Raw genomic sequence first — 57671 nt, 5'->3', positions numbered from 1 at the left:
GACGAGGTCATGGAGCGCAAGCCCTCCGAAGTGACCGAAGTGCTCGACGAGTACCTGTCGGACTTCCTGTTCCCGCCGCGCGACGACGGCACCGATCCGCGCGCCTGCCCCAAGTGCGCCGATGGCCGGCTGGCGCTGCGCGGCGGCCGCTACGGCGCCTTCGTCGCCTGCTCGAACTACCCGGAATGCAAGTACACCCGCAAGTTCGCGCAGCCGGGCGGCAACGGCGAGGTCGCCGAGGACGAGGCGCTCGGCAAGGACCCCGAGAGCGGACTCGAGATCATGCGCAGGACGGGCCGCTTCGGACCCTACATCCAGCTCGGCGAGGGCAAGGAGGCGAAGCGCGCGTCGATCCCCAAGGACATCGACGAACTCACGCTGGAATGGGCGCTCAAGCTGCTCAGCTTGCCGCGCACGGTCGGCACGCACCCGGAGACGGGCGAGGAAATAGTCGCGAATATAGGTCGTTACGGACCATACCTGCTCCATGACGGCAAGTACGCGAAGCTGCGCTCGACGTCAGAGGTTTTCGAGACGGGGATGAACGCGGCGGTCTCGCTGCTCGCCGAGGCGGCCACGCGCGGCGGGCGGGGCGCTCGCGCCAAGGCCGAGCCGATCAAGGTGCTTGGCGAGCATCCGACGAGCGGCGGCGAGATGAAGGTGCTTGCGGGCCGCTACGGCCCCTATGTCACCGACGGCAGCACCAACGCCACTTTGCCGCGCGATGCCAAGCCCGAGGATCTGACCGCCGCGGAAGCCATCGCCCTGATCGACGCCAAGGTCGCGAAGGGGCCCGCCAAGGGCAAGCGCAAGAAAGCGCCCGCGAAGAAGGCCGCGCCGAAGAAGGCCGGGGCGAAGAAGGCGACGGCCAAGAAGACCACGGCCAGGACGAAAGCGGGTGGCGGGAAGAGCGACAAGGAAGCGCAGGCCGAGCAGGCCTGAGCGGGCTTCGTCCGTTGCGCGTCGGCTTTACGGTCGTCGCCGCGCGGGCGCGAAACGATCGCCGGACAATTCGCCTGCCAGGCCGGATGCCCGGTCATGTCCGGGCGCCGAATTGCCTGACTTCGGACAGGCAGAGCAATCCCGCGACGCTGGCAAGGGCGATGCCCGCGCCGGCGGCCAGCGTTCGATGCGGTCCAAGCCATGTCGCGGCGGGACCGGCCAATGCGTAGCCTGCGGGCGCGAGCACGCCGGCGGCGATCTGTACGATCGAGAAGACACGCGAGAGCAGCTCGGTTGGAATTTCGCGCTGGATCAGGGTGCCGATCATGACGTTGACCACCGCTCCTCCCGCTCCGAAAGTGATCCCGCCGAGCAAAAGGAGTGGAAACGCGGCGGTCGCGGCCAGCAGGAAGAGGGGCGCGGCGAGCAGCAGGACCGCGACCTGGATCGCCACCATCGCCCGCGCCGGTTGCCATCGCATGACCGCGACCGCCCCGGCCAGGCCGCCAACTCCGATCGCGCCCAGCACCATTCCCCAGTTCTGAGCGCCGTGCGGTAGCCCGGCAAGCAGCACGGGCGCGACCATAAACGGGGCGAGCGCGATCAGATTGAGCAGGCCGAACTGCGCCACGACGATCCAGAGCCACCGCCGGCTGCCGAAGGCGGCCAGCCCCAGCCGTAGATCCTCCAGCACCGACCGCGACGCGCCGGCTTGCCCCGCCTGGCCCCGTTGCCGGACCAGAACGAGGCACAGCGCGCTCACCGCGTAGGTCAGGCCATCGAGCCCGATCGCCCATCCGGAGCCGACGCTCGCAACCAGGATTCCCGCCAGGATGGGCCCCAGGATCGAGGCAAAGGAATTGACCGCGCTCAGCGCACCGTTGGCCCGGGTCAATCGCTCCTTGGCGACGATCTGCGCGACAAGCCCGCCGCGCGCGGGATAGAAGAAGGCGGTGCCAACACCGATCAGCGCCGTCAGTCCGATGATGACGGGAAGCGGCGCCTCGCCGCGGATCAGCGCCAGTGCCAGCAGCGATTGCGCCACGAAGCGCAGCAGGTCGGCCCATATCATGATGCGTCGGCGCGGCCAGCGATCGCCCAGAACGCCCCCGAACAACAGCAGAACGACGGTCGGAAGCGCTTGCGCCGCGAGCGCCATGCCCAACGCGCTGGCGGAGTAGCCGGCCCCGATCACCGCAAAGCTGAGCGCCACCGGAACCAGCGCCGTACCGATCGCGGACAGGGTCGCCCCGACAAAAAAAAGATTGAAGTCGCGGCCCAGCAGCATTGCGGCCCCCTTGCCGAATTGCCCGTCCGCCAGCATGGCGGTCGATCACGCAAGAGGCAAGAAAGGGGGCTCCGAAAACCCCCATCCGACCTACGCCCTGGATGACATCGGGCTTCTATGCGCAAGCAGTGAAAAGCCGCAGCCGCGCCCCTGAGGCGGCTCGTCTCGGCGCTATCGCGTCCGGCTGGCCAGCGCGGCGATGACCGCGCTGGCCGTCGCGCGCATGCCGGCGGCGTTGGGGTGCCAGGCGATGCCGTCGCCGGGCACGGTCGCCCTCGCGCCCCAAGTCCAGGGCTCGGCGTCGCAGGCGGTGTGGAGGCGCGATTCGTCATCGATCGGGACGAGCAGGGCGCCGGCCTCCTCGGCCACGCGGCGGGTCATCGCGCTCAGGCGGTCGGCGATCTCGGTCGAGATGGCGACGGCCTGCGCGCTCAGCGGCGCGGCGGCGCAGGGCGTCTGCGGGACCAGCGAGAGATAGGTGACGAAGGCGAGTCGTGCGTTGGGCGCGCGGGTGCGCACCTGACTGGCGATCTCGCGCAGGTTCGCTTCGACCGCGGCGTACTGCTCTTCGGTCGGGCGGCGCGGTTCGGGGCAGACGAACTTGCGCCCCGCGACTTGCGAGGTGCCGTCGGGCGCGCAGCTCGCGGCGAAAAGGTTGCCGACGTAGTTCAGGTCGTTGCCGCCGACGGTGACGGTCACCAGCGCGGTATCCGCGGTCAGCGCGTCGATCTGCGGCGGCAACTCCTTCCAGCCGTGGAGCACGTGCATCGTCGTGGCGCCGCTGCACGAGGCGTCGACCAGCGCCATGCGAAGCTGCTCGGCGATGAGCGTGGGATAGCCCTGCATGGTCTGCGCGCAGCGCGCCGGCGAGCCGGGCTTGAGTTCGCCCAGTCCCGGCCCGGCCGCGAACGAGGCGCCGAGCGCGACGTAATTGCCGGCAAACGGCGGGGCGGCGGCACCGGCGGCGAAGGGGCCGACGCAGGCCGTGGCCGAAAGCGCGGCTGCAGCCGCCAGGAACAGTGCCGATAGCCTCATTTCACCCAGTCCAGTCCGATTTCCTCGTAGATGTCGCGCGCTTCGGCCCAGCCTTCCTCGACCTTGACGTGGAGGAACAGGTGGACGGTCTGCCCGAGCACCTGCGCCAGTTCCTTGCGCGCGGCTTCGCCGATTTCCTTGATCATCGCGCCGCGCCTGCCGAGCACGATCGCCTTCTGGCTGTCGCGCGCGACGACGATCTGCTGACGGATCTCCACGGAGCCGTCCTTGCGCTGCTGGTACGATTCGGGCCGCACCGCGCTGTCGTAGGGCAGTTCGTCGCGCAGCTTGCGGAAGAGCTGCTCGCGCGTGATCTCGCAGGCGAGCAGGCGCTCGCTGGCGTCGGACACCTGGTCTTCGGGGTAGAGCCATGGGCCTTCGGGCATGAGCGCGGCGAGCCGGTCCTTGAGTTCGGGCACGCCGTCGCCGGTGAGTGCCGAAACGAAGAACGTCTCCTCGAATTCGCCGGCCAGTTCCTGCGCCAGCACGAGCAGCGGTTCCTTGGCGCTGGCATCGACCTTGTTGATGACGAGAATTTTACGCTCGGGCCGATCCCTGAGCGCCTCGCGCAGCGGTTCCAGCTCGTGGCGGCGCAGCTTCACGCAATCGACCACCAGCAGGATCGCATCGGCCTCCTGCGCGCCTTCCCAGGCGGCGGCGACCATTGCGCGGTCGAGCCGGCGGCGCGGCTGGAAGATGCCCGGCGTATCGGCGAGGATGATCTGCACTTCGCCCGCCAGCGCGATGCCGAGCAGCCGCGCGCGCGTGGTCTGCGCCTTCGACGAAGTGATCGCCACCTTCTGGCCGACGAGTGCGTTGACGAGCGTCGACTTGCCGGCATTCGGCGCGCCGATCACCGCGACGAGGCCGCAATGCGTGCTCACGCGTATTTCTCCATGAATTCCTCGGCGGCGCGGGTTTCCGCGTCCTGCTTGCTGGTGGCGGTCGCCTGCACCGCGCCGACGCCGTGGACGGTCACCTCGACGGTGAAGCGCAATGCGTGGTCGGGGCCGGCGCGTTCGATCAGGCGGTATTCGGGCATGCGCCGCTTGTTGCCCGCGGCCCATTCCTGGAGGGCGGACTTGGGATGCTTGCGCTTGCCCGCCTTGCCTTCCATCGCGCCTGACCACAGCGTGCGGACCATCCCGCGCGCTGCCTCCCAGCCGCGTTCAAGGAAGCAGGCGCCGATCAGCGCCTCGATGACGTCGCCCAGGATGTTGTCGCTGTCATGGCCGCCGTCGTCGCGCGCCTGCTTACCCAGGCGGATGTGGCGGCCAAGGTCGATCTCGCGCGCGATGTCGGCGCAGGTCGCGCGGCTCACGAGCGCGTTGAGCCGCTGCGAGAGCCGGCCTTCGGCGTCCTGGCTCGTGGCATGGAGCCACTCGGCGATCGACAGGCCGAGCACGCGGTCACCGAGAAATTCGAGCCGCTCGTAAGTGCGCCGCTCACCGGTGCTGCCGTGAGTCAGCGCCTCGATCCACAAGGCGTCGTCTTTCGGCGGCGCGCCGATCAGCGCGGCGATATAGTCGCGTACCGCTTGCTCGAGCACTCAGAACGTCCCGCCGATCCGGTCCCAGCGGGCCGCGGTGAACCAGGTCCACGGCTTGAACCACGAGGCGCCGCCGTCGGTCGAGAACATCACGATCGTGGCCTTGCCGACCAGGTTCGCCTGCGGGACGATGCCGATGCCCTGGCCCTCGATCGGTGGGAAGCGGCTGTCGAGCGAGTTGTCGCGGTTGTCGCCCATCAGGAACATGTCGCCTTCGGGCACGATGTAGGTGCCGGTGTCGTCCTGCGGTGTCTGGCCGAGATCGAGCACGTTGTAGCTGCGCCCGCCGGGCAGCGTCTCGCGGTATTGCGGATAGCGGCACACCGGGGTGCCGTCGTCGCGGCGCGCTTCGAACTCGTAGGCGTAGCAGCGGGTGTTGTCGCTGATCTCGATCTCGAAGTCCGCGATCCGCTTCCTTGGAATCGGCTCGCCGTTGAGGATCACTTGTCCGCCGCGCACCTGGATCTGGTCGCCGGGCAGGCCGATCACGCGCTTGATGTAGTCCACGTCGTTGCCGGGCGGCGCCTTGAAGATCACGACGTCGCCGCGCTCGGGCTGGTCGGCGAAAATGCGCCCCGGAAGCAGCGGCACGCTGAACGGCATCGAATAGCGCGAAAAGCCGTAGGACCACTTGGACGCGAGCAGGTAGTCTCCGTTCTCGAGCCGCGGCAGCATCGATTCGCTGGGGATGTTGAACGGCGAAAAAATGAAGGTCCGGAAGACGAGCACGATCAGTACCGTCTTGATCAGGAACACGAAAAAGCTGTCGTGCTTTTCCTCCTTGGCCGGATTCTCGCCAGTCTTGGCTGCCTCAGCGGGGACGGTTTCAGTCATCGCAACCCCCATGTTGCGGGGCCTTCCCTGCGTCAAGTGTCATGCACCGTTCAATTCGCGCATTGCGGCTTGGCCTTCGCACTCGCAACATGCATAAGGCCGCGCAATCGCGCCGCACTAGCCGGGACAAGGGGGGATAACATGGCCCAATCGACCAAAGCGGAATGGGATCGGCTCAAATCCTTGCCGAAGCCGAAGCTTGATGCGCTCTTCGCCGACGGCGCGGCCCGGCTCGAGGCGCTTTCGACCCGCTTCGAACTCGAGGAAGGCGAGGGCATCCGCTTCGACTGGAGCAAGACCCACCTCGACGGCGCGCACCTCGACGGCTTCGAGGCGCTGGCCGAGGCGGCGGATTTCACCGCGAAGCGCGCGGCGCTGTTCGACGGCGCGATCGTCAACGTCACCGAGGGGCGCGCTGCCGAGCACACCGCGCAGCGCGGCGTCGGCAAGCCGGAAAGCGTCGAGCAGGCGCACGGCTATCACTCGCGCATGGCCGCGATCGTCGAGGCCATCCACCGCGGCGCGATGGGCGAGGTCAAACATCTGATTCACGTCGGTATCGGCGGCTCCGCGCTCGGCCCGGCGCTCGCGGTCGACGCGCTGGCGCGCGCCAACGGCGAGGAGGGCGGGGCGATGGTCGACGTCCACGTCGTCTCGAACATCGACGGCTGCGCGCTCGAACAGGCCTTCGCCGCCTGCGATCCGGCGACGACGATGCTCGCAGTGGCCTCCAAGACCTTCACCACGATCGAGACCATGACCAACGCCGAAAGCGTGATCGCCTGGATGCGCGAAGCCGGCATCGCCGATCCCTACGGCCGCGTCGTGGCGCTGACCGCTTCGCCCGACAAGGCGATCGAGTGGGGCGTCGACGAAACCCGTGTACTGCCCTTCTCCGAAAGCGTGGGCGGGCGCTATTCGCTGTGGTCCTCGATCGGCTTCCCCGTGGCGATGGCGCTTGGCTGGCCCGACTTCGCCGAGATGCTCGAGGGCGCGGCGACGATGGACCGTCACTTCGCCGATACCGAAGGCCGCGCGAACTTGCCGTTGCGTGCCGCCTTCGCCGACCAGTATTACACCCGCCTGCGCGGCTGCCAGACGCGCGCGGTCTTCGCTTATGACGAACGGCTGGCGCTGCTTCCCGACTATCTCCAGCAGTTAGAGATGGAATCGAACGGCAAGTCGGTGACCAGCGAAGGAGCGCCGGTCGACGGGCCGACCGCGCCGATCACCTGGGGCGGCGTCGGCACCGACGCGCAGCACGCGGTGTTCCAGCTTCTCCACCAGGGCACCAACCTCGTGCCGGTCGACTTCATCGCGTCGATCGCGCCGGGCCACGATCTCGCGCCGGTGCATCACCGCATCCTGCTGTCGAACTGCTTCGCGCAGGGCGCGGCGCTGATGGCGGGCAAGCCGAGCGACGATCCGGCGCGCGCCTATCCGGGTGACCGGCCCTCGGCGACGATCCTGCTCGACGCCGTCACACCCGCCAGCTTCGGCGCGCTGATCGCATTCCACGAGCACCGCACGTTCGCCAATGCGGTGCTGATGGGGATCAACCCGTTCGACCAGTTCGGCGTCGAACTCGGCAAGGCGATCGCCAAGCAGATCGAGGCGGGCGACACCGCCTTCGATGCCTCGACCGAGGCGCTGCTTGCGGAAGCGGGGATCGCGTAGGGAAGCGCATCGGCCCGGACGCGCGTCGCGCACACGACGGAGCGGAGCGGGCTGCCCTGCGGGGCGCTCCGCCGCCGCACCTTACACCCGGCGCCGAGGCTCTCACCTGTCGAGCCCGGCCGTGCGGCGGATTGGCATCGGCGCGGCCAGGGGCCATATGCGCGGCAACGCAACCACGAGGCTGACCCATGTCCGACTACGACTACGACCTGTTCACCATCGGCGCCGGATCGGGGGGCGTGCGCGCCTCGCGGGTGGCCGCCGCCTATGGCGCGAAGGTCGCGGTCGCGGAAGAGCACCGGGTGGGAGGCACTTGTGTGATCCGGGGCTGCGTGCCCAAGAAGATGCTCGTCTACGGCGCGCACTTCGCCGAGGATCTCGAGGACGCGAAGCAGTTCGGCTGGGACATTCCCCACTGCACCTTCGACTGGGTCCGCCTGCGCGACAACGTGCTGAGCGACGTCGACCGGCTCAACGGTCTCTATACCCAGACGCTCGAGAACAACGGGGTCGAGATCTTCCACGAGCGCGCGACGATCACCGGCCCGCACGAAGTCACGCTGGCGAGCGGCAGGACCTTCACCGCGAAGTACATCCTCGTCGCGACGGGCGCGCGGCCGCATGTTCCGGCCTGTCCCGGTCACGAGCTGGGCATCACCTCGAACGAGGCGTTCCATCTCGACGCCATCCCCGGCCGGGTGCTGATCGCCGGCGCGGGCTACATCGCCAACGAGTTCGCCGGGATCTTCCACCAGTTCGGCGCCAAGGTGACGCTGATCAACCGATCGGACCAGCTCCTGCGCGGCTACGACGAGTCGCTGCGCGACCGCCTGCTGCAGATCTCGATCACCAAGGGCATCCAGTTCCGCTTCAATGCCTCGTTCCGCGGGATCGAACGCACCGACGAGGGCGCCTTGCGCGTCGAGATGACCAACCACGATCCCATCGAGGTGGATTGCGTGCTCTTCGCCACCGGCCGCGTGCCGAACGTCGAGGGACTCGGCCTTGAGACCGTCGGCGTCGAGATCGACGACAAGGGCGCGATCCGGGTCGACGAGACTTCGAAGAGTTCGGTCGATCACATCTATGCGATCGGCGACGTGACCAATCGCGTGCAGCTTACCCCGGTCGCGATTCGCGAGGGACAGGCCTTTGCCGACAGCGTTTTCGGGGACAATCCGTGCACGGTCGACTACGACTGCATTCCCTCGGCGGTGTTCAGCCATCCGCCGATCGCCGCGGTCGGAATGACCGAGGGCGAGGCGCGCAACAAGCTCGGCTCGGTCAAGGTCTACGAGAGCGACTTCCGCGCGATGAAGAACGTCGTCGCGGGCCGCAACGAGCGTTCGCTCTACAAGATGATCTGCGACGGCAACACCGGCCGCGTGGTGGGGATTCACATGATCGGTCAGGAAGCGCCCGAGATCATGCAGGCCGCCGCCGTGGCGGTGAAGGCGGGGCTCACCAAGGCCGATTTCGACGCCACCGTCGCGATCCATCCGACGATGGCCGAAGAGCTGGTGCTGCTCAAATAGACACCGCAAAGAGACGTGCGGGCAGGCGGAATTGACCATGGCGGCGGTTTAATCGCACGATTAAAACTATTGACGTGGCCGCTGTGAACTGCCTTAGGCAGTGTCACGTTTTCCAGGCCCCCGAGGGGCTCAGCGAGGATTGGGAATGTCAGCAAACATCGCGGAAATGGAGAAGCGCCGGGCGGGTGCGCGGATGGGGGGCGGCCAGCGCCGCATCGACGCCCAGCACGCCAAGGGCAAGCTCACCGCACGCGAACGGCTCGAGGTCCTGCTCGATGAGGGCAGCTTCGAGGAAGTCGACACCTACGTCGAGCATACCTGCGTCGACTTCGGCATGCACGACCAGGAAAAGGTCCCCGGCGACGGTGTCGTCACGGGGTCGGGCACGATCAACGGCCGGCTGGTTTACGTCTATTCCCAGGACTTCACGGTCTTCGGCGGCGCGGTTTCCAAGACTCACGCGATGAAGATCTGCAAGATCATGGACGCGGCGATGAAGGTCGGCGCGCCGGTGATCGGCCTCAACGACTCGGGTGGCGCCCGCATCCAGGAAGGCGTCGACGCGCTCGGCGGCTATGCCGAGATCTTCCAGCGCAACGTGCTCGCCTCGGGCGTGGTGCCGCAGCTTTCGCTCATCATGGGCCCCTGCGCGGGCGGCGCGGTCTATTCGCCTGCGATGACCGACTTCATCTTCATGGTGAAGGACAGCTCCTACATGTTCGTCACCGGACCCGACGTGGTGAAGACGGTGACCAACGAAGTGGTGACGCAGGAAGAACTGGGCGGCGCGATCACCCATTCGAGCAAGACCAGCGTCTCCGACCTCGCGCTCGAGAACGACATCGAGGCGCTGCTCGCCGCGCGTGACTTCATCGACTACCTGCCGCTGTCGAACCGCGAGGAAGTGCCGGAACGGCCCTGCGCCGATCCGTGGGACCGGCTCGAGGAGAGCCTCGACACGATCATTCCGCCCAGCGCCAACCAGCCTTACGACATGCACGAGGTCATTCGTAAGACGGTCGACGAGGGCGAGTTCTTCGAGGTCCAGCCGACTTTCGCGGCGAACATCATCGTCGGCTTCGCGCGGATCGAGGGCCGCACCGTTGGCATCGTCGCCAACCAGCCGATGGTGCTGGCGGGCGTGCTCGATATCGATTCCTCGCGCAAGTCGGCGCGCTTCGTGCGCTTCTGCGACGCCTTCAACATCCCGATCATCACCTTCGTTGATGTTCCCGGCTTCCTTCCTGGGACCGACCAGGAGCACAACGGCATCATCAAGCACGGCGCCAAGCTGCTGTTCGCCTATGCCGAGGCGACCGTGCCGAAGATCACCGTCATCACCCGCAAGGCCTATGGCGGCGCCTACGACGTCATGGCGTCCAAGCACCTGCGCGGCGATCTCAACTACGCCTGGCCGACCGCGGAGATCGCGGTGATGGGCGCCAAGGGCGCGGTCGAGATCATCTTCCGCGGCCTGACCGAGGACGGCATCGCCGAGAAGACGAAGGAATACGAGGATCGTTTCGCCAACCCCTTCGTCGCCGCCAGCCGCGGCTACATCGACGAAGTGATCTACCCGCACTCGACGCGCCGGCGCATCGCGCTGGGCCTGCGCAAGCTGCGCAACAAGGCGCTCGAGAACCCCTGGAAGAAGCACGACAACATCCCGCTGTAGTAGTCGGGAGGGAAAGGACCAGCACATGGAAGATGTCTATATCGTCAGCGGCGTGCGGACGGCGGTCGGGGATTTCGGCGGATCGCTCAAGTCGTTCATGCCCGCCGATCTCGGCGCGCTCGTCGCCAAGGAAGCGCTCAGCCGTGCCGGAGTCGAGGCCGAGGCGGTGCAGCATGTCGTCGTCGGGCAGGTCATGCCCACCAGCGCGCGCGACGAGATGCTCAGCCGCGTGATCGGCATCGAGGCGGGCGTGCCGCTCGCAACGCCGGCGCTGACGCTCAACCGCCTGTGCGGCTCGGGCGTCCAGGCGATCGTTTCGGCGGCGCAGATGATGAAGCTGGGCGAGGCGAGCATCACGCTGGCCGGCGGCGCGGAATCGATGTCGAACGTGCCCTATCACGATCACGGCGTGCGCTGGGGTCGCAAGATGGGCGCCAACACGCAGGAAGACGCGCTGACGCTCGGCCTGTCCGACGCGATCGGCGGCTATCACATGGGAATCACCGCGGAGAACGTCGCCGAGCGCCACCAGATCACGCGCGAGGACATGGACGCGCTGTCCGTCACCAGCCACCAGCGGGCCTCGGCGGCGATCGCCGAAGGCCGCTTCAAGGAGCAGATCCTTCCGGTCGAGGTGAAGACCCGCAAGGGCACGGTCGTTTTCGACACCGACGAGCACGTCAAGGCCGATACCACCATGGAAGTGCTCGGCAAGATGCGCGCCGCCTTCAAGAAGGACGGTGCGGTCACTGCGGGCAACGCCTCGGGCATCAATGACGGCGCGGCGATGGTCGTGCTCGCCACCGGCGCCGAGGTCGAGAAGCGCGGGTTGAAGCCGATGGCCAAGATCGTCGCCTGGGGCCACGCCGGGGTCGAGCCCGACTACATGGGCGAGGGCCCGATCAAGGCGGTGCCGATCGCGCTCGAGCGCGCCGGGCTGTCGCTCGACCAGATCGACGTGATCGAGAGCAACGAGGCGTTCGCCGCGCAGGCCGTCGCGGTCGCCAAGTGCCTCGGCTTCGACGAGGCCAAGGTCAATCCGAACGGTTCTGGCGTCTCGATCGGCCACCCGGTCGGCGCGACCGGGTGCATGCTCACCATCAAGTGCATGTACGAGTTGAAGCGGATCGGCGGTAAGTACGGCCTGATCACGATGTGCATTGGCGGCGGCCAGGGGATCGCCATGGTCATCGAGAGCGTCTGAGCGCGAAGGAGAGCGAGGCGATGAAACTCGGCCGGATGAACCACATCGGCGTGGCGACGCCCGATCTCGACGCGTCGATCGCGTTCTATCGCGACATCATGGGTGCGACCGACATCACCGAGCCGTTCGTGCTCGACAGCCAGAAGGTGCGTGTCTGCTTCGTCAACACGCCGGGCGAGAACGGGACCGCAGGCACCCAGGTCGAGCTGCTCCAGCCGACCGAGGCGGATTCGGCGGTCGGCAAGTGGCTGGAGAAGAACCCCCTCGGGGGCCAGCACCACGTATGCTACGAAGTGCCCGATATCCATGAGGCCAAGGCCTGGTTCGAGGGGCACGGCAAGCGCGTGCTCGGAGAGCCGCGGATCGGCGCCCACGGCACGCTGATCTTCTTCGTCCACCCCAAGGACATGGGCGGCCAGCTCACCGAGATCATGGAAACGCCCAAGGAGGCGCACTGAGGTGAAGGGATGGATGCGCATCGGCCTGGCCGCCGCGAGCCTGACAGGGCTTGCCGGTTGCGGGCAGGGCGCCGACCGCGAGCAAGCGGCCGGTGCCGATGCGACTCCGTCCGCCGTTGCCAGCCAGCAGGCGGGCGATACGGTTGTCGATACGCGCGAGGTCGATACCGAATTCGGTGCGGTCCGGATCGAGCAGATCACCAAGGAAGGCGCGGCGCATGTCGAACCGGGGCGGATTTCGGTCAGCTACCTGAAGGACGGCAAGCCCGACAAGACCTTCCCCAAGGCGGTCGAACTCGGCAGCTTCGGTGCGCTGAGCGGTTTTCGCGTCTATAACGAATTCGGCGCGCTTCCGGTGATCGTCAGCAAGGGCGGTGGAACCTGGCAGGGCAATTCGTGCGAATGGACGGTCCTGACCGAACTGCGCCCGGACGGTCCGGTGGAAGTGGCCAACTTCGAGAGCGCCTTCGACAATTCGGGCGCCAAGCCGGATGCCCCGACGGCGATCACCGGCGAGATCGGCGCGATCAACGCCGACAACTCGTTCACCGTTGATTTCACGGGCTCGCGCAGCTTCTCGGCGCTGTACCTGCGGCAGCCGGACGGCACCTATCAAGTCCAAGGCGGAAAGGAACAGCAGCTTAGCGGCTGCTGAGAGAGGAAACTATGGCGATGAGCGACAAACCGAACCTCGACGACTGGAAAGCGGCGGCGGACAAGGAGGTCAAGGGCAGGGATCTGACCTGGAACACCCCCGAGGGCATCGCCGTCAAACCGCTCTATACCGCCGATGACGTCAAGGCCGATCCGGGTCTTCCCGGCTTCGCGCCGTTCACGCGCGGGGTGAAGGCCTCGATGTACGCGGGGCGTCCCTGGACGATCCGCCAGTACGCCGGATTTTCCACCGCCGAGGAATCGAACGCGTTCTATCGCCGCAACCTCGCGGCGGGGCAGAAGGGCCTTTCGGTCGCCTTCGACCTCGCCACGCATCGCGGTTACGATTCCGACCACCCGCGCGTCGTCGGCGACGTCGGCATGGCGGGCGTCGCGATCGACAGTGTCGAGGACATGAAGATCCTGTTCGACGGCATTCCGCTGGGCGAAATGTCGGTCTCGATGACGATGAACGGCGCGGTGATCCCGTGCCTGGCATTCTACATCATCGCCGCCGAAGAGCAGGGCGTCAGCCCCGACCAGCTTACCGGGACCATCCAGAACGACATCCTCAAGGAGTTCATGGTCCGCAATACCTACATCTATCCGCCCGAGCCGAGCATGCGGATCATTTCGGACATCTTCGCATATACCGCGGACAACATGCCGAAATTCAACAGTATTTCTATCTCCGGCTACCACATGCAGGAAGCTGGCGCCACGCAGGTCCAGGAGCTGGCCTTCACCATCGCCGACGGCATGGAATACGTGAAGTACGGCGTGGCCTCGGGCCTCGACATCGACAAGTTCGCAGGCCGCCTCTCGTTCTTCTTCGCGATCGGCATGAACTTCTTCATGGAGATCGCCAAGCTGCGCGCCGCGCGCACCTTGTGGCATCGCGCCATGACCCAACTCGGCGCCAAGTCCGAGCGTTCTAAGACGCTGCGCACACACTGCCAGACCTCTGGCGTCTCGCTGCAGGAGCAGGACCCCTACAACAACGTGATGCGCACCACGATCGAGGCGATGGCGGCGATGCTGGGCGGCACCCAGTCGCTCCACACCAACGCGCTCGACGAGGCGATCGCGCTGCCGACCGACTTCTCGGCCCGTATCGCGCGCAACACCCAGATCGTCATCCAGGAAGAGACGGGCATGTGCAATGTCGTCGATCCGCTGGGCGGCTCGTATTACATCGAGGCGCTGACGCAGGAACTGGTCGACAAGGCCTGGGAGATCATCGAGCGCGTCGAATCCGAAGGTGGCATGGCCAAGGCGGTCGAGGCGGGCTGGCCCAAGGCGATGATCGAGGAAGCCGCCGCGGCGCGCCAGGCGCGGGTCGACAAGGGTCTCGACGTGATCGTCGGTGTCAACAAGTACCGCAAGGACGAGGAAGACCCGATCGAGACGCTCGAGGTGGACAACCACAAGGTCCGCGAGGCGCAGATCGCGCGGATCAAGAGGACGCGCGCCTCGCGCGACGAGGCCAAGTGCAAGGCCGCGCTCAAGGCGCTCGCCGAGGGGGCCAAGGGCAACGGCAATCTGCTCGCGCTCGCGGTCGACGCCGCGCGCGAAAGGGCGACGCTGGGCGAGATCTCCGACGCGATGGAGAGCGCCTTCGGCCGCCACGGCACGATGCCGCGCCCGGTCAAGGGCATCTACGGCGCGGCCTACGAGGGTGACGGCCGTTACCAGCAGGTGCTCGACGGCGTCGAGGCAGTCTCGCGCCGTCTGGGCCGCGCGCCCAAGCTTTTCGTCGCGAAGATGGGCCAGGACGGCCATGATCGCGGCGCCAACGTGATCGCCTCGGCCTTCGGCGACATGGGCTTCGACGTGGTGACCGGCCCGCTGTTCCAGACCCCGCAGGAAGCGTGCGACATGGCGCTCGAAGCCGATGTCGACGCGATCGGCGCCAGTTCGCTCGCGGCGGGTCACAAGACCCTGATTCCCGAACTGATCGGCCTCCTGCGCGAGGCCGGCCGCAGCGACATCAAGGTCGTGGCGGGTGGCGTCATCCCGGCGGTGGACTACGAGTTCCTCAAGAACGCGGGCGTTCAGGGCATCTACGGCCCCGGCTCGAACGTGGTCGAGTGCGCCGCCGACGTGCTGCGCCTGCTCGGGCACAACATGCCGCCGGTCGGCAGCGAACTCGAGGCGGCCGAGTAAGTCCGCCGCGAGGCGGTACATCAGAAAACCAAGGGAAGGGGGGGACGATGTCGCAAAAGCCGGAAACACTCGCGGTCCATGGCGGTACCGCGCCCGATCCGACGACGAATGCGCGCGTCACGCCGATCTACCAGACCGCGAGCTACGTCTTCGACGACGTCGACCACGCGGCGCGGTTGTTCAACCTTCAGGAATTCGGGAACATCTACACCCGCCTGACGAACCCGACCAACGCGGCGCTCGAAGGCAAGATCGCCGCGCTCGAGGGGGGAGTCGGCGCGCTGGCGGTGGCTTCGGGCCATGCCGCGCAGCTTCTGGTGATGCATACGCTGATGGAGCCGGGCTGCGAGATCGTCGCGGCGAACAAGCTCTACGGCGGCTCGCTCAACCAGATGGGGCACTCGTTCCGCAAGTTCGGCTGGGAGACGAAGTTCGTCGACGCCGACAGTCCGGCCGCCTTCGAAGCCGCGATCAGCGACAAGACCCGCGCGGTCTTCATTGAGAGCCTCGCCAATCCGGGCGGTGTCGTCACCGACATCGCCGCGATCGCCGAAGTCGCGCACGAGGCGGGCGTGCCGCTCGTGGTCGACAACACGATGGCGACGCCCGCGCTGTGCCGGCCGCTGCGCCACGGGGCGGACATCGTCGTCCATTCGGCGACCAAGTTCCTCAATGGGCACGGCAATGCGATCGGCGGTCTGATCGTCGATTCGGGCAAGTTCGACTGGAAGGCCTCGGGCAAGTTCCCGACGATCACCGAGGAGAGCCCGTCGTATCACGGCATGGTCTTCGACGAGGCGCTGGGCGAGCTTGCCTTCATCGTCGCCTGCCGCGCGCTCGGCCTGCGCGATCTCGGACCCGCGCTCGCGCCGATGAACGCGTTCCTCGCGCTCACCGGCATGGAGACGCTGCACCTGCGCATGGAGCGCCACTGCCACAACGCCAAGATGCTGGCGCAGTGGCTCAAGAACCACCCCAAGGTCGCCTGGGTGTCCTACGCCGGGCTCGAGGACGATCCCTATCACGCGCTCGCCAGGACCTATCTCGGCGGCAAGGGCGGGGCGGTGTTCACCTTCGGCCTGAAGGGCGGCTACGAGGCGGGCGTCAAGCTCGTGTCCTCGGTCACGATGTTCAGCCATCTCGCCAATATCGGCGACACCCGCTCGCTGATCATCCATCCCAGTTCGACGACCCACCGCCAGCTTTCCGAGGCTGAGCAGGCCGCCGCCGGCGCCGGGCCCGACGTTGTTCGCCTGTCGGTCGGCATCGAGCACATCGACGACATCATCGCCGACATTGCACAGGCGCTGGACAAGGTTAGCTGATGACACAACCCCGTACCGACTGGAGCCGCGAGGAGATCGCCGCGCTGTTCGACCTGCCGTTCCCGGAACTGCTGTTCCGCGCGGCCGAGGTCCACCGCACGCATTTCGCGCCCGACGAAGTGCAGCTTTCCACGCTGCTTTCGATCAAGACCGGCGGCTGCGCCGAGGACTGCGGCTATTGCTCGCAGTCGGTCCATGCCGACAGCGGCGTCAAGGCGACCAAGCTGCTCGACGTGCAGGCGGTGCTTCAACGCGCCGCGCAGGCGGCCGACCAGGGCTCGACCCGCTTCTGCATGGGCGCCGCCTGGCGCAATCCCAAGGACCGCGACATGCCCGCCATCATTGAGATGGTGAAGGGCGTGCGCGCGATGGGAATGGAAACCTGCATGACGCTTGGCATGCTCACGCCCGAACAGGCCGACATGCTCGCCGAGGCGGGGCTCGACTACTACAACCACAACATCGACACCTCGCCCGAACGGTACGGCGACGTGATCACGACGCGCACGCTGGAAGACCGGCTCGACACGCTGGGCGAGGTCCGCCGCGCGGGGATCAACGTCTGTTCGGGCGGGATCGTCGGCATGGGCGAGAGCCGCGAGGATCGCGTCGGCTTCATCCATACGCTGGCGACGCTGCCCGAGCATCCGCAGTCGGTGCCGGTCAACGCGCTGGTCCCGGTCAAGGGCACGGTGCTGGGCGACATGCTGGCCGACACGCCGCTCGCCAAGATCGACGACATCGAGTTCGTGCGCACCGTGGCGGTGGCGCGGATCACCATGCCGCTGTCGATGGTGCGCCTGTCGGCGGGTCGGGAATCGATGTCGGAAGCGACGCAGGCGCTGTGCTTCACGGCGGGCGCGAACTCGATCTTCACCGGCGACAAGCTCCTCACCGCGCCCAACGCGGGCGACGACGAGGACGCGGCGATGCTCGCCCGGCTTGGGATGCGGGCCATGCCGATCGAAAAGACCGAAGCCGAATTCGACGCCGAACGCATGCCGCGCGGCTGCGCGCGGATGGAGGCGGCGGAGTGATGTAGTTGGGATGCAGGGCGGTCCTGATCGGCGCGACGATTGCGATCTGCCTGCTCCCTTGGTGGTTTTTCGCCGGTGGTTTCATGCACGGCGACTGAATTGGAGTAACGGGGTTGTTCAAGAAGATCCTCATCGCAAATCGGGGCGAGATCGCTTGCCGCGTGATCAAGACCGCGCGCCGCATGGGCATCGCCACGGTGGCCGTCTATTCGGACGCCGACGCTCGCGCGCCGTTCGTGAAGATGGCCGATGAAGCGGTGCATATCGGCCCGGCGCCCGCCGCGCAGTCGTACCTGATCGCCGACAAGATCATCGAGGCGTGCAAGCAGACCGGCGCCGAGGCGGTCCATCCGGGCTATGGCTTCCTGTCCGAGCGCACTTCGTTCGCCGAGGCGCTGGCCGAGGCGGGGATCGAGTTCATCGGCCCGCCCGTCAACGCCATCGCCGCGATGGGCGACAAGATCGAATCGAAGAAGCTTGCCAAGGAAGCCGGCGTCAACGTCGTGCCCGGCTTCGTCGGCGAGATCCGCGACACCGATCACGCGGTCGAGATCTCGAACGAGATCGGCTACCCGGTGATGATGAAGGCATCGGCCGGCGGCGGCGGCAAGGGCATGCGTCTCGCCTATTCCGAGCAGGACGTGCGCGAGGGCTTCGAGAGCGTGAAGCGCGAGGGCCTCAACTCCTTCGGCGACGATCGCGTCTTCATCGAGAAGTTCATTCTCAACCCGCGCCACATCGAGATCCAGATCCTCGGCGACAAGCACGGCAACATCCTCTACCTGAACGAGCGCGAATGCTCGATCCAGCGCCGCCACCAGAAAGTGGTCGAGGAAGCGCCGTCGCCCTTCGTCACGCCAAAGATGCGCAAGGCGATGGGCGAGCAGTGCGTCGCGCTGTCGAAAGCGGTGGGCTATTACTCGGCGGGCACCGTGGAGCTGATCGTCTCGGGCGCCGATCCCACGGGCGAGAGCTTCTACTTCCTCGAGATGAACACCCGCCTCCAGGTCGAGCACCCGGTCACCGAGTGCATCACCGGCATCGATCTCGTCGAGCAGATGATCCGCGTCGCCGCTGGCGAGAAGCTCGAGATGACGCAGGACGACGTGAAGATCGACGGCTGGGCGATCGAGAACCGCATCTACGCCGAAGATCCCTATCGCGGCTTCCTGCCCTCAACGGGACGTTTGTCGCGTTACAATCCGCCGGTCGAAGGCTGGACCGACGACGGGGCCGAGAACGGCCGCCGCGGCGTGGGCGGCGTGCGCGTGGATGACGGCGTGTTCGAGGGCGGCGAAGTCTCGATGTTCTACGATCCGATGATCGCCAAGCTGGTCACCTGGGGCGAGACCCGCGACGAGGCCGCTGATCTCCAGATCGCCGCGCTCGATGCCTTCGAGCTCGAAGGGCTGGGCCACAACATCGATTTCGTTTCGGCGATCATGCAGCATCCGCGCTTCCGCTCGGGCGAACTGACCACCGGCTTCATCGCGGAGGAATACCCCGAGGGATTCCACGGCGCGCCAGCGTCCGACGACTTCAAGGTCCGGCTTGCCGCGATTGCGGCCTTCATCGCCGCCGCGCGCGCCGACCGCTCGAGCCGCGTCGACGGCCAGCTCGCCGAACCGCTCGATCCCCCGGCCGAATGGACCGTGACGATCGAGAAGCAGCCCTACGAGGTCGTCATCGGCGAGGACGACATCACCGTCGACGGCGAGCCGGTCGAGATCGAGATGGAATATTCGCCGGGCGACCGCTTCGTCATGGCCGAGGCCGACGGTGATCACATCGGCGTCAAGCTCGCGGTCACGCGCACCGGCTTCCGGATGACGACGCGCGGCGCGATCCACGTCGTCGGCTGCCTGCCCTCACGCATCGCCCATTACGCGCAACACATGATCGAAAAGATCCCGCCCGATCTTTCGAAGTATCTCATCTGCCCGATGCCGGGCCTGCTCGTCTCACTCAACGTCGCCGAGGGCGATAAGGTCGAGATCGGCCAGCCGCTGGCCGTGGTCGAGGCGATGAAGATGGAAAACATCCTGCGCGCCGAGAAGGCGGGGACGGTCAAGTCGGTGAATGCCAAGGAGGGCGAGAGCCTGGCGGTCGACGCGATCATCCTCGAGCTGGAGTAGCATGCACCTCGACCACGATCCGGCCGCGCCGCCGGCGGACGAAATCGGCTTCGACGATTTTCTCAAGGTCGACATCCGCGTCGGCACGATCGTCGAGGCCGAGGTCTACGAAGGCGCGCGAAAGCCGAGCCTGAAGCTCAGGATCGACTTCGGCCCGGGCGTGGGCCTACGCAAGAGCGTGGGGCAGGTGCGCGCGCGCTATGCGCCGGAGGACTTGATCGGGAGACAGGTCGCGGCCGTCGTCAACTTCCCCCCGCGCCAGATCGGCAAGGCAGTGTCGGAGGCGCTGACGCTGGGGTTCGCGGACGAGGAGGGAAGGGTCGTGCTGTTCTCGCCCGACGCGCCCGTGCCGGACGGCTCGCGGCTGTTCTGACGCATGGCGTCATTTCCCGAAGTTCTCGCAGGTGCCGTGGCCGCAGGCGGGGGGCGCGCGGTGACCGTGCCCGCGACATGGCATCAGGGGCGCACTGCCTACGGCGGCTTCTCGGCGGCGCTGGCGCTGGACGAGGCGCAGCGCGTCGGCGGTGGCGAGATGCCGCCCTTGCGCTCGGCGCAGATCAGCATGATCGCGCCGCTGTTCGGCAACGTCGAGGTGAGCGCGCAAGTGGTCCGGCGCGGGCGCAATGCCACCTGGGTCGAGGCGCGGATCGTCGGTGAGATGGGATTGGGGCTGACCGCGAGCTTCGTTTTCATGGGGCCGATCGAAAGCGCACTCGCGGTTGACCGGCAGGCGATGCCCGAAGACGTGATCGCGCCGGGAGAGGCCTCGACGTTGTCGCGCGAACGCGGGGCGGTGTTCCTGCGCAACAATTTCGAAGTGCGCTTCGCGCGCCCGAAGATGCCGGAGCGCGTGCCGGAAATGTGCTGGTGGGTGAGGCTGGACGATCGCGCGGGGCTCGATCCGATGGTCGAACTGCTGCTCTGCGCCGACGCGCTGCCGCCCGGCGCCATGTCGATCCTCGGGCCGAGCGTGCCGGTCAGTACCATGCAATGGCACGTCAATGCTCTCACCGCGCGGCCTGAAACCAGGGATGGCTGGTGGCTGCTGCGCTCGACCGGCGACTATGCGCACGCAGGCTGCTCGAGCCAGACCATGGCCCTGTGGAACGGGCAGGGCGAGTCCGTCGCGGCCGGGATGCAATCGATCGCGCTGTTCGGCTGAGCGCACGGGTCGAGGCAGGATGCTGCCCGAACCAGACCCGTTCGGACCGACCATGCGGCGCGAAGTGCGGAAGCTCTAGTCGTCGACGTGCTCGGGCTTGCCCTTGCGCTTGGTCTCGGCAAAGTCCTCGAGCTGGCTTTCGCTCATGCTGTCGTACATCTCGCGCGAGGCGCCCTTGAGATCGCTCTTGTTCGCTTCGCCGCGCTTGGCGGCAAGTGCCGCGCCCGCGGCTTTTTGCTGTGCTTTCGACTTGGATGGCATGGTTTCTTGCTCCGTTCGTGATGGCTCGGCGGCAGGCCGCACACGGCCTGCCGCCTCCGCGCGCCCTGGCTGCGAGGCGCCGCGGCCCCCCGGGTTAGCGCATCGGCTCCGTCGGAATTGGGGCCTCGTTCAGAAGTAGGGCTAGCCGAGGCCGTAATATCCGAAGACCTGCTGTCCGTAGATGTCGTCCCATCGCGGACGTTTGTCGCGATAGCTCGGCGCGCCCTCAAGCTTCTCCTTGTCGAGATCGACGACATAGCCGCCGGTCTCCTGATCGTAGTCGAGCATTTCCCAGGGAATGGGATAGTGCTCGCTGCCGATGCCGAAAATTCCGCCGAACTCGAGGACGGCATACTCGGCCTTGCCGCTCCGCTTGTTGACCATGAAGTTCATGACGGACCCGAGCTTGTCGCCCTCGCGATTGTAGACGCGGGTGCCTTCGACCTTGTCGGAGGCGATGAGGCGTTCGGTTTCGTCGATGGCAATGGGATCGGTCATCGTCTGGCTCCTCTTTGCTCGAGGTCCGCTCACGCCCAAGGACGGCGCAATCGCGGACCATTTCGTGCTTGCGGGAACTAAACGCTTGAAAACATGCTGCGGTTTCGTTTCGCGCGGCAGCCCGTCGCGGTCAGGCCACACTTCGCGTCAACGCTGGCGAAATGCGCTTAAGAAGCGGCGCCGCGCAACAGCTCGACATCAAGGAACGCAGCAACCTCGTCGAGCGGGACTTCGCGATCCATGTAGGTTCGCCCGATGCCCTTCATCAACAGGAAGGGGAGCGTGCCCGCGTCCATTTTCTTGTCGTGCAGCATGTGCGCGACGAGATCGCGGCCGCTGCAATCGAGCCCGAGTTCGGCGAGTTCGGCGCGCATCCCGGCCTTGGCGAAGTGATCGGCGATCCGGTCCGCGCTCGCGACCGGCATCAGCTCGCGGCGCGCCGAATAGCGGGCCGCCAGGACCATTCCGAGCGCCACCGCCTCGCCGTGCAGCAGCCGCGCCGAATAGCCGGTCTCGGCCTCCAGCGCATGGCCGAAGGTGTGGCCGAGATTGAGCAGCGCGCGCTGGCCGCTCGTCTCCAGCTCGTCCATCGCGACGATGCGGGCCTTGGCCGCGACGCTGTGCGACACGGCATATTCGCGCAAGGCAGCGTCGCCGCCGAGCATCGCGGTGCCGTTGCGCTCGCACCACGCGAAGAAGTCGGCATCGCTGATGAGGCCGTATTTCACCACCTCCGCATAGCCCGCGAGCAGTTCGCGGTCGGGCAGGGTGTCGAGCACCGCGAGATCGGCGAGCACCAGCGAGGGCTGGTGAAAGGCGCCGACGAGGTTCTTGCCGGCGGGCGAATTGATCGCGGTCTTGCCGCCGACGCTCGAATCGACTTGTGCGAGCAGCGTCGTCGGCACCTGGATGAAGCGGCAACCGCGCTTGAGGATCGCTGAGGCGAAGCCGGCAAGGTCGCCGATCACGCCCCCGCCCAGCGCGACCACGTGGTCGCCGCGTTCCACTTCGAGGTCGAGCAGCCAGTTCACCGTCGCGGCAAGCTGGTCCCATGACTTGGTCTGCTCGCCCGGCGGCAGGATGCGCCAGTGCGGTTCGTGGCCATTGTCGCGCAGGCTGGTCTCGATGACTTCGCCCCACAGCGCATGGACGTTGCGGTCGGTGACGATCGGCACCGCGCGCTTGCGCAGCTTGCCGCGGCACAGCGGCACGAATTCGGCAAGCAGCCCGGCGCCGACGTGCACCTCGTAGGGCCGCCCCGCGATGTCGACGGGGATCACAGCCATTGCGCGATTCCGTCCAGTACCTTGGCCACGGTGTGGGTATGCGGGCCGCTCGTGCTCACGACGTGGATCGGCGCCTGGGCATAGGCGTGCCGCCGTTCCTCGCGCAGCCGCGAAAGGATCTCGCGCGGGTCGCCCTGCTTGAGCAAAGGCCGATTTTCCTTGCGCGACGTGCGCTCGACAAGAGTGTCGACATCGCTGTCGAGCCACACGGTGATCGCATTGTCGAGGATCAGCGCGCGCGTGTCATCGTTGCAGAACGCCCCGCCGCCGGTGGCGATGACCCGCCGCGAGCCGTCGGCCATGAGGCGCGCGATCACCCGGCGTTCGCCGTCGCGGAAATAGTCTTCGCCAAACTGATCGAAAATCTCCGGAATGGTCAACTGCGCGGACTTCTCGATCTCGTCGTCGGCATCGACGAAGCCGCAGTCGAGCAGCGCGGCGAGCCGCTTGCCGACACTCGACTTGCCCACGCCCATCATCCCCACCAGCACGACCGGCCGGTCGATCTTCCGCGCGAGCTGCGCCACGTTGGGCTTCGCGGAGGGGGCGGGTTGCTGGTCCATTGCGGGCAAGCCTATAGTTGCGCTAGGTCGCAGCGCAAGCATCGGTGAAGGAAGGTGAGTGACGTTTGACATGCGTTGGGGCTGGCTGCTCGCGGGGCTGGGCGTTTGCATCGCCTTGCTGCTCGCCTATGCCTGGGTCGACGGCGGTCGCGAACCCGTGCGCGACATCGTCGAGACCGTCCCGCTTCCGGAGCTGACGAAATGAGGCCGCTGCTGTTGCTGACCGGCGCCACGCTGGCGCTGACCTCGGTCCTCGCGCTCGCGCAGGACGCGCCGCAATCGCTGCTCCCGCCCGGCTTCGACGCGCCCGAGCCGTCGCCGACGCCCGCCCCGGCGCCCGCACCCGCGCCGCGTCCAGCCGCGCAGGCGCAGTCTCCCGCGCCGACACCCTCGAGCGCTCCGGCGACCCAGGGCGCGCCGCGCTCGGTATCGGTCCCGGTGGTGCAGGGCGAGCCCGCTTCGGGCGGCGCGGCGGCAAGTGCCGATGCCTCGGGCACGGCGGGACTCGCGCTCGAGGAGCTGCCTTCGCTCGAGGAGCTCGAGCGGATGACGCCCGAGGAATTCGCCGAAATCCTCGGAGCCAAGCCTGAATTCGACATCCCGCCCACCGCGCGGCGGGCCACCACGCGGGTCGGCCTGATCTCCGAGGAGGAGGGCGGGCTCAGCGCCAATTCGTTGAGCGGCCAGAACGGCCGCCTCGTCCGCCTTGCGCTTGCTGGCAATCGCGGCCGGCTGGTCTCGCGCTGGGGCCACATCCTGCTGCGCCGGGCGCTCGCCTCGCGGCTCAACGCGCCGCGCGGCCTTACGCCGCAGCAGTTCCTCGCGCTGCGGGTCGAACTCCTGCTGCGGATGGGCGAAGTCGACGCCGCGCGCGCGATCGTGCAGGACATCGATACCGGCGACTACAGTCCCGCGCTGACCGCCGCGGCCTTCGATACCTACGTCGAGGCGGGGGACATGACCGGGATATGTCCGGTCATGACCACCAACACGGCGGCGCGCGACGACGCCAAGTGGGACGCCGCAAGGTCGATCTGCAGCGCCTTTCGCGGCAGCAGCAGCGAGGCGCTGCGCCAGCTCGACCGCTCACTCTCGCGCGGGACGATGCCGCGTGTCGATGTGCTGCTCGCGCAGAAATACGCGGGCGCCGCGGGCAAGACGCGCCGCGCCGTCACCATCGAGTGGAACGACGTCGATAGCATCACCCCCTGGCGCTACGGGCTGGCGACCGCGGTCGGGGTCGAACCGCCGGCGGCGCTGATGAAGGAGGCCTCGCCGCGCTACAGATCGCTGATCGCGCTCGCCCCGGGGGCAAGCCTGCAGCGGCGGGCGGCGGCGGCGGACTGGGCGGCCGGCGTGGGCGTGCTGTCGAGCACGGCGATGGTCGACCTCTACGGACAGATCTTCAGCCAGCCCGACATGCCCGCCGAATGGTCGGCCCGCGCCGAATCGCTGCGCGATGCCTATGTCGCGAGCGCGCCCGCCGCGCGGCTCGCCGCGATCGAGCAGCTCTGGGACGGGCCAAGCAGCGAGCAGGCGGTCTATTCGCGCCGGGTGCTCACCGCTTTCGCCGCCGCGCGGCTCCCCGCGAGCGCCGACATGGCGGGCAGCGCCGCGCCGCTCGTTACCTCGATGCTCACCGCCGGGCTCGACGCCAACGCGCTGCGGTGGGCGGGCGTGGTTGATCCGGGCAGCGAGGCATGGGCACTGTTGACCTTCGCAGCGCCGGGCCGTGCCGGCGAGGTCGATGGCGGCGCGCTCAACACCTTCGCCGACAACGACACCAGCGAGGAAAGCCGCAAGTCGGCATTCCTGGTCGCGGGGCTGGCCGGGCTGGGGCGGATCGGCGAAGGCACGGCGTCGCGGTTCGATGACCGGCTCGGCATGCGGCTCGGCAGCGCAACCCGCTGGACCCGCGCGATCGACGGCGCGGCGCAAAGCAACGACGCCGCCTCGGTCGTGTTCCTCGCCGGGCTCGGCATGCAGGGATCGAGCTGGAAGCGGATGACGCCGCGCTATCTCTATCACATCGTTTCGGCCCTGCGGCGGGTGGGGCTGGAGGCGGAGGCGCGGATGATCGCCGCGGAGGCCGTTGCGCGCGCCTGACCGGGAAAGTGCGGCGGTCGTGGTCGGACCCGGGCGATGAGCGACCCGCTAGAGGATTTCCTGGCGATGCTTGCGAGCGAACGCGGCGCGGCGGCCAACACCCTGGCGGCCTACCGGCGCGACCTTGAGGGCGCGCGATCCGTGCTCGGCGACTTGCCGCGCGCGGACCGGGCTGCGCTCGCCTCGCTCGGTCCGGCCTGGGCCGCGCTCGCGCCGGCCAGCCTCTCGCGCAAGTGCTCGGCGCTGCGCCAGTTCTACGGTTTCCTTGTCGACGAGGGGCTGCGCGAGGATGATCCGTCGGGCGCGCTGCCCCGGCCTCGCGCGCGCCGGCCGCTCCCCAGAATCCTCTCGCGCGACGAGGTCGAACGCTTTCTCGGCCGTGCCGAGGAAGAAGCGGCGGGCGACCGACCCGAGGCGGTGCGGCTGCTCGCCCTGCTCGAACTGCTCTACGGCTCGGGCCTGCGCGCGAGCGAACTGGTCGCGCTGCCGGTCGCGGCGGTGCCGCGCGATGCGCCGTTCCTGCATGTGTCGGGCAAGGGCGGGCAGCAGCGGCTCGTTCCGGTGAGCACCCGCGCACGCGCGGTGCTCTCGCGCTGGCTCGCCGTGCGCGCGGACAAGTCCCGCTTCCTGTTTCCTTCGCGCGGCGCGGCGGGGCACCTCACACGCGTGCGGCTGTTCCAGTTGCTGCGCGAACTCGCCGCCCGCGCCGATCTCGATCCGACGCGCGTTTCGCCGCACGTCCTGCGCCATGCCTTTGCCACGCATCTGCTCGAAGGCGGAGCCGACTTGCGCGTGCTTCAGACGCTGCTGGGACACGCCGATATCGCGACCACGCAGATCTACACGCATGTCGATTCCGCGCGGCTCGTCGCGCTCGTCAACGCGCGGCATCCCCTGCGCGACAAGGCGGTGAGCTAGAGCAGGGCGGGGAACCTGCGCCCCGGGGCGGGGTTGAAGGCAGGGCAGGGTCTGAAGAGAAAACAGGAGAGATCAAGGAAATGGCGAGCCGTACCAAGCGTTTACGCGGGAAGCCGATGCTTGTCGCCTGCACCGCCGCGCTCGCGCTGACGGGGGCGGGGTGCATGACGGCGAGCAGCGGCGCCGATGCCGCCGCGCCCGCTCCGGCAAGCGTCAACACGATCAGCCAGGCCGACAAGGCCGAAGGCGCGAAGGCACATCCCCAGCTCATCGCCGAATTCGGCGGCGCGGTTTCCGGCCCCCAGGCCGACTATGTCGAGAGCGTCGGCAAGACGATCGCGATGCAATCCGGCCTCGGCAACGCACGCAGCGATTTCACCGTCACCCTGCTCAACTCGCCGGTTAACAACGCCTTCGCGATTCCGGGCGGCTACGTTTACGTCACCCGCCAGCTCACCGCGCTTATGAACAACGAGGCGGAGCTGGCCGGCGTGCTGGGGCACGAGGTCGGCCACGTCGCCGCGCGCCACTCGGCCAAGCGCCAGAAGGCGGCGACGCGCAATTCGATCATCGGCGTGCTCGGATCGATCCTCTCGGGCGTGCTGCTGGGCGACAGCTCGTTCGGCCAGCTCGGCCAGCGGCTCTTTTCGCAAGGCTCGCAGCTCTTGACGCTGAAGTATTCGCGCGGCCAAGAGACCGAGGCGGACAATCTCGGCATCGCCTATCTCAACCGCGCGGGCTACGACCCGCGTGCGATGTCGACCGTGCTGCAGAGCCTCGCTCGCCAGAACGCGCTCGAATCGCAGCTTCGCGGCTCGCGCAACCAGGTGCCCGAATGGGCTTCCACGCACCCCGATCCCGCTTCGCGCGTGAGGGAAGCGCTGGCCCGCGCCGGTACGAACGCTACCGGCTTGACCAATCGCGATACGTTTCTCGGCCGGATCGACGGGCTGGTCTACGGCGACGATCCCAAGCAGGGCATCGTCGACGGCAGCAACTTCATCCACCCCGAACTGCGGCTCCGTTTCGAGGCGCCCGACGGCTATTACATGGTCAACGGCACGCGCTCGGTCTCGATCAGCGGCGAGACCGGCAAGGCCGAGTTCACCACGGGATCGTTCGATGGCAACCTCGACACCTATATCACCCAGGCCTTCGCGGGGCTGACCGAATCGAACCAGCAGACGATCACGCCGCAGTCGATCGAGCGCACGACGATCAACGGACTGCCGGCGGCTTACGGCACCGCACGGGTGCAAGGCAGCAACGGACCGCTCGACGTGGTCGTCTTCGCGTATGATTTCGGTGGCGGGAAAGCCTATCACTTCACCACGATCACACAGGCCGGCCGGGCGGGCGTGTTCAATCCGATGTTCAAGTCAATGCAGCGAATCTCGACCGCGGAGGCAGGCGCGGTCAAGGCGCGCAGGCTCGAGGTCGTGACCATTCGGCCCGGCGACACGCTTCAGTCGCTGGCCGCGCGCATGGCTTACGACGATGCAAAGCTTGAACGCTTCCTCGTGCTCAACAACCTGAGCACCGCTTCGCGGATCGTCCCGGGCGAGAAGGTGAAGATCGTGTCCTACTGAGGCTGGGCCTCGCGAACGTGTAAAATTTCCGGACAGTCAGACAAAAGAAAAGGGCGGCAAGTGACCTTGCCGCCCCAATCCAAATCGAAGAAAAACCGCTTATTCGGTTTCCATCTCGGTCTTGACCTTGTCGAAGGTCGAGCTCAGCTGCGAGCCGAGGCCCTGCATCGCGACAATCGCGGCAACCGCGATAAGAGCGGCGATCAGGCCGTATTCGATCGCGGTCGCGCCAGCTTCGTCACGACGGAGCTTCTTGATGAACTTCATGGACTAGTCTCCTGGTTGTATAGTCAGTCTTCAGTACCCGGTCCGTTTTGACTTCAGCCTCGCGGACAAATGATGGTTTACGGGGAATTTCTTGAAAAATGCTAAACGTCACTCGCCGATTGCGGCCTGGGTCTTGTCGGAGACATCGGTCCACATATCGGTAGTGACGTCGGCGACGCCCTGAAGCGCGACGATCATGATCAGGATGACCATGCCGCAGATGAGCGCGTATTCGACGGCCGACGTTCCGCGTACGTCGCGCAAGAGGTTACGAAGGAGAACTTTGAACAGCATCGGACTCTCGTTCTGCGGCCATCGCGTGGCAGGATGCTCGTTTCAGGATTAAATTTTCTTTAAATCGGGCGGTGGAATTGGAAAAAAACTCGACATCGACGCTCGTGGCGGCGGTCGCTCTGATCGATCGGGATGCCAAAGTGCTCATGCAGCGCCGGCCTTTCGGCGCCATGCACGGCGGGCTATGGGAATTCCCCGGTGGCAAGGTTGATCCGGGCGAAACGCCTGAGAGCGCTGCTGTTCGCGAGATCGCCGAGGAACTGACCCTCACCGTTTCGGCGGACGACCTGCGGCCGATCGGCTTCGCCAGCCACGTGTCGGCGGCGGGCGGGGGCGCGCTGACGATCCTGTTGTTCGGCTGTCGCCTGTGGCGCGGAAGCCCCGTGGCGCTGTCGGCGGACGAGTTGGCCTGGGTCGCGGCCAGCGAGCTGTCGGCACTGGACATGCCGCCGCTCGACTATCCGCTCGCGGAACAGCTCGGACAAATGGTTTTCCACAATCTGCTCTGAACGCTTGCAAATCGGTCGGGCCCTATCTAAGAGCGCGTCTCTCCCGGCGCCCGTAGCTCAGCTGGATAGAGCATCAGACTACGAATCTGAGGGTCGGACGTTCGAATCGTTCCGGGCGCGCCATTTTTTCAGACAAGAAGAGCCTCGGTTTTCCGGGGCTTTTCTTTGCCTGCAAGGTAAGGTTTGAGGGTCTCCGACAGGCTCGGCAGCTGCGCGCGCTGATTCGCCTTCCGAATCGCAACCGCCGCCGCGACTAATCGCGCGGTGCCGTCCGCGCGCGTTGGACCTCGGCGAGCGCCCTGGCGATCTCGGCAATCGCCTCTTCGGGAATACGCCGCGCGATCGTGGGCATGGGCGCCTTCGACTTTTTTGCGTCGATCACGGTTTTCTCGCCGCGCCAGTTGCGCAGGCGATCGGCGATATAGGTCTCACGCTGGCCCGTGATCAGCGGCGCACGCTTATCCGGCGCGTGGCATTGCGTGCAGGCGGGAAGCTGCCTGGACGGCATGCCGCGCGTCAGCAACGCGGGCTCGCCTGGCAGCGGGATTTCGGCAAGGCCCGGCATCCGGGCGAAATGACCGGCGAGCGCACGTATCTCGCTGGTGGAGAGGCGCGCGGCGGCGACTTGCATCGGTCCGCTCGCGCGTTCGCCGGCGGCATAGGCCTCGAGCGCGGCGACGAGCGATGCGGCCCGCTGCCCGGCGATGATCGGGATGTCGGGTTGTCCGCGGCCCATACCATCCGTGCCATGGCAGCCGGTACAGGTCGCGAGCACGCCGGGACGCAGGCCCGGAAGGTTTGCTTGCGCTCGTGCTTCGGTGAGCGCGGCGAATTCCTGCTCCGACATGCCCGGTAGCCTGCGCAGGAAGCCGACCATGCGGCGCACTTCGTCGGGCCGCTCGAGCGAGGGCCAGGCAGGCATGCCGGTGTACTTCACGCCGTGGGTGACGATCCAGAACAGCTCGGCGTCGTCGTAGTGGGCGACGGTCGCGGCGAGGTCGGGCGCGGGCGGGGTTGCGGCCTGCATCTCGGGCGAGGGCTCGAGGCCGGGCGCACCGTGGCATGCCGCGCAGGACTGGCGGAAGTGCCCGGCCGCGCTGACGAGCGCGTCGTCGTCGCGGACGTCCTCCGGGGTCTGGAATGTGCTGTAAGTGCGTGCCGAGTTCTGCATGGTCCAGTGGAGGAACCAGTCGGTCACCGCCCAGTGGCCCGAACTCGCGGCGATCTGGAACAGTCCCGACCAGGCGAACAGCAGCCCGCCCGCCGCCAGCGCGAGCAGCGCCAGGAACGCGCGCTTCCAGGTCACGCGCACCGTCATGCCCGCTCCGCCCCGTCCTCGTGCAGCAGGCCCGAGAGTAGCGCGAGGCCGCCGGCGAGATAGCTTCCCGCGCCGATCAGCAGCATGACGACGCCGCCGAGCTGCTGGTCGGCGAGCGCATCGAGCCCGGGAAAGAGGTTGTGCGAGGCAGTGCCGTAGAGCGGGCGCGGGGCGAGCCCGATCAGCACGCCGAGCAGCGTCATGTGCATCGAGGTGAGTAGCAGCGCGCCAACGCCGGCGGCACGGCGCCCGGCCCGCATCGCGGCACTCCACAGCAGCAGGCCGGCGGCGAGAAAGCAGAACTGCTCAAGCGCGGCGGCAAGCATGGACGCACTGGCGAGGCTCCGCAGGGCAGGCAGGTGCCAGCCCCACACGGTGACGAGTTCGAGCAGCATCATCGCCATCGGCGTCACCACGCGCGGCCAGCGCCGGGCGGGATCGAGCCGCGTTCCGGTGATCCCGAAGGCGATCAGCGGCGCGGCGAGCGCCACCGCGATCATGTGCGCGGCCATGTGCCCGGTCATGCCGAGCCGCGCCAGCGCCCAGCCGAGGGGAACCAGCACGATGCCGCCGACGAGCGCGAGCCGCTTCATCGGCAGTCTCCCAGGAACACCACCGGCAGCGCGGTATAGAGCACCGCGACGAAGCTCAGACCCGCGAGAAGGAGGGTCGACTTGGCGATGAAGCGCAAGCGGTCGACACCGGTTGAATCCTGGTGCGGCGGGGCGTCGCCGGGAATGCGCGCCTGATGCCAGGCGACCCAGCCGGCAAGTGCGATGAGCAAGAGCGCGATCACTGTTCCCGCGACGAAGAGCCAGGGGAACGTGGCGAACTCGCCCGCCTTGGCGCAGGAGATCGCGGCCCAGAGATAGGAAAACAGGAAGTGCCCGGCCCACAGGGTCGGCGGAACGATCAGCGTCCACAGCGTGACCCTGAGGCGTTCATAGAGGCGGGGGCGCCGGTTCGTCACGAGACCTCCGGAAACAGGCCGGTGGTGGCGTAGGTCACGACGGTCGTGAGCGCGAGAAAATGCATGTAGACGGTCACGTTGCGGATTTCGGCGTCGTAGCGCGGTGTCATCCGCCCTGCGAGGCTGCGCGCGAGGGCATAGCCGAGCATGATCGCGCCGATCGCGGCGTGCGCTGCGGTCCAGATCGAGAGAGTCCATACGATCGCGGGATAGCTGTGCGATTCGGGCGCCATGCCGCTGGTCCAAGGCCCGGCAACGCCCGCTGCGCCGCTGGCGAGGCAGGCGCCGATGGCGAGCATCAGCAGGGCGCGGGCCACGCCGACCCGGCCTTTCGCGTTGCTCTCGCGCGCCGTGATCGCCAGCAGCCATGCGAGCACCCCCAGCGCGAGCGCGACCATCGGCCAGAACACGCCGGGCGCGTGCGCCAGCGCATCGGGCGGGAAGTCCTCGTGACGCGTCCAGAAGAAATAGTAGCCGAACACGAGCCCGGAGAACGCCGTCGCGTCGGCCATCATCGTGATGAACATCGCCCACCACCCGGGCGAGGCGGTGCCCGACATGTAGAGCGGCAGCTCGATCCCGTGGCCGACCGGCTTGCAATCCCTTTCCGGGATCTCGGCGGTCCCCGTCCACAGCCACCATAGTACCATCGCGAGGGTGAGCACGCCCGATACGAGCGCGAGCCAGTAGAGGTGATAGGTGGTGAAGATGAACACGCCGCCCAGCGCGATCGCGGTCAGCATCGGTTTCCAGCTCGGCGTGCCGAGGCGGATCACCGCGAGCGGGCGTGCATCGAGCACGCTGGTCACGATCGTTTCGCGCCGGCCTTCCTCGGCGTCGGGGAGAAAATAGCGGCCCTCGTCGACCTTCCTGATGAAATCGGGCTGGTCCCAGATCGGGTAGCGGCTCTCGATCAGCGGGATCGAGCGGATGCCCCAGTGCTCGTCCTGAGGGTGGGCGAGCCATTCGAGCGTGCCCGCATTCCACGGATTGCGCGCGGCCAGCGGTCGGCGCGGGGAAAGGGCTATGTCGAGGCAGATCACCGCCACGCCCGCCGCGAAGACGAAGGCGCCGATGCTCGAGGCCAGGTTGAGCGCGTCGATGCCGAGTTCGGCGGGATAGGTGAAGACGCGGCGCGGCATGCCTTCAAGTCCCGAGATGTGCATCGGAAAGAATGTCAGGTTGGCGCCGATGAACAGCAGCCAGAACGCGATGCGGCCCAGCCGGTCGGAGAGCGTCTTTCCGGTGATCAGCGGCCAGTAGTAGTAGAGCCCGGCGAACAGCGGCATCAGCGTGCCGCCGATCAGCACGTAATGCAGGTGCGCCACCACGAAATAGGTGTCGTGCGCCTGCCAGTCGAAAGGCGCGACCGCGACCATTACCCCTGTCAGTCCGCCGATGACGAAGATCGCCAGGCTGCCCGCCGCATAGAGCATCGGTGTCGACCAGATCACGCGGCCCGCCCACATCGTCGCGATGAACACGAAGATCTGCACCGCGGTCGGGATCGCGACGGCCTCGGACGCGGCGGAGAAGAACGCGAGGCTGATCTTGGGCAGGCCGGTGGTGAACATGTGGTGGACCCACAGCCCGAACGACAGGAACGCGGTGCCCACCGCCGCCAGCACGATCCACGGATAGCCCAGGACATGACGCTGCGAGAACGTCGGCACCAGCATCGCGAACAGCGCGATCGAGGGCAGAAAGACGATGTAGACCTCGGGATGTCCGAAGATCCAGAACAGGTGCTGCCACAAGAGCGGATCGCCGCCGCGCGAGGCGTCGAAGAATGGCCAGTTCAGCAGCCGCTCCATCTCGAACAGCACATCGCCCGCGATCAGCGGCGGAAAGGCGAACAGGATCATCACCGCGACAACGAGGATGTACCAGGCATAGAGCGGCATGAGGTTGAGCCGCATGCCGGGCGGCCGGCACTTGAGCACGCCGACGATCAGCTCGACCGCGGCGGCCACCGAGGACACCTCGATGAAAGAAAGGCCTAGCATCCAGATATCGGCGCCGAGGCCCGAGAGGTCAGTGCGCGTGGTGAGCGGCGGGTACATGAACCAGCCGCCGTCGGGCGCGGCGTCGAAGAAGATCGAGCCCGAAACGAATACCCCGCCCAGCAGGAAAGACCAGTAGCCGAAAGCCGAGAGACGCGGGAAGGGCAGGTCGCGCGCTCCGAGGAGTTGCGGCAGCAGGAGGATCGCGACCGCCTCGAACATCGGCACGGCGAAGAGGAACATCATCATCGAACCATGCAGCGTAAAGAGCTGATTGAACGTCCCCGCCTCGACGAAATCATTCTCGGGCACCGCAAGCTGGGTGCGCATCAGCAGGGCGAGCACGCCGGCGAACAGCATGAAGCCGAAGGCGGTGAGCGTGTACCACGCCCCGACCGCGTCGTTGTTGGTATCGGTCCATTTGAGGAAGAGCCCCTTGGGCGAGGCCCAGACCGCGCGCAGGCGCTCTTCCTGGGCGCGGCGCAGTTCGGGATCGTCCTGTTCGTGCAGGCTCATGGCAGCCCCTTCAGATAACGGGCGATGGCTTCGGCGTCGGCGGGCGCCATGGACTTGTAGGCGGGCATGCGCGCGCCCGGCTTGAAGCGGTGGGGATCGCGGATGAAGGCGGCGGTGTTCTCAATCGTGGGCTGAAGAATGCCCGCGCCGAGCGTGCGGCGCTCGCCGAAGCGCGAAAGGTCGGGGCCGATCCGCGCGTCGTGCGCGGTGCCGCGGATCGCATGGCAGGCGCCGCAGCCGTGAGCGGCGAAGGCCGCCGCGCCCCCGGCGTCCGCCTCGTTACCGTCCGAAGCGCGGCGTGCATCGGCGAGCCACGCGTCGAAGGCGGCAGGCTCCATGGCGATGACGTCGAAGGCCATGAGCGCGTGCGAAAGGCCGCAGAACTCGGTGCAGACCCCGCGATAGATACCGGCTTTGCGCGCCCGCACGACGAGCCGGTTGGTGCGTCCGGGGATCATGTCCATCTTTCCCGCGAGCCCGGGAATCCAGAAGCTGTGGATCACGTCGGTCGCGGTGAGGTCGAACACCACGGTACGGCCGACCGGCACCCGGATCTCGTTGGCGGCGGTCAGTGGCGCCTCGCCGGCGGGATCGTAGCGCACGCGCCACCAGAACTGCTCGCCCTCGACGCGGATGCGCAGGTCTCCCGGTGCAGCGGACATGGGGCGCATCGCGGGCAGGGCGAAGAGCAGCAGCACGGTCAGGATCACCGCCGGACCGACCGCGCCGAGCCACAGGACCAGCTTCATCCCGCCCTCGTGGCTGATCGCCCCTTTCGGGCTGCGCGCCGCGCGCCAGGCCAGTACGGCAACGCCCGAGGCGAGGATCAGCGCCCCTATGGCGAGTACGATCGTCAGCGTCAGGGTATCGTCGGCTTCCTCGCCGAACGGCGCAAGCGCGGACTGGTGTGCGTTGCATCCGGCAACGGCGAGCAGACTGGTGGCGGCAAGTCGTCGCAAAAAGTACCCGTCCCTGTTTCCTCCCGGCTACAATGCACGAGACGGCTCAGGGTTCACCGCATTGCGCGTTCAGCTACGTTTTGTCGTCATCGGGCAATGGAGGCGGGGCCGTGGACGGTCCGGCGGCCGGTTCCACGGCTTCGCCGCCCGGCGTGCGTGCGGCCGTCTTTCGCGGCGCGAGAAAACCGCGCGCGAGCCCGTGGTAGAGCTTTTCACGGCAGACCACCTTGCTGACGCCGTCGGCGATCAGCGCGGTCGCGAAGAGCGGCAGGATCATGCCCCGGCTCGCGGTCGTCTCCATGAGAATGATGACCGCGGTGAGCGGCGCGCGCACCACGCCGACGAAATAGCCGGTCATACCCAGCAGCACCACGGCGGCCATGGGATCATCGGGAAAGGCGAAGCTCAGCAACTCGCCGAGACCGGCGCCCACCGCCAGCGAGGGGGCGAAGATGCCACCGGGCACGCCGCTCAGCGCGGTCGCCAGCGTCGCCGCGAACTTTGCCGGCCCAAACCAGCCCGAGGCGTCGCCGGTGCCTTCGATCAGGTCGCGCGTGGTCTCGTAGCCGGTGCCCCAGGTCAGCCCGCCGGTGGCGATGCCGATCACCGCGACAACGAGGCCGCACACGAAAGCGAGCAGGACGGGGCGCGTGCGAAACTGGTCGTACCAGGCAAAGCCGCCGCGCGAGGCGGCCAGCATGATGCGCGAGAACGCGCCGCCCACCGCGCCGCCGATGATGCCGGCGACCGGCGCGATAAGCACGACCGAACCGACGCTCAGCGTCTCGTGCATGACGCCGAAATAGACGTAGTCGCCCGCGATGCCGAGGCTGACGAGACCCGACACGACCACCGCGCCCATCACCAGCAGGGCGACGCGCTGCTCGAACGCGGCGGCAAGTTCCTCGATCGCGAAGGCGACGCCGGCCAGCGGCGTGTTGAAAGCGGCGGCGACGCCCGCCGCCCCGCCGGCGATGAGCACGCCCGAGGTCATCGGCACCCGGAAGACCCGATGCCACAGGATCATGATCGCGGCGCTGACCTGGACGGTCGGTCCTTCACGCCCGACAGATCCGCCGACGAGCAGGATGAGCACGGTGAACCCCAGCTTGAGCAGCGCGGTCGGCAGCGAGAGCAGCCGTCCATAGGCGATGTCGGGCGCCTTGCCCGCGGCGATGACCTGGGGAATGCCCGAACCGCGTGCGCTCGGCGCAACGCGGTTGGTCAGCCAGGCGACGACGGCGAAGCCCAGCGGCGTGATTACGAGCGGAAGGTAAGGCTGCACGCGCAGCATCGCGGTGAAGTGCTTCTGCGCCTCGTCGCCGAGCATGGCGAAGAGAATGGCGACGAGGCCCAGGCTCACCGCGCCGGACGCCGTCGCCGCCCTGCGCCGCGCGGCGTCGAAGGGATCGGACAGGCTGCGTTTCCAGCGTGAGATCAACCGGGACGGATTTTTGCGGGTCACCTAGCGCCTGATTGCTGCGGATCGGAGGGATCGGCGCGCGAGGTCCGCGCTTGCCGGAACGACCGGTCGCCTATGGGGCAATCGCTTCGGGCACTTCAAGCCCCTTGGGCCTGCAAAAACAGCAAAGGCCGGAGCGCTCAGCGCGCCCCGGCCTTCGTGTCAGTCGGTTCGTCGGCCGATTATTCGGCTGCGTCCTCGCTCGCCTCGTCGGTGGCGGCGGTCTCCGTGCCGGTCTCGGTCGCGGCGTCAGCCGTGGCGCTCGCATCGGCGCCGCCGCTCGTCGCCTTGGCAACCGCGCTCTGGAACGTGGGGCTGTCCATCTTGACCTTGAGGCCCGAAGCGTCCGCCATCATGAACTCGCGAGTCAGCACGATCGACTTGCCGGTCGGCAGTTCGAGCGTGATGTTGTCGCCTTCCATGCTGGTGATCGTACCGGCGACCATGCCGTCGGTGGTCTTCACCTCGGCGCCAGTGGTCAGCGCGGCCATCAGCGACGAGTTCGCCTTGGCCTCGGCCGCCGCGACAGCGGAGTCGAGCTGCTGCTTGGTCATCGAGATGAGCAGGCCCTTCTCGTTCTTGCCGAGCGAGGTCGCCGGCAGCGTCGCCTTGTGCGCGCCGGTATCGAGCACGATGTTGGCGCCCTCGACCGACGTGATCGTACCGACCTCCGCGCCTTGCGGTCCATAGACCGTGGCGCCGGTCTTCAGAATTGCGGCGACTTCCGGCGCAACTTGAGCCGCGGCGGCGGCGGGCATGAGACTGGCGCCGGCGAGGGCGAGTGCGATCAGGGTATTCTTCATTGGGTACTCCTCTACGACCTTGGAAATCTCTTTCGATAATTCCAAACACACATGGCTCCGCTACGTTCCGCGACGGAGGCAAACTCGTGATGAACGGCATATGAGGCAGCCTACGACGGGCGCTGGCGGCGATGCCGGACGGCCCGATAGGCGGGCCGCGACACGGTACGGAGACGCAAGCGCCCCGCTCCATGCCAATTGTTATGGCTGGAATATAACGATTTGCAACTGAATAGCCCGTGAATCCCGCGGGAAAGCGCCGCGAAATGCTATTTGAGCGAGAGCAGGGAGTAGCTTTCGTCGTCGGGATGGCGCCCGCCCGGCTCGATCATGATGCCGAGCATGCCGTTCGACCAGTCGGCGGAATCGGGATATTGGCGAAACCAGTCGGTGACGACGTTGCGCCGCAGGATCCGCCATTCGTCGTCGCGCTTGGCGAGCGTGTCGAGGTATCGGCCGGCGCCGATTACGTCGGACTTGCTGCCGTCAGGCAGGTTGATGCGGTGGATGCCGTAGAAGTAGGCCTCGCAGTCCGCCTCGTCCCCGCGCAGCGAAATCAGCACGTTGGAGATCATGTGCATGGTCTGGTCCATCGAGCCCATGATCGGGAAGGACCATGCGATGAATTCCTCGGCATTGCCGGTGAAGCCCATGTGGCTGTCGATGCAGTCCGGCCAGTAGGCGCTGCGGATCATGTCGGCATCGAGCCGGTCGACGCCGCGCGCGTAGCGGTAGAGGCATTCCTTGATCGCCTCGCGATCCGCGAGTTCCTCGAGGACACGGCTGACGGGGGTGGTCATCGCTGCTTCTCCCTGGACATGTATTTGCGGACCAGAGGATTGCGGACGCGGCGCCGCAAAGGCAATGGCGCAGAGCGGCGGGGGCCGCCTCGGGCAAGCCCTTGCGCCGTATCGAGCGCGCTCGTGGAACGACGGCGCGGCTCGGGGGTTGTCAGGGTCTGGGATCGAACGTGTTACCGGGCAAGGACGCAGTGCAGAACGACGATTGGGGCGACGAAGGCATAGAGCCGTCGGTCTGGCGCTATGCGAAGGCCAGCCGCGCACACGTCGTGATCGACGCGGCGGACTATTTCGATGTGGCGCGCATCGCGATGACGCAGGCCCGCCAGCGCATCTTCATCGTCGGCTGGGACGTCGATACCCGGATACTGCTCACCTCGGGGCGGCGTTGGTGGCACCTGCCGCACAAGGGTCATTTCCCCGCCCGGCTCGGCTCTTTCGTGCTCTGGGTGGCGCGGCGAACGCCGGGGCTCGAGGTCAAGCTCCTCAAGTGGAACTTCTCGCTGGTGAAGTCGATATTCCGCGGCACGATGGTGGTCGACCTGCTGCGCTGGGTGAAGAACGATTCGATCGACTTCAAGTTCGATTCCGCGCACCCCGTCGGGTGCAGCCACCACCAGAAGATCCTCGTCATCGACGACAAGTTCGCGGCCTGCGGCGGGATCGACATGACCACCGACCGCTGGGACACGCGCGAGCACGTTCACAACGATCCGCGCCGCAAGCGGCCCGCGGGGCGGCACTACGATCCCTGGCACGACGCGACGATGCTGCTCGAAGGCGAGGTCGCGCGCGCGCTTTCGGCGCTCGGGCGCGCGCGCTGGGAGGCGGCGGGCGGCGAGCAGCTCGCACCGTGCCGCCCGCAGCAGGAAAGCGCCTGGCCCGAACCGGTCGAGGCCGAGTTCCGCGACGTCGAGATCGGCATCGCGCGCACGCGGGCGAGGTACGGTGAGTGCAGCCAGATCAGCGAGATCGAATCGCTGTTCGTCGATCACATCGCCCGGGCCAAGCGCTTCATTTATGCCGAGACCCAGTATTTCGCCTCGCGCCGCATCGCCGAGGCGATTTGCGAACGGCTGAGCGAGCCCGATCCGCCCGAGATCGTGATCGTCAATCCGCTTCACGCCGACGGCTGGCTTGAGCAAGTCGCGATGGACAGCGCGCGCGCCGAATTGCGCGAGGTCGTACACGCCGTCGACCATGCCGGGCGGTTCCGGATCTACACGCCCTACACATCCGGCGGGACGCCGATCTACGTCCACGCGAAGATCACGATCATCGACGATGAGATCCTGAGAGTCGGCTCTGCCAATATGAACAATCGCTCGATGGGGCTCGATTCCGAATGCGACGTCTTCATCGACTGCGCACGCCCGTCCAACGCCGGCTGCGGACCGGCGATCACCGACCTTCGCCATTCGCTGATCGCAGAGCACTGCGGCGTTTCGATCGAGGATGTCGCTGCCGGGCTCGAACAGCACGGTTCGATGATCGCCTTCATCGAATCCCTGCCGCAAACGGGAAAAAGGCTCGAAATATTACCCTTGCAGGAGATATCCGAAACTGAAAGAGCCCTTGCCCAGGCTGCCGTCTTCGATCCAGAACGTCCCGAAGAGATGTTCGAACCGATCAGCAAGCGCGGTCTGTTCAAGCGGAAGGGCTATCTGCGCCGGACGCGCAACATGCTGGAAAAGATAAAAGCTAGGAGAAAGAAGGGATGAGCAGCCTGGTAGGCCCCGACGAGGACGATCCCAAGGGCAAGGTTCCGGTTCCCGAAGACGTCCAGAATGCCATCCGCACGCTCATCGAATGGTCGGGCGACGATCCGAGCCGTGAAGGTCTGCTCGACACACCCAAGCGGGTCGCGCGCGCGTGGAAGGAATACTGCATCGGCTACAACGAAGACCCGGCGATCCACTTGTCGCGTATCTTCGAGGAAGTCGGAGGCTACAACGAGGTCGTGCTGCTCAAGGACATTCCGTTCCAATCGCATTGCGAACACCACATGGCCCCGATCATCGGCAAGGCGGCGATCGCCTACCTGCCGCGCGACCACGTGGTCGGCATTTCCAAGCTCGCGCGCGTGCTGCACGGCTTCGCCCGGCGCCTGCAGATCCAGGAGCGGCTGACCGCCGAGGTGGCGCAGTGCATCTGGGACCACCTCAAGCCCCACGGCGTCGCGGTGGTGATCGAAGCCAGCCACGCCTGCATGACCGCGCGCGGCGTGCGCACGCCGGGCGTGGGCATGATCACCAGCCGGATGATGGGCACCTTCCTGGAGGATCAGCGCAGCCGCGAGGAAGTGATGAGCCTGATGGGGTACTGATCGGGCTCGGTGCCGCCCGGGTTTCGACCGACGTCGAAACCGCGCTTATACCTGTGACTGGCGCCGCACCCGAAGGCACCGGCGCCAATGCCGGAGCTTGTCAGCTTCCGCGCGAGACGGGCAGCAGGGCGCCGCTGATCGAGGCCGCGTCGTCCGAGGCCAGGAAGGCGATGACCTTGGCGACGGCGCCGGGGCTCACCCATTGCGAAAAGTCCGCGTCGGCCATGTCCGCGCGATTGGTCGGCGTGTCGATGATGCTCGGCAGGACGGCGTTGACCGTGACGGTCGATCCGGCGAGTTCCTCGGCCAGCGCCTCGGTCATGCGGTGAACGCCCGACTTTGACGCTGCGTAGGCGCCCATGCCCATGCCCGCTTTGACCGCGCCGCCCGCGCCGATGTTGACGATGCGGCCCGCCGCCGACTTCTTCAGTTCGGGCAGTGCGAGCTGCGTGATCGTCGCGTTGGTCATCAGGTTCATCGACTGCATTTTCGACCAGGTGGCGAGGTCGCCGTCCTCGAGCGTCTCCCAGGCGAAGCCGCCCGCGACGTTGACGAGCACGTCGATCCCGCCATGGGCCGCGACCACCTTGGCCAGCGCGCCCTTCGTCGCTTCGGTGTCGGTGAGGTCGATGCCGCCGATGTCGAGCGTGCCGGCGATCGGGGCAGAGGCCGTCGCCGCGTAGTCGATCCGGGTGACCTTGTCCCCTCGGCTCGCGAATAGCTCGGCCACCGCGTTGCCGAGAACGCCGAAACCACCTGTGACAATAACCGATCGGGTCATGAATCCTCCTTTGCCTGCCAGCGAGGCTATCGGTCCGCGTCATTGACGGCAAGCCGGCCGGCCAACAAGGCTTGAGCCACCACAAGAACGATATTACCAATCGATAACTTGTGGAGGGGAATGGCATGAATGGCATCACCGTCACCGCGCGGTCGGTCGATCCGGTCTACGGCGAAGCGGTCATAGACGTCGAGGAGGAGCGCGCCGAGCCGGTGCCGCACCGCTACGTCCACGGCCATTTCGCGGGCACCGAAGCGCGCTTCTCGTTCTATTTCCCGCCGCCCGAGAAGTACGAAGGGCGCTTCATTCACAATACCTATCCGATGGCGGTGAGCGCGGACATCGGGCCGTTTCCGATCCAGTTCGAAGTGGCGATCGGCGATCTCGGTTTCACCGTCGCGAGCGGTGCCTACTACGTTCAAACGAACAACGGCGGCCTGTTCCGCGCGGCGGGCGTCGATCCGGCGATCGCGGCCTACCGGGTCAACGCAGCGGCGGCAAAATTCTCCCGCACCGTCGCCGCGCGGATCTATGGAGAGCATCGCAGCTACGGCTACCTCTTCGGCGGCAGCGGGGGCGCCTACCAGACCATGGGCGCGGCCGAGGCCACCTCGGGGGTGTGGGACGGATTCCTGCCCTTCGTGCCCGGCTGCAATCACGCAATCCCCAGCATGTTCACGGTGCGCATGCACGCGCTACGCGTGCTGCGCCGGCGCGATCGTTTGCCGGGCATCGCCGACGCGCTCGCGCCCGGCGGCAGCGGCGATCCCTACGCCAATCTCGATGCGGAGGAAGTCACGGCGCTGCGCGAAGTCACGCGGATGGGCTTTCCGCCGCGCGCCTGGTATCGCCACGCGGGGATGGACAGCGGCTATTTTGCCAACATCTCGGGCATGATTCCGCAGATGGACCCGGGCTATGCCGAGGACTTCTGGTCGCAGCCGGGCTATCTCGGCGCCGATCCCGACGCGGAGATCCGCGACGAACGTTTCGCCTTCGCGGCAGGCGTGGCGGCGGTCTCCGCCGAGCCGCCGTGGTCGGTCACGCTCGACGCCGATCCCGCACGCGACTGCGCCAATGCGCATCTGGTGGTGCTCTCGGGCGCCGCCGAAGGCGCCAGCCTGCCGCTCGAGGCCAACGAGGGCGCGCGGATGCGGCCCATCGCCACCGCCGACGCCACGGCGATGGCCGCGCTCGCGCCGGGCGACAGGGTATGCGTCGACAATTCCTGGGCGCTCGCGCTCGAGACCTATCACCGCCATCAGGTTCCGCCCGAGCGCGAGTACTACGCCTGGGACCAGTTTCGCGAGGGCGACGGTGCGCCGATTCCGCCGCAGCGCACCGTGCTCGTCGGCCCGACCGGCACGGCGAACGCCGCCGGCGCGGTGCTGACCGGCGCGGTCAACGGCAAGGTTCTCGTGCTCGCCGCGCTCATGGATATAGACGCCTACCCTTGGCAGGCGGATTGGTACCGATCCCGCGTCGCGGCGGCGACGGGCGCGGACTTCGATGACCGCTTCGCATTGTGGTTCATCGACCGCGCGCACCACGAAAACCCGCTCGACGCCTTGCAGCGCGCCCATGTCGTGAGCTTTTCAGGGGCCTTGCAGCAGGGTCTGCGCGATCTTGCGAAGTGGGTGGAGCACGGTGTCAAACCCGCCGAAACGCACTACCGGGTCGAGGATACGCAAGTGATCGTGCCCGGCGGGGCCGCGGAGCGCGGCGGTATCCAGCCGGTCGTCGAACTGAGCGTCAACGGTGCGGACCGGGCGGAGGTCGCGGTCGGAGAGCCGGTCACGCTCACGGCGACGATTGCCACGCCGCCTGGTGCGGGGCAGGTGGTCTCGGCCGCATGGGATTTCGAGGGAACCGGCACCTTCGCGGATCGCGCCGCGTTCGCACCCGCCGAGGCGGTCGCACTGAGCGCGAGCCATGCCTACGCCCGGCCGGGAACCTATTTCGCCGCGCTCACCGTCTCGGCGCAGCGCGAAGGGGACGCGGATACGCCTTACGCGCAAGTTCGCAATCTGGCGCAGGCAAGGGTGGTGGTGCGCTGAGCGGGCCGGCCCGCACCGAGCGGGCCGGGCCGCGCATCGGGATCAGAGCTGGCCGAGCATGTATTCGGCCGAGCTGACCTCGAAATTGCCGGGCTGCTCGACGTTGAGCTGCTCGACCACGCCGTCGTTGACGACCATAGAGAAACGCTGGCCGCGCTTGCCCAGGCCCACGCCCGAGCCGTCCATCGTCAGGCCCAACGCTTCGGCGAACTCGGCGTTGCCGTCGGCGAGCATGGTCACGTCGTCGCTGCCCGAAGCCTTGCCCCAGGCCCCCATCACGAAGGCGTCGTTGACGGCGGTGCAGGCGATCTCGTCGATGCCCTTGGCCTTGAGCTCGCTCGCCTTGTCGACGAATCCGGGAAGGTGCTTGGCCGAGCAGGTCGGGGTGAAGGCCCCCGGTACCGAGAACAGCGCGACCTTCTTGCCCTTGAAGTAGTCGGCGGACTGGACCGCGTCGGGGCCCTGGTCGGTGGCCTTGATCAGTTTCACGTCGGGCAGTTTGTCTCCAACGGCGATGGTCATCAAATGCATCCTTTCTAGGGGGTTGGGCTTTCTCGAGGGTTGGGGTTCGCGGCTCGATATAGGCGCGCCGCGGCGCGGGACAACGGATCGCGGCCCGGATCTCTGCGGAAAAGGATATAAAGGAATCTTTATATTTGCTTCCGAGGCCGGGAAAAGATAGGAGGCGCCTCACGTCGTGCGCCGTCCGGCCCGCTTTGACGCGGGCAGGCGGCGCTTCACGCGAACACGAAATTCATCAGGAGAATGCGCCAGTGGCTACCCTTGCCGAAGCGACCAAAGACTACGCGATCGCCGATATCGCCCTTGCCGACTACGGCCGCGACGAGATCGCGATCGCCGAAACCGAGATGCCGGGCCTGATGGCCCTGCGCGAGGAATTCGGCTCGTCCAAGCCGCTCAAGGGCGCGCGGATCACCGGCTCGCTGCACATGACCATCCAGACCGCCGTGCTGATCGAGACGCTCGTCGCGCTCGGCGCCGAGGTCCGCTGGGCAACCTGCAACATCTACTCGACGCAGGACCATGCCGCCGCCGCGATCGCCGCACAGGGCATCCCGGTCTACGCGATCAAGGGCGAGAGCCTTGCCGACTACTGGGACTACGTCGGCAAGATCTTCGACTGGTCGACCGATGACGAGCCCAACCGTACCGCCAACATGATCCTCGACGACGGCGGCGACGCCACGATGTTCGCGCTGTGGGGCGCGCGCGTCGAGGCCGGCGAAGAGCTGTTCGAGCCCTCGAACGCCGAGGAAATCGAATTCGTCCGCGCGCTCAAGACCTTCCTCAAGGAAAAGCCGGGCTACCTCAGCCGCGCGGTCCAGGCGATCAAGGGCGTCTCGGAAGAGACCACCACCGGCGTGCATCGCCTCTATCATATCGCCAAGGACGGCAAGCTGCCGTTCCCCGCGATCAACGTGAACGATTCGGTCACCAAGTCGAAGTTTGACAACCTCTACGGCTGCCGCGAATCGCTGGTCGACGCGATCCGCCGCGCGACCGACGTGATGTTTGCCGGCAAGGTCGCCTGCGTCGCCGGTTTCGGTGATGTCGGCAAGGGCTCGGCCGCCTCGCTGCGCCAGGCCGGCGCGCGCGTCATGGTCACCGAGATCGACCCGATCTGCGCGCTGCAGGCCGCCATGGAAGGCTACGAAGTCGTCACCATGGAAGAAGCCGTCGAGCGTTGCGACATCTTCTGCACCGCGACCGGCAACGAGAGCGTCATCACCGGCGAACACATGGCCGGGATGAAGGACAAGGCGATCGTCTGCAACATCGGTCACTTCGACTCCGAGATCCAGATCTCGGCGCTCGACAATTACGACTGGAAGGAAATCAAGCCGGGCACCGACCTCGTCACCTTCCCCGACGGCAAGCAGATCCTCGTCCTCGCCAAGGGCCGCCTCGTGAACCTGGGCTGCGCCACCGGCCACCCCAGCTTCGTGATGTCGTCGAGCTTCACCAACCAGACGCTCGCGCAGATCGAACTGTTCACCAAGTCGGACGAGTACGAGAACCGCGTCTACGTGCTGCCCAAGCACCTCGACGAGAAGGTCGCCGCGCTTCACCTCGAAAAGCTGGGCGTGAAGCTCACCAAGATGAGCGAGAAGCAGGCCAAGTACATCGGCGTGCCGCAGGAAGGGCCGTTCAAGCCCGACCACTACCGCTACTGATCCCCGGCCCCCGGCCCCGTTTCCGCGTCGCGCGGGAATGGGGCCGGGGGCCTGGCCGATAGTGTGCACGCCCGGTGCGAGGCCATTGTCTTATTCCAGTCCGCATCGCATAGCCGCGAGCCATGGAATCCGATCGCCTCGTCGTTCTGGCGCTTGCACTGCTGCTGGCCATCTGGACGGCGGCCGCCGCATGGGCGATAGTCTCGGCGCGAACCAAGCTGCGGCGGGCCGAATCGATCCATCGCTCGGCCCGTCGGCTTGGCAAGATGGTCGAGGAATCGCCCGCCTTGCCCTTGCTTGTCCGCTCGGACGGGCGGATCGAGGCGTCGCCGCGCCTCGCCCAATGGCTCGGCCTCGATGCCGTACCGCAGTTCCTCTCCGAACTCGATGACGGTGGGCGCGGCCTCGAAGCGGAAACGCTCGCCGAACTGACCGAGGCCGTGCTGCGCACGCAGAAGTCGGCTGTGCCGTTCCGCATGGTGGCGACGCCGCGCGGCTCGTCGCGCAGCCTCGCCTTGCGCGGGCACCTCGCTGACCCGCAGGTCTCGCCCGGCGGGGCCGCGCTGGTGTGGGTTTTCGACTTCTCCGACAGCGAAAGCGAACTCGTCAAGCTGCGCGAGGAGGCGGCCCGTGCGCGCGGCGACTTCGTCGCGCTCGTGTCGCTGATCGAGGCGGCGCCGATGCCGATGTGGTTCCGCCGCCCCGACGGCGCGCTGCAGCTCGTCAATTCGGCCTACGTCACCGCAGTCGGCGGAACCGACGCCGAAGCGGTGGTCCAGGCGGGAACCGAGCTTGTCGAGGCGGTCGACGGACTCACCGCGCGCCAGGTGGCCTGCCAGTCCGCAGCCAAGAACCTGCCGATCGAGCGGATCGTCAGCGTCACCATCGAGGGCCAGCGCCGTGCGTTCCGCGTCCACGACCTGCCGCTCGGCGAGGCGGGAATTGCGGGCTACGCCGTCGATATCGAGGACCAGGAAGCGCTCGGCCGCTCGTTCCGCGCCTTCCGCGAGGCGCAGCGCGCCATGCTCGACCAGCTTTCGGCGGGCGTCGCGCAGTTCGACGCGAACCGCCGGCTTACGTTCGTCAATCAGCCTTTCCAGCGCATCTTCGCGCTGCCGCCCAAGACCACGGTCGATCCGCCGCAGTTCGAGGGGCTGCTCGAAGTGTTGCGCGATGCCGGGCGCCTGCCCGAACTGCGCGACTTCCCCGCCTGGCGCCGCGAGCGGGCAGAGTGGTTCTCGGCCAACGAGACGCATGAGGAATCCTGGCACCTGGGCGACGGGCGGCACTTGCGCATCGTCGCGCAGCCGGTGCCCGACGGCGGCCTGCTGCTCATCGTCGAGGACCAGACAGAGCAACTCCGGCTCTCGGCGATCCGCGACACCCTGCTGCGCACGCGCACCGCGACCTTCGACGGCCTGTTCGAATCGGTCGCGGTCTTCGCGCCCGACGGCCGGATGCAGCTCTGGAATCGGCGCTTTGCCGCCGACTGGGGCCTCGAGAGCGAATTTCTCGACACCCACCCGCACATCGGCGCGCTGCTCAAGAAGATCGAGCCGCGCCTCAGGCGCGCCGGGCAGGCCAAGGCGGTTGGCGACGCGGTGCGCGCCGCGACGCTCGACCGCAAGGAAGCGGGCGGGCGCGTGGTGTTGGCCGACGGGCGCACGCTCGAATTCGGCGGGGTGCCGCTGCCCGACGGCAACGGCCTGCTGATCGTGCTCGACATCACCGATTCGCAGAAGGCGGAGAGGGCGTTGCGCGAACGCAACGCGGCGCTGGTCGAGGCCGACGCGGTCAAGACCCGCTTCCTCGCCAACATGAGTTACGAACTGCGCACGCCGCTCACCTCGATCATCGGCTTCGCCGAACTGCTCGCGACCGGGGCCGGCGGCGAGATCAACGACAGCGGCGAAGTCTATCTTTCGGCCATCAGCGAATCGGCCAAGCGGCTCGGCGAGCAGATCGAAAGCCTGCTCGATCTGTCGCAGAGCGAGGCCGGGATGCTGCCGCTCGCGACCGAGGAAATCCAGCTCCAGGCCTTCATGCGCGCGCTGGTCGAAGAGCGGCGGCGCAAGCTGGAGACTGCGGGGATCACGCTCGACCTGCAATGCGGTTCGCTCGTCGGCGCGGTGCGCGGCGATCGCCGGCGGCTGGGCCGTGCCATCGGTCATCTCATAGACAACGCGATCTCGGCGACCGCGCGCGGCGGACGGATTCTGGTGCAGGTCTCGCGCGAGCGCAGGGCGAGGGGCGAAGTGACGCAGATCGTCGTCTCCGACAACGGCGAGGGCATGGACGAGGCCGCGCTCGCGCGCGCACTCGACGGGCTCAAGCTGGGCGCCGACGGCAAGAGCGTCGAGCGCCGCCAGGGCATCGGCCTGCCGCTCGCGCGCCAGCTCGTCGAGGCGCACGGCGGCCGGCTCGAGCTGATGTCCGAGCCGGGGCAGGGCACGGCGGCGATCGTCGAGCTGCCGTGAGGGTCGACCTGCCCGATATCGCCGCGATGACGCGCTTCGGCGCGGCGATCGCCGAGGCGCTGCGGCCGGGCGATGTCGTCGCGCTGTCGGGCGCACTCGGCGCGGGCAAGACCACGCTCGCGCGCGCCGTCATCGCCGCGCTCGGGCACGCGGGCGAAGTGCCTTCGCCCAGCTTCGCGATCATCGAGCCCTATGATCCGCCCGCGGTCCGCCTGCCGTTGGTCCACGCCGATTTCTATCGCCTCGCCGATCCGCGCGAGGTGGAGGAGATCGGTCTCGACGACTACAGGCAAGGCGCGGCGCTGCTCGCCGAATGGCCCGAACACGCGGGCGGCTTCTCTCATGAGCCGGGCTGCCTCGCGGTTCGCCTCGAAGTTGCGGGAGAAGGCAGGATCGCCATTGTGGAACCGGGTGCGGATTGGCTAGGGCGATTGCCATGTCCCTGACTGTTCCTGACGGCCTCGACGACTTTCTCGCTTCCTCCGGCTGGGGAGACGCGGCGGTCGAACCTCTGCCCGGCGATGCCTCGTTCCGGCGCTATTTCCGCATTCGCAAGGGCGAGAAATCGGCCATGCTGATGGACGCGCGCCCGCCCGACGACGATCCCGGTCCGTTCCTGCGGGCCGCACGCTGGCTCGATGCGAACGGCATGCGCGCGCCCTTCATCTACGCCGACGATCCCGCGCGCGGGCTGGTGCTGCTGGAGGATTTCGGCGCGGCTCGCATGCGCGACTATCTCGATCAGTGGCCCGACGACGAAAAGCAGGTCTACACCGCCGCGATCGACGCGCTCGTCGCGCTGCATGACCTGCCGCCGGGGCCCTTCCTCGATTATTCGATGGCCGAGTATCTGCGCGAGGCGCGACTGCTGCTCGAATGGTACTGCACCGCGCAGAACCTCTATGTCGACGCGCACGGCTTTACCGAAGCCTGGGAAAAGGTGCTGGGCGAGCTGCTGCCGCGCCAGCGCCCCGGCGTCACCGTGCTGCGCGACTATCACGCGGAGAACATCATGCTGCTCGGCTCCCTCCAGAGCCAGGGCCTGCTCGATTTCCAGGACGCGCTGGTCGGCCATCCCGCCTACGATCTCGTCTCGCTTTTGCAGGATGCGCGGCGTGACGTCTCGCCCGATCTCGAAGCGGCGATGTTCGACTATTACGCGCGGGCGCGCGGCGTGGACGCCGAAGTGCTGCTGGCCGACTACGCCCGGCTCGGCGCGCAGCGCAACACAAAGATCGTCGGCATCTTCGTGCGGCTGTGGCGGCGCGACGCAAAGCCGCGCTATCTCGAGCTGATCCCGCGCGTGTGGAACCTGCTCGAACGTGATCTCACGCACCCCGCGCTCGCCCCGGTGGCGCAGTGGTTCGATGCCAACATCCCCGCCGGACTGCGCGAGGCGGGCGGGGGCACGTTCGCGATATGAGCGGCTCGCCGCAGGAGAACGCGCTTGCCAGCGATACGGCAATGGTGCTCGCCGCCGGGCTCGGCAAGCGGATGCGCCCGCTCACCGCCACCCAGCCCAAGCCGCTGGTGCGCGTGGCGGGCCGCTCGCTGATCGACCATGCGCTCGACAAGCTGGAGGTCGCGGGCGTCGCCCATGCCGTCGTCAACGTCCACTATCTCGCCGATGCGCTCGAAGGCCATCTCGCGGTGCGCGAGGCCGCGCCGAGCATCGTGATTTCCGACGAGCGCGAACGGCTGCTCGAGACCGGCGGCGGCATGACAAAGGCGCTGCCCGGCCTGCCCGATCCGTTCTTCAGCCTCAACTCGGACAACATCTGGCTCGACGGGCCGAGCAACGTCTTCGCCGAGCTTTCGCGCTCGTGGGACCCGGAGCGGATGGACGCGCTGCTGCTGCTGGTCTCGCATGCGCGGGCGATCAACTATCGCGGCAAGGGCGATTTCCACCTCGATCCCGTCGGCCGGATCTCGCGGCGGCGCTCGGGCCGGATCGCGCCGTTCATCTTCGCGGGCATACAGCTCGTCTCGCACCGCCTGATGCGCGATGCACCCGAGGGCCCCTTCTCGACCAACCTGCTGTGGACTCGCGCGATCGAGGAAGGGCGGCTCTACGGCATCTCGCACAACGGCCTGTGGTTCGAGGTGGGCGATCCGGCCGCGATCCGGCCGACCGAGGAATGGCTGACGCGTGCCTGAAGGCCCGCGCATTTACACCATCGCCGCGCATCGCGGTTTCGCCGATGCCCTCGTCGCGGGACTGATCCCGCGCTACGCCGAGCCCGAATTCGGTCTCGCGCGGCTCACCCTGCTGCTGCCCAGCCGCCGCACCGTGCGTACCGTCACCGAAGCCTTCGTGCGCCATGCGGGCGAGGGCCTGCTGCTGCCGCGAATGGCGGTGGTCGGCGATCTCGATCTCGATGAGACGCTCGGCGCGCTGCTCGATCCGCTCGGCGCGTCCGAAATCCCGCCTGCCGCCGACCCGACCTATCGCTGGCTTCGGCTCGCGGCCTATCTGCGCGAGGTGGAGGCCGAGGCCAGCGGCAGCGAGGCCGCGCTGCTGCGCCGCGCTTTCGAGCTCGGCCGGACGATGGACCGCCTGCTCGTTGAGCAGATCGCGCCGATCGACCTGCTGTCCGACCGCGTGATCGGCATCGTCGGCGAGCTGGCCCGGCACTGGACCGACGCGACGCGGGTCTTCCTCAAGGTCCAGCAGCACTGGATTCGCGAGCTTGCCGAGCGCGGTGAAGTCGACGCGCCCGAGCGGCGCAACCGGCTGTTCGAACACGCCGCGCGGCGCTGGCGAGAGGCGCCGCCCGCAGGCGCAATCGTCGCGGCGGGCGTGACCAGTGCATCGCCCGCGCTCGCCCGGTTATTGCGCGTGGTCTGCGAATTGCCCCAGGGCGCGGTCATCCTGCCCGACCTCGACCTCGCGCTCGATCCGGAGACCTGGGACGAGATCGGCATCGCGGGAGCGCCCGCCAGCGTGGATGATCCCCCGTTCGGGCCGCGCGACGCGGTCACCCATCCGCAATACCACCTCAAGCTCCTGCTCAACCGGATGGGCATCGCGCGCGGCGAAGTCATGGCGTGGCACCGCTCGGGCGCAAGTCCGGCGCCACCCGAGCGCAGCCGCGCGATCGGCAACCTGTTCCTCCCGCCCGTCGCCAGCGCGCGCTGGGTCGATCTCGGCGCAGACCAGCGGCGCCTTTCGGGCGTGCGGCTGATGGAGACCGCGCATCCCGGCGAGGAGGCGCAGGCGGTCGCGCTTCTGATCCGCGAGGCGCTCGAGGACGAGGGTAGGCGCGTCGCGCTGGTGACGCCCGACCGAGGCCTTGCGGGGCGCGTCGTCGCCCATCTCGCGCGCTGGGGGATTGTCGCCGACGATACCGCCGGACGTCCGCTGCCGCAGTGCGCGGCGGGTCGGTTGTTCCTGCTGCTCGCCGAAGTCGCCGCCGAGCAGGCGCCGCCGGTGCCGCTCGTCGCGCTGCTCTCGCATCCGCTGGCGCGGGCCGGGGAGGGGCGGACGAAGTGGCTCGAGGCGGTGCGCAGGTTCGACCGCGCGCTGCGCGGGCCCCGCCGCGGGACCGGCCTTGGCGTGCTGCGCGGGATCGCCACCGATGCGCGCGTCGCGCCATGGTGGGACGAGGCCGAGGCGATCCTCGCGCCGCTGCTCGAGGGCGCCGCTGCCGCGCCGCTCGCGGACCTGCTCGACCGTCTCGTCACCGCCGCCGAGGCGCTGTGCGGCGAGGCGGTCTGGGGCGGGCCCGACGGGCGCGCGCTCGCCGCTTTCGTCGAAGACCTGCGCGCCGCCGCGCGCGCCGCAGGCACCCGCGTCGAGCCGGTCGAACTGCATGCGGTGCTGCGCGACGCGATGGACCGCGTCTCGGTCCGCCCGCCCTGGGGCGGGCATCCGCGCGTCGCGATCTACGGCCTGCTCGAGGCGCGCATGGCCCGGGCCGACCTGATGATCTGCGCGGGGCTCGCCGAGGGCACATGGCCGGCGACACCGGCGCAGGACTCGCTGCTGCCGCCCGCGGTTCTGCGCGCGCTCGGCGTTCCCGGCGCGGATTTCCGCATCGGTCTTGCCGCGCATGATCTCGCCGCCGCGCTCGGCGCGCCGCAAGTGGTGCTGAGCTGGGCGCAGCGCGACGAGGCGGGGCCGGTGATCCCCTCGCGCTTCGTGCTGCGGGTCAGGGCGATGCTCGGCGATCAGGTCGAGCGCCACGAGGAACGGACCATGGTCGCGCTTGCGCGGGCGATCGACGATGCCGCGCGCGTCGAGCCGCACCCGCGCCCCCGGCCGATGCCCTCGGCCGAGCAGCGCCGCGTCGAGGTGTCGGCGACCGGGCTCGACCGGCTGCGCAGCGATCCCTACCAGTTCTACGCCAGCGCCATCCTGCGCCTCGCGCCGTTCGACGGTCTCGACGCCGAGCCCAGCCCCGCGTGGAAGGGCGAACTCGCGCACCGCATCATGCAGCGCTGGCACGAGGCGAAGGAGCCGCCCGAGGGCCTCCAGGCCATCGCGCGCGAGGAGCTGGAGGATATGTCGGCGCACCCGCTGATGCGCGCCTTGTGGTGGCCGCGCCTCGCTGCCGCGCTCGATACCTTCCGCGACCGCGTCCTCGCCGCCAAGGCGGAAGGGCGCCTGCCCGTCGCGATCGAGCAATGGGGCTCGATGGAGCGGTCCGGTGTGCGGATCTTCGCCAAGGCCGACCGCATCGACATGCTGGCGGACGGCACTTGCGCGATAGTGGACTACAAGACCGGTCATCCGCCGAGCAAGTCGCAGGTCGCCGAGGGCTTTTCGCTCCAGCTCGGCACCATCGGCCTGATCGCGCGGGCGGGCGGCTTCGAGGGCGTCGCCGGCGAGCCCGCCGCGTTCGAATACTGGTCGCTCGCCAAGGCCCGCAGCGGCGACGTGTTCGGCTATGTCGAAACGCCGCTCAAGGTCGGGCGCAGCAAGACCGGCCTCGAACCCGAGGACTTCCTTCCGGAAGCCGAACGCTATCTCGATGAGGCCCTGCGAAGGTGGATTCTCGGCGACGAGGCCTTCACCGCGCGGCTCAATCCCAACCTGCCGGGCTACGCCGACTACGACCAGCTCATGCGGCTCGACGAGTGGTTCCTCACGCAGGGCGGCGGCGACCCGTCATGAGCGGCCCGGCCAGGATCTTCCCGCTCCACGGCAACCAGATGGAGGCGGTGCGGCCCGACGATACCGTCTGGCTCACCGCTTCGGCGGGGACCGGCAAGACGCAGGTGCTTTCCTCGCGCGTGCTGCGGCTGCTGCTGCAACCCGACGTCGAGCCGTCGCAGATCCTGTGCCTCACCTTCACCAAGGCGGGCGCGGCGGAAATGGCGTCGCGGATCAACACCACGCTCGCCGAATGGGTGCGTCTTTCGGACATCGATCTCTTCGGGCGGCTCGAGGCGATCGGCGCTCCGGCGGGCGAAGCGGAGAAGGCGCGGGCGCGCACGCTGTTCGCCAAGGTGCTCGATTGCCCCGGCGGGGGGCTCCGGATCGATACGATCCACGCCTTTTCGCAATGGCTGCTCGCCGCCTTCCCGCTCGAGGCGCAACTGCTGCCCGGCGCGCGGCCGATGGAGGACCGCGAGCGCGCGATGCTCGCGCGGCGGGTGCTCGCCGACCTGCTGGTCGCGGCCGAGGGCGATCCGCTGGGCGATCCGCAATTGCTCGATGCCGTCGCCGATCTCTCGTTGCGGATGGGCCCCGACGCGGTCGAGGCCTATCTGCTGCGCTGTGCCTCGGCGCGCGAGGCCTGGTTCGGGCCGGGCTCGTGGCAGGCGAACGACATGCGCGGCCACGTGCTGCGCCTGCTGGGCCTGCCGGGCGAGGCCGATGCCGACTGGCTCGCGGCGCAGTGCGCGGACGCCGCCTTCGACGTCGCCAGCCTGCGCCGCTGCATGGAGACCGCGCACGGCTGGGGGACGAAGACCGGGCTCGCCGCGGTCGATGCGATCTCCGGGTGGCTGCTCGAACCGCCCGCCCGGCGCGCGGAATCGATCGGCGAGCTGAGCAACGCGCTGCTGACCAGGGACGGCACGATCCGTTCGCTCGCCAATCTCTCGAAGGTCGATCCCGAATATCCCGCGTACTGCGGCCGCGTGACCGCGTGCATCGCGCGGGTGGTCGAGAACGCGAACCTCCTCGCGCTCGCCGACCGGCTGGTGCCGGCGCTACGGCTCGGCCGCGCCTTCGCGATCGCCTGGGACGAGGCCAAGGCACGCGAAGGGCTGATCGACTTCGACGACCAGATCCGTCGCGCTGCGGAATTGCTCTCGCGCTCGGACTTGTCCGAATGGATTTGCTACAAGCTCGACCGGCGTTTCGACCACATTCTCGTCGACGAGGCGCAGGATACCAATGCGGCACAGTGGGACATCATCGATGCGCTGACCGGCGAATTCTTCGCCGGGCGCGGCCAGCACGACGACAAGATGCGCACGCTGTTCGTCGTCGGCGACACCAAGCAGGCGATCTTTCGCTTCCAGGGCACCAGCCCGGAGAACTTCCGCCGCGCGCGCGAACGCTTCCGCAAGCAGATGGAAGGCGCCGCGCGCAATGCCGCGATGCTGCGCGGCAACGAGCCGGCGCGCGAGCTGCGCGACCTCGGCCTCGAGCGCAATTTCCGCACCGCGCAGGACGTGCTCGATTTCGTCGACAAGGCGATCGCGACGATCGGCCACGAACGCTTCGGCCTCGACAGGCCGGCCGACCCGCATCGCGGCGAGGACCGGCCCGGCTACGTCGCGCTGTGGCAGCCGGTGGATGCCGTCGAGGAAGGCGAGGGCGCAGAGGGCGACGACGAGCAGGAATGGCTCTCGCGCCCCGATCGCACGCTCGCCGACCGCATTGCCCGGCAGGTGCGCGAATGGCTCGAGCCGGCGGGGCCGGGCTTCCGCCTGCACAAGACCGGCAAGCGCGCCGAGGCGGGCGACATCATGGTGCTGGTGCGCAAGCGCCGCGATCTCGCCGGGCTCGTCGTCGCGCAGCTCCATGCCGCCGGCGTGCCCGTCGCCGGGGTCGACCGGCTGCGGCTCGGCGCGCCGCTCGCGGTCAAGGATCTGATCGCGGCGCTGCGCTTCGCGGCGCAGCCTCTCGACTCCCTGAACCTGGCGAACCTGCTCGTCTCGCCGCTGGTCGGCTGGTCGCAGGTGCAGTTGCTCGAACACGGCTATCGCGAGAAACACGTGCCGCTTTGGGATCACTTGCGCGCCGCGACGGACCCGGAGGTGCGCGCGGTCCTGGCGCAGCTCGGCGCGCTGCTCGCGCTCGCCGACTTCGAACCGCCGCAGGCCCTGCTGCAATGGCTGCTGGTAGGTCCCTGGCAGGCGCGGCGCAGGCTGGTGGCGCGGCTCGGCGGAGAAGTGAACGATCCGATCGACGAACTGGTCAACGCCGCGCACGCCTATGCCGTCACCGGCACGCCGAGCCTTGCGGGTTTCCTCGCCTGGTTCGAGGCGGGCGACGGCGAGCTGAAGCGCGAGCAGTCGGGCAGCGGCGGGCAGGTGCGGGTGATGACGGTGCATGGCTCGAAGGGATTGCAGGCGCCGATCGTGATCCTCGCCGATGCCGCGGGCAATCCCGACGCCAACCGCGTGGGCGGGATCGATCTCGACGATCCCGCCGACCCGGCGCGGCGCGTTCCGCTGCCCTCGGTGCGCAAGGCCGAGCAGGCGGGGCGCATCCGCGAGGAAGCCGAACGGGTGGCTCTGGAGGAGCAGCAGGAACACTGGCGCCTGCTCTATGTCGCGATGACCCGCGCCGAGGAAGCGCTTTTCGTCGGCGGCGCGCTGGGGCCGCGCGACAAGGGCGAGCCCGCACCCAACAGTTGGTACGCGCAGCTCCTGACGATTTTCGCGCAAGGGGCCGAGCTGGCCGATCCGATCTGGGGCTGGCGGCACGACTGGGGCCGGCCGCCCGAGCCGGCGGCGGCCCCCGCCGCGCCTGAACTGGCGTTGCGCGCTCCCTTGCCCGCCTGGGTCGAGCGGACCCCGCCGGTCGAGGCGCGCCCGCCGCGTCCGCTCGCGCCCTCGGCGCTGGGCGACGACGTCGCGCCCGACCCGCCGCTGCCGCCGGGGCCGGCGACGGCCATGGCAATGCGGCGCGGCACCTTGCTCCACAAGCTGATCGAGCGCCTGCCCGACGCGCCCGCCGGCGAACGGCGCGCGCGCTGCGAGGCCTGGCTCGCGCGCAATGCCGCTGAGTTCTCCGACGAAGAGCGCGCGGTCATGGCGGGCGATGCCGTCGCGGTGGTCGGGCATCCCGACTGGGCCGATCTGTTCGGGCCCGGGAGCCTTGCCGAAGTGCCGTTCTCGGCGGTCGTCGGCGGGCAGGTCGTGGCGGGCTCGGTCGACCGCTTGCTGGTGACGCCCGACAGGGTGCGGCTGGTCGATTTCAAGACCACCCGCCGCCCGCCCGAGCGGATCGAGGACATCCCCAAGCCGATCCTGCGCCAGATGGCGGCCTATGTCGCCGCGCTCGAGGCGGTGTTCCCGGGCCGCGCGGTTTCGGCGGCGGTGCTGTTCACCGCGGTGCCGCGCCTGCTGCCCTTGCCCGCCGCGCTGATCGATCCGCTCAAGGCCGACTTGCAGGCGACGCAGTAAAGCTTGCCCGCCGCGCCCTTTGCCTTCCTGCCATTCGTACCTAGATTGCCGTCATTCGAATTTCAGGAGCAATGCACCATGGCCACCAAAGCCGTCACCGACGCGAGTTTCGAGGAAGACGTCCTCAAGTCCGACAAGCCGGTCCTCGTCGATTTCTGGGCGGACTGGTGCGGCCCGTGCAAGATGATCGGCCCCTCGCTCGAGGAGATCAGCGAGGAACTCGAAGGTCAGGTGACGATCGCCAAGATGGACATCATGGCCAACACCGAAGTGCCCGGGCAGATCGGCGTCAAGTCGATCCCGCTGATGGTGCTGTTCAAGGACGGTCAGGCGGTCGCGCAGAAGCTCGGCGCCGCGCCCAAGAGCGCGCTCAAGGGCTGGATCGAAAGCGAGCTGTGACCGCTCAGACCTGATCGATCCGCGCGGCGAGATCGTCCCACAAGGCCGGGCTCGCCGCGCCGATCAGGCCTTTGCGCTCGTATTCGTCGACGCGGTAGGCCGTACCGTCGGGCCGCGCGACCTTGCCGCCGGCCTCGTTGAGGAACAGCGCGCCCGCCGCGTGGTCCCAGGGCAGGGTGCGCTGGAACACCGAGACGTCGTTGGCGCCGAGCGCGAGGCGCGGATATTGCTCGGCGGCGCAGCGCGGGATGTCGACCAGGCTGTAATACGGGGCGATCGTGCGCCGCACGCGTTCGCGCTGCGTCTCGTCGAGGAACACCAGCGAGATCGCCGCGACCGGCGGGGTCTCGCCCGTGCCGCGCGCGGCGATCGGTTCGCCGTCGATCCGCGCGCCGCTGCCCAGCGCCGCGTCGCAGAAGCGGCCGGTGAGGCAATCGAGAATCCAGCCGCCCAGCGTCTCGCCCCGGTCCGCCAGTGCCACCAGCACGCCGAACGGCGGCTTGCCGGCGGCGAAGTTGTTGGTGCCGTCGACCGGGTCGACGATCCAGCACAGCTTGTCCTTGAGCGCCTCGAGCACGCCCGGATCGGCATGGGCGGCTTCCTCGCCGACCACCGTCGCTTCGGGCAGCAGCGCCGAGAGGCGCTCGGCCAGGATCGCCTCGCTTTCCTTGTCAGCCACGGTGACGACATCGTCGGCCGCCTTGCTGACGATCTGCCCCGAGGTCAGCCGCTGGTAATAGGGCAGGATCGCTTCCTCGGTCGCGGCGCGCATGATCGCCGCGACGTCGCGGGTCAGCGCCGCGAGATCGTCGCGTACGGTCATGACAGCGGGATCGCGACGTACTGGTAGCCGGGCCGCCCGCGCAGGCGCGCGAACCAGTCTTCGAGGTTCGGCAACGAGGGCCGCGCGATCGGCAGGGTGAACCAGGTCCAGGCATAGACGCCCACCGGGATATCGCCGAAACCGAACTCGTCGTCCGTGAACAATGCGATTTTGGCTCTGGGACGGCGCAGGGCCATTCGCGGCGGGCTGTGGCGAGCTGTTGTGG

General features: G+C 67.9%; 51 protein-coding genes, 1 tRNA gene and 1 pseudogene (1 of these 53 running past the window's edge). 30 read left to right on the top strand and 23 right to left on the bottom strand.

The genetic code is table 11. The features are described 5' to 3' along the window. Positions 1 to 942, top strand: partial view of a type I DNA topoisomerase gene (gene topA / locus B2G71_RS16610; protein WP_098107755.1) — the 3' end only. 1656 nt of this gene lie to the left of the window's left edge; 942 of the gene's 2598 nt are visible here — the last part of the coding sequence; its start codon lies beyond the left edge, outside the window; it ends in the stop codon at positions 940 to 942. Positions 943 to 1036: 94 nt separating this feature from the next. Here topA and B2G71_RS16605 read toward each other — a convergent pair whose 3' ends face one another. The 5 genes from B2G71_RS16605 to lepB all read right to left on the bottom strand — a co-directional run bounded on the left by B2G71_RS16605 (position 1037) and on the right by lepB (position 5648). Beyond that, positions 1037 to 2230, bottom strand: coding sequence for an MFS transporter (locus B2G71_RS16605; protein ID WP_168176391.1), 1194 nt, complete (start codon positions 2228 to 2230; stop codon positions 1037 to 1039). A gap of 171 nt (positions 2231 to 2401) precedes the next feature. Next, complete coding sequence (locus tag B2G71_RS16600; RefSeq protein ID WP_098107752.1) at positions 2402 to 3265, bottom strand: SGNH/GDSL hydrolase family protein; 864 nt, start codon at positions 3263 to 3265, stop codon at positions 2402 to 2404. Further along, a complete protein-coding gene (gene era / locus B2G71_RS16595) occupies positions 3262 to 4149 on the bottom strand; it encodes a GTPase Era (protein ID WP_098107751.1) in 888 nt (295 codons plus the stop codon). Before era ends, B2G71_RS16600 begins: the two co-directional genes overlap by 4 nt. Next, positions 4146 to 4814, bottom strand: a complete 669-nt coding sequence (gene rnc / locus B2G71_RS16590) for a ribonuclease III (RefSeq protein ID WP_098107749.1) — start codon at positions 4812 to 4814, stop codon at positions 4146 to 4148. The genes era and rnc overlap by 4 nt, the downstream gene beginning before the upstream one ends. Further along, positions 4815 to 5648 carry a signal peptidase I gene (lepB, locus tag B2G71_RS16585; RefSeq protein WP_098107748.1) on the bottom strand — a complete coding sequence of 278 codons (834 nt, stop codon included), beginning with the start codon at positions 5646 to 5648 and terminating at the stop codon, positions 4815 to 4817. A gap of 141 nt (positions 5649 to 5789) precedes the next feature. Here lepB and pgi point away from each other — a divergent pair, with 141 nt between their 5' ends. From pgi to B2G71_RS16525, 12 genes are all read left to right on the top strand, one after another. Next, positions 5790 to 7325, top strand: coding sequence for a glucose-6-phosphate isomerase (gene pgi / locus B2G71_RS16580; RefSeq protein ID WP_098107746.1), 1536 nt, complete (start codon positions 5790 to 5792; stop codon positions 7323 to 7325). Between the two features lie 188 nt (positions 7326 to 7513). Continuing rightward, positions 7514 to 8860, top strand: a complete 1347-nt coding sequence (gene gor, locus B2G71_RS16575) for a glutathione-disulfide reductase (RefSeq protein WP_098107745.1) — start codon at positions 7514 to 7516, stop codon at positions 8858 to 8860. 145 nt (positions 8861 to 9005) lie between these two features. Then, positions 9006 to 10535 (top strand): acyl-CoA carboxylase subunit beta, encoded by a 1530-nt coding sequence (locus tag B2G71_RS16570; protein WP_098107743.1) that lies wholly within the window; start codon positions 9006 to 9008, stop codon positions 10533 to 10535. Between the two features lie 25 nt (positions 10536 to 10560). Continuing rightward, a complete protein-coding gene (gene bktB / locus B2G71_RS16565) occupies positions 10561 to 11739 on the top strand; it encodes a beta-ketothiolase BktB (RefSeq protein WP_098107741.1) in 1179 nt (392 codons plus the stop codon). A gap of 20 nt (positions 11740 to 11759) precedes the next feature. After that, positions 11760 to 12197, top strand: coding sequence for a methylmalonyl-CoA epimerase (gene mce, locus B2G71_RS16560; protein WP_098107740.1), 438 nt, complete (start codon positions 11760 to 11762; stop codon positions 12195 to 12197). Position 12198: 1 nt separating this feature from the next. After that, a complete protein-coding gene (locus B2G71_RS16555) occupies positions 12199 to 12852 on the top strand; it encodes a hypothetical protein (protein ID WP_098107738.1) in 654 nt (217 codons plus the stop codon). Between the two features lie 17 nt (positions 12853 to 12869). Further along, a complete protein-coding gene (gene scpA / locus B2G71_RS16550) occupies positions 12870 to 15017 on the top strand; it encodes a methylmalonyl-CoA mutase (protein WP_098107875.1) in 2148 nt (715 codons plus the stop codon). Positions 15018 to 15064: 47 nt separating this feature from the next. After that, a complete protein-coding gene (locus tag B2G71_RS16545) occupies positions 15065 to 16342 on the top strand; it encodes an O-acetylhomoserine aminocarboxypropyltransferase (protein ID WP_098107736.1) in 1278 nt (425 codons plus the stop codon). After that, complete coding sequence (bioB, locus tag B2G71_RS16540; RefSeq protein ID WP_098107735.1) at positions 16342 to 17379, top strand: biotin synthase BioB; 1038 nt, start codon at positions 16342 to 16344, stop codon at positions 17377 to 17379. Before B2G71_RS16545 ends, bioB begins: the two co-directional genes overlap by 1 nt. A gap of 113 nt (positions 17380 to 17492) precedes the next feature. Then, positions 17493 to 19514 (top strand): acetyl/propionyl/methylcrotonyl-CoA carboxylase subunit alpha, encoded by a 2022-nt coding sequence (locus B2G71_RS16535; protein WP_098107733.1) that lies wholly within the window; start codon positions 17493 to 17495, stop codon positions 19512 to 19514. Position 19515: 1 nt separating this feature from the next. Continuing rightward, positions 19516 to 19887, top strand: coding sequence for a tRNA-binding protein (locus B2G71_RS16530; RefSeq protein ID WP_098107732.1), 372 nt, complete (start codon positions 19516 to 19518; stop codon positions 19885 to 19887). A 3-nt stretch (positions 19888 to 19890) separates the two neighbouring features. Then, positions 19891 to 20676 carry a thioesterase family protein gene (locus tag B2G71_RS16525; protein ID WP_098107731.1) on the top strand — a complete coding sequence of 262 codons (786 nt, stop codon included), beginning with the start codon at positions 19891 to 19893 and terminating at the stop codon, positions 20674 to 20676. Positions 20677 to 20751: 75 nt separating this feature from the next. On the opposite strand, the gene B2G71_RS16520 is transcribed toward B2G71_RS16525, so the two are convergent. The 4 genes from B2G71_RS16520 to B2G71_RS16505 form a co-directional block, all read right to left on the bottom strand. Beyond that, entirely contained in the window at positions 20752 to 20937 is a 186-nt protein-coding gene (locus B2G71_RS16520; protein WP_098107729.1) for a DUF3008 family protein, read from the bottom strand. Positions 20938 to 21078: 141 nt separating this feature from the next. Beyond that, on the bottom strand, positions 21079 to 21435 hold the full coding sequence (locus tag B2G71_RS16515) for a PRC-barrel domain-containing protein (RefSeq protein WP_098107728.1): 357 nt from the start codon (positions 21433 to 21435) through the stop codon (positions 21079 to 21081). 167 nt (positions 21436 to 21602) lie between these two features. Then, positions 21603 to 22721 (bottom strand): 3-dehydroquinate synthase, encoded by a 1119-nt coding sequence (gene aroB, locus B2G71_RS16510; RefSeq protein ID WP_098107726.1) that lies wholly within the window; start codon positions 22719 to 22721, stop codon positions 21603 to 21605. Next, a complete protein-coding gene (locus B2G71_RS16505; protein ID WP_240530193.1) occupies positions 22712 to 23284 on the bottom strand; it encodes a shikimate kinase in 573 nt (190 codons plus the stop codon). The genes aroB and B2G71_RS16505 overlap by 10 nt, the downstream gene beginning before the upstream one ends. A 58-nt stretch (positions 23285 to 23342) precedes the next feature. Here B2G71_RS16505 and B2G71_RS24175 point away from each other — a divergent pair, with 58 nt between their 5' ends. From B2G71_RS24175 to B2G71_RS16490, 4 genes are all read left to right on the top strand, one after another. After that, complete coding sequence (locus tag B2G71_RS24175; RefSeq protein ID WP_168176390.1) at positions 23343 to 23489, top strand: hypothetical protein; 147 nt, start codon at positions 23343 to 23345, stop codon at positions 23487 to 23489. Further along, a complete protein-coding gene (locus B2G71_RS16500) occupies positions 23486 to 25390 on the top strand; it encodes a hypothetical protein (RefSeq protein ID WP_098107723.1) in 1905 nt (634 codons plus the stop codon). Before B2G71_RS24175 ends, B2G71_RS16500 begins: the two co-directional genes overlap by 4 nt. Before the next feature lie 36 nt (positions 25391 to 25426). Beyond that, positions 25427 to 26308 (top strand): tyrosine recombinase, encoded by an 882-nt coding sequence (locus B2G71_RS16495; protein ID WP_098107722.1) that lies wholly within the window; start codon positions 25427 to 25429, stop codon positions 26306 to 26308. An 80-nt stretch (positions 26309 to 26388) separates the two neighbouring features. Continuing rightward, on the top strand, positions 26389 to 27897 hold the full coding sequence (locus tag B2G71_RS16490) for a M48 family metalloprotease (RefSeq protein ID WP_098107720.1): 1509 nt from the start codon (positions 26389 to 26391) through the stop codon (positions 27895 to 27897). Between the two features lie 99 nt (positions 27898 to 27996). On the opposite strand, the gene B2G71_RS16485 is transcribed toward B2G71_RS16490, so the two are convergent. Beyond that, complete coding sequence (locus B2G71_RS16485; protein ID WP_098107718.1) at positions 27997 to 28164, bottom strand: Flp family type IVb pilin; 168 nt, start codon at positions 28162 to 28164, stop codon at positions 27997 to 27999. A gap of 108 nt (positions 28165 to 28272) precedes the next feature. After that, on the bottom strand, positions 28273 to 28458 hold the full coding sequence (locus B2G71_RS16480; protein ID WP_098107717.1) for a Flp family type IVb pilin: 186 nt from the start codon (positions 28456 to 28458) through the stop codon (positions 28273 to 28275). A 71-nt stretch (positions 28459 to 28529) separates the two neighbouring features. Between B2G71_RS16480 and B2G71_RS16475 the strand changes: the two genes are divergently transcribed. Together B2G71_RS16475 and B2G71_RS16470 are read left to right on the top strand one after the other, a co-directional pair. Then, entirely contained in the window at positions 28530 to 28967 is a 438-nt protein-coding gene (locus B2G71_RS16475) for a (deoxy)nucleoside triphosphate pyrophosphohydrolase (RefSeq protein ID WP_346426943.1), read from the top strand. Between the two features lie 46 nt (positions 28968 to 29013). Beyond that, positions 29014 to 29090, top strand: a tRNA-Arg gene (locus tag B2G71_RS16470). 130 nt (positions 29091 to 29220) lie between these two features. On the opposite strand, the gene B2G71_RS16465 is transcribed toward B2G71_RS16470, so the two are convergent. The 8 genes from B2G71_RS16465 to B2G71_RS16430 form a co-directional block, all read right to left on the bottom strand. Continuing rightward, positions 29221 to 30285, bottom strand: coding sequence for a c-type cytochrome (locus B2G71_RS16465; RefSeq protein WP_098107713.1), 1065 nt, complete (start codon positions 30283 to 30285; stop codon positions 29221 to 29223). Next, positions 30282 to 30878, bottom strand: a complete 597-nt coding sequence (locus B2G71_RS16460) for a cytochrome c oxidase assembly protein (RefSeq protein WP_098107712.1) — start codon at positions 30876 to 30878, stop codon at positions 30282 to 30284. Before B2G71_RS16460 ends, B2G71_RS16465 begins: the two co-directional genes overlap by 4 nt. After that, positions 30875 to 31255, bottom strand: coding sequence for a hypothetical protein (locus B2G71_RS16455; protein WP_098107710.1), 381 nt, complete (start codon positions 31253 to 31255; stop codon positions 30875 to 30877). Before B2G71_RS16455 ends, B2G71_RS16460 begins: the two co-directional genes overlap by 4 nt. Continuing rightward, entirely contained in the window at positions 31252 to 33774 is a 2523-nt protein-coding gene (gene ctaD / locus B2G71_RS16450) for a cytochrome c oxidase subunit I (protein WP_098107709.1), read from the bottom strand. The genes B2G71_RS16455 and ctaD overlap by 4 nt, the downstream gene beginning before the upstream one ends. Further along, positions 33771 to 34733 (bottom strand): cytochrome c oxidase subunit II, encoded by a 963-nt coding sequence (gene coxB, locus B2G71_RS16445; protein ID WP_098107707.1) that lies wholly within the window; start codon positions 34731 to 34733, stop codon positions 33771 to 33773. The genes ctaD and coxB overlap by 4 nt, the downstream gene beginning before the upstream one ends. A gap of 73 nt (positions 34734 to 34806) precedes the next feature. Next, positions 34807 to 36174, bottom strand: coding sequence for a chloride channel protein (locus B2G71_RS16440; protein WP_240530199.1), 1368 nt, complete (start codon positions 36172 to 36174; stop codon positions 34807 to 34809). Positions 36175 to 36377: 203 nt separating this feature from the next. Next, positions 36378 to 36998, bottom strand: a complete 621-nt coding sequence (locus B2G71_RS16435; protein ID WP_098107706.1) for a hypothetical protein — start codon at positions 36996 to 36998, stop codon at positions 36378 to 36380. A 269-nt stretch (positions 36999 to 37267) separates the two neighbouring features. Further along, the gene (locus tag B2G71_RS16430; RefSeq protein ID WP_098107704.1) at positions 37268 to 37798 is read right to left on the bottom strand and encodes a nuclear transport factor 2 family protein; all 531 of its coding nucleotides are present in this window, start codon (positions 37796 to 37798) and stop codon (positions 37268 to 37270) included. A gap of 191 nt (positions 37799 to 37989) precedes the next feature. Here B2G71_RS16430 and B2G71_RS16425 point away from each other — a divergent pair, with 191 nt between their 5' ends. Together B2G71_RS16425 and folE are read left to right on the top strand one after the other, a co-directional pair. Further along, positions 37990 to 39519, top strand: a complete 1530-nt coding sequence (locus tag B2G71_RS16425; protein WP_206049432.1) for a phospholipase D-like domain-containing protein — start codon at positions 37990 to 37992, stop codon at positions 39517 to 39519. Next, positions 39516 to 40124, top strand: coding sequence for a GTP cyclohydrolase I FolE (gene folE / locus B2G71_RS16420; protein ID WP_098107702.1), 609 nt, complete (start codon positions 39516 to 39518; stop codon positions 40122 to 40124). The genes B2G71_RS16425 and folE overlap by 4 nt, the downstream gene beginning before the upstream one ends. 100 nt (positions 40125 to 40224) lie before the next feature. On the opposite strand, the gene B2G71_RS16415 is transcribed toward folE, so the two are convergent. Continuing rightward, a complete protein-coding gene (locus B2G71_RS16415) occupies positions 40225 to 40905 on the bottom strand; it encodes an SDR family NAD(P)-dependent oxidoreductase (RefSeq protein ID WP_098107701.1) in 681 nt (226 codons plus the stop codon). Between the two features lie 125 nt (positions 40906 to 41030). Here B2G71_RS16415 and B2G71_RS16410 point away from each other — a divergent pair, with 125 nt between their 5' ends. Continuing rightward, positions 41031 to 42962 (top strand): PKD domain-containing protein, encoded by a 1932-nt coding sequence (locus B2G71_RS16410; RefSeq protein WP_098107699.1) that lies wholly within the window; start codon positions 41031 to 41033, stop codon positions 42960 to 42962. A gap of 42 nt (positions 42963 to 43004) precedes the next feature. Here B2G71_RS16410 and B2G71_RS16405 read toward each other — a convergent pair whose 3' ends face one another. Further along, complete coding sequence (locus B2G71_RS16405) at positions 43005 to 43484, bottom strand: peroxiredoxin (protein WP_098107870.1); 480 nt, start codon at positions 43482 to 43484, stop codon at positions 43005 to 43007. 251 nt (positions 43485 to 43735) lie between these two features. On the opposite strand from B2G71_RS16405, the gene ahcY reads away from it, so the two are divergent. The 8 genes from ahcY (at position 43736) to trxA (ending at position 56622) form a co-directional block, all read left to right on the top strand. Then, on the top strand, positions 43736 to 45157 hold the full coding sequence (gene ahcY, locus B2G71_RS16400) for an adenosylhomocysteinase (protein WP_098107697.1): 1422 nt from the start codon (positions 43736 to 43738) through the stop codon (positions 45155 to 45157). Between the two features lie 122 nt (positions 45158 to 45279). Beyond that, complete coding sequence (locus B2G71_RS16395) at positions 45280 to 47634, top strand: PAS domain-containing sensor histidine kinase (RefSeq protein ID WP_098107695.1); 2355 nt, start codon at positions 45280 to 45282, stop codon at positions 47632 to 47634. Then, the gene (gene tsaE, locus B2G71_RS16390; protein ID WP_098107694.1) at positions 47631 to 48080 is read left to right on the top strand and encodes a tRNA (adenosine(37)-N6)-threonylcarbamoyltransferase complex ATPase subunit type 1 TsaE; all 450 of its coding nucleotides are present in this window, start codon (positions 47631 to 47633) and stop codon (positions 48078 to 48080) included. Before B2G71_RS16395 ends, tsaE begins: the two co-directional genes overlap by 4 nt. Next, positions 48071 to 49057 (top strand): phosphotransferase, encoded by a 987-nt coding sequence (locus B2G71_RS16385; protein ID WP_098107692.1) that lies wholly within the window; start codon positions 48071 to 48073, stop codon positions 49055 to 49057. The genes tsaE and B2G71_RS16385 overlap by 10 nt, the downstream gene beginning before the upstream one ends. Continuing rightward, positions 49054 to 49791, top strand: a complete 738-nt coding sequence (locus B2G71_RS16380; RefSeq protein ID WP_098107691.1) for a nucleotidyltransferase family protein — start codon at positions 49054 to 49056, stop codon at positions 49789 to 49791. Before B2G71_RS16385 ends, B2G71_RS16380 begins: the two co-directional genes overlap by 4 nt. After that, on the top strand, positions 49784 to 52750 hold the full coding sequence (locus B2G71_RS16375; protein ID WP_098107689.1) for a PD-(D/E)XK nuclease family protein: 2967 nt from the start codon (positions 49784 to 49786) through the stop codon (positions 52748 to 52750). Before B2G71_RS16380 ends, B2G71_RS16375 begins: the two co-directional genes overlap by 8 nt. After that, positions 52747 to 56223, top strand: coding sequence for a double-strand break repair helicase AddA (addA, locus tag B2G71_RS16370; RefSeq protein ID WP_098107688.1), 3477 nt, complete (start codon positions 52747 to 52749; stop codon positions 56221 to 56223). Before B2G71_RS16375 ends, addA begins: the two co-directional genes overlap by 4 nt. 78 nt (positions 56224 to 56301) lie before the next feature. Continuing rightward, a complete protein-coding gene (gene trxA / locus B2G71_RS16365; RefSeq protein ID WP_098107686.1) occupies positions 56302 to 56622 on the top strand; it encodes a thioredoxin in 321 nt (106 codons plus the stop codon). A gap of 4 nt (positions 56623 to 56626) precedes the next feature. Here trxA and B2G71_RS16360 read toward each other — a convergent pair whose 3' ends face one another. Both B2G71_RS16360 and B2G71_RS24170 read right to left on the bottom strand, forming a co-directional pair. Then, positions 56627 to 57445 carry an inositol monophosphatase family protein gene (locus tag B2G71_RS16360; protein ID WP_098107685.1) on the bottom strand — a complete coding sequence of 273 codons (819 nt, stop codon included), beginning with the start codon at positions 57443 to 57445 and terminating at the stop codon, positions 56627 to 56629. Then, a pseudogene (locus B2G71_RS24170) lies at positions 57442 to 57671 on the bottom strand (glutathione S-transferase); the annotation flags it as partial. The gene B2G71_RS16360 and the pseudogene B2G71_RS24170, both read right to left, overlap by 4 nt.

Origin of the sequence: Novosphingobium sp. PC22D, assembly GCF_002556635.1 — a bacterium.
Taxonomy (GTDB): domain Bacteria; phylum Pseudomonadota; class Alphaproteobacteria; order Sphingomonadales; family Sphingomonadaceae; genus Novosphingobium.
This window is presented reverse-complemented; position numbering and strand designations above follow the sequence as displayed.

Coding starts and splice junctions, on each gene's coding strand:
- B2G71_RS16410 (WP_098107699.1), top strand. CDS start 41,031: ATGAATGGCATCACCGTCACCGCGCGGTCGGTCGATCCGGTCTACGGC.
- bktB (WP_098107741.1), top strand. CDS start 10,561: ATGGAAGATGTCTATATCGTCAGCGGCGTGCGGACGGCGGTCGGGGAT.
- scpA (WP_098107875.1), top strand. CDS start 12,870: ATGAGCGACAAACCGAACCTCGACGACTGGAAAGCGGCGGCGGACAAG.
- B2G71_RS16415 (WP_098107701.1), bottom strand. CDS start 40,905: ATGACCCGATCGGTTATTGTCACAGGTGGTTTCGGCGTTCTCGGCAAC.
- B2G71_RS16465 (WP_098107713.1), bottom strand. CDS start 30,285: ATGACGGTGCGCGTGACCTGGAAGCGCGCGTTCCTGGCGCTGCTCGCG.
- B2G71_RS16405 (WP_098107870.1), bottom strand. CDS start 43,484: ATGACCATCGCCGTTGGAGACAAACTGCCCGACGTGAAACTGATCAAG.
- ctaD (WP_098107709.1), bottom strand. CDS start 33,774: ATGAGCCTGCACGAACAGGACGATCCCGAACTGCGCCGCGCCCAGGAA.
- B2G71_RS16545 (WP_098107736.1), top strand. CDS start 15,065: ATGTCGCAAAAGCCGGAAACACTCGCGGTCCATGGCGGTACCGCGCCC.
- mce (WP_098107740.1), top strand. CDS start 11,760: ATGAAACTCGGCCGGATGAACCACATCGGCGTGGCGACGCCCGATCTC.
- B2G71_RS16380 (WP_098107691.1), top strand. CDS start 49,054: ATGAGCGGCTCGCCGCAGGAGAACGCGCTTGCCAGCGATACGGCAATG.
- B2G71_RS16485 (WP_098107718.1), bottom strand. CDS start 28,164: ATGAAGTTCATCAAGAAGCTCCGTCGTGACGAAGCTGGCGCGACCGCG.
- B2G71_RS16505 (WP_240530193.1), bottom strand. CDS start 23,284: ATGGACCAGCAACCCGCCCCCTCCGCGAAGCCCAACGTGGCGCAGCTC.
- B2G71_RS16520 (WP_098107729.1), bottom strand. CDS start 20,937: ATGCCATCCAAGTCGAAAGCACAGCAAAAAGCCGCGGGCGCGGCACTT.
- B2G71_RS16605 (WP_168176391.1), bottom strand. CDS start 2,230: ATGCTGCTGGGCCGCGACTTCAATCTTTTTTTTGTCGGGGCGACCCTG.
- B2G71_RS16480 (WP_098107717.1), bottom strand. CDS start 28,458: ATGCTGTTCAAAGTTCTCCTTCGTAACCTCTTGCGCGACGTACGCGGA.
- folE (WP_098107702.1), top strand. CDS start 39,516: ATGAGCAGCCTGGTAGGCCCCGACGAGGACGATCCCAAGGGCAAGGTT.
- B2G71_RS16570 (WP_098107743.1), top strand. CDS start 9,006: ATGTCAGCAAACATCGCGGAAATGGAGAAGCGCCGGGCGGGTGCGCGG.
- gor (WP_098107745.1), top strand. CDS start 7,514: ATGTCCGACTACGACTACGACCTGTTCACCATCGGCGCCGGATCGGGG.
- lepB (WP_098107748.1), bottom strand. CDS start 5,648: ATGACTGAAACCGTCCCCGCTGAGGCAGCCAAGACTGGCGAGAATCCG.
- B2G71_RS16500 (WP_098107723.1), top strand. CDS start 23,486: ATGAGGCCGCTGCTGTTGCTGACCGGCGCCACGCTGGCGCTGACCTCG.
- bioB (WP_098107735.1), top strand. CDS start 16,342: ATGACACAACCCCGTACCGACTGGAGCCGCGAGGAGATCGCCGCGCTG.
- trxA (WP_098107686.1), top strand. CDS start 56,302: ATGGCCACCAAAGCCGTCACCGACGCGAGTTTCGAGGAAGACGTCCTC.
- B2G71_RS16600 (WP_098107752.1), bottom strand. CDS start 3,265: ATGAGGCTATCGGCACTGTTCCTGGCGGCTGCAGCCGCGCTTTCGGCC.
- B2G71_RS16395 (WP_098107695.1), top strand. CDS start 45,280: ATGGAATCCGATCGCCTCGTCGTTCTGGCGCTTGCACTGCTGCTGGCC.
- B2G71_RS16460 (WP_098107712.1), bottom strand. CDS start 30,878: ATGAAGCGGCTCGCGCTCGTCGGCGGCATCGTGCTGGTTCCCCTCGGC.
- B2G71_RS16530 (WP_098107732.1), top strand. CDS start 19,516: ATGCACCTCGACCACGATCCGGCCGCGCCGCCGGCGGACGAAATCGGC.
- B2G71_RS16490 (WP_098107720.1), top strand. CDS start 26,389: ATGGCGAGCCGTACCAAGCGTTTACGCGGGAAGCCGATGCTTGTCGCC.
- aroB (WP_098107726.1), bottom strand. CDS start 22,721: ATGGCTGTGATCCCCGTCGACATCGCGGGGCGGCCCTACGAGGTGCAC.
- B2G71_RS16515 (WP_098107728.1), bottom strand. CDS start 21,435: ATGACCGATCCCATTGCCATCGACGAAACCGAACGCCTCATCGCCTCC.
- B2G71_RS16360 (WP_098107685.1), bottom strand. CDS start 57,445: ATGACCGTACGCGACGATCTCGCGGCGCTGACCCGCGACGTCGCGGCG.
- B2G71_RS16385 (WP_098107692.1), top strand. CDS start 48,071: ATGTCCCTGACTGTTCCTGACGGCCTCGACGACTTTCTCGCTTCCTCC.
- B2G71_RS16495 (WP_098107722.1), top strand. CDS start 25,427: ATGAGCGACCCGCTAGAGGATTTCCTGGCGATGCTTGCGAGCGAACGC.
- B2G71_RS16430 (WP_098107704.1), bottom strand. CDS start 37,798: ATGACCACCCCCGTCAGCCGTGTCCTCGAGGAACTCGCGGATCGCGAG.
- addA (WP_098107688.1), top strand. CDS start 52,747: ATGAGCGGCCCGGCCAGGATCTTCCCGCTCCACGGCAACCAGATGGAG.
- B2G71_RS16435 (WP_098107706.1), bottom strand. CDS start 36,998: ATGAAGAATACCCTGATCGCACTCGCCCTCGCCGGCGCCAGTCTCATG.
- B2G71_RS16525 (WP_098107731.1), top strand. CDS start 19,891: ATGGCGTCATTTCCCGAAGTTCTCGCAGGTGCCGTGGCCGCAGGCGGG.
- pgi (WP_098107746.1), top strand. CDS start 5,790: ATGGCCCAATCGACCAAAGCGGAATGGGATCGGCTCAAATCCTTGCCG.